Annotated in this window: 46 protein-coding genes, 2 tRNA genes and 1 pseudogene (1 of these 49 cut by a window edge); 23 read left to right on the top strand and 26 right to left on the bottom strand. The window is 42.2% G+C overall.

Annotated features, from left to right (window positions below; all coding sequences use genetic code 11):
* Together HUN01_RS21685 and HUN01_RS21680 are read left to right on the top strand one after the other, a co-directional pair.
* On the top strand, window positions 1-265 hold the 3' end of the coding sequence (locus HUN01_RS21685) for a TIGR04168 family protein (RefSeq protein ID WP_181927936.1). It extends 656 nt beyond the left edge of the window; 265 of the gene's 921 nt are visible here — the last part of the coding sequence; the start codon falls outside the window, past its left edge; its stop codon occupies window positions 263-265.
* Window positions 266-396: 131 nt separating this feature from the next.
* Window positions 397-481, top strand: a tRNA-Ser gene (locus HUN01_RS21680).
* A gap of 45 nt (window positions 482-526) precedes the next feature.
* Here the strand turns inward: HUN01_RS21680 and HUN01_RS21675 are convergent.
* Both HUN01_RS21675 and HUN01_RS21670 read right to left on the bottom strand, forming a co-directional pair.
* Window positions 527-880 (bottom strand): four helix bundle protein, encoded by a 354-nt coding sequence (locus HUN01_RS21675; RefSeq protein ID WP_181927935.1) that lies wholly within the window; start codon window positions 878-880, stop codon window positions 527-529.
* 86 nt (window positions 881-966) lie between these two features.
* Window positions 967-3,393 carry an NACHT domain-containing protein gene (locus HUN01_RS21670; protein WP_181927934.1) on the bottom strand — a complete coding sequence of 809 codons (2,427 nt, stop codon included), beginning with the start codon at window positions 3,391-3,393 and terminating at the stop codon, window positions 967-969.
* Between the two features lie 160 nt (window positions 3,394-3,553).
* Here HUN01_RS21670 and HUN01_RS21665 point away from each other — a divergent pair, with 160 nt between their 5' ends.
* The 5 genes from HUN01_RS21665 to HUN01_RS21645 all read left to right on the top strand — a co-directional run bounded on the left by HUN01_RS21665 (window position 3,554) and on the right by HUN01_RS21645 (window position 5,249).
* Window positions 3,554-3,769, top strand: a complete 216-nt coding sequence (locus HUN01_RS21665) for a hypothetical protein (protein WP_181927933.1) — start codon at window positions 3,554-3,556, stop codon at window positions 3,767-3,769.
* Between the two features lie 7 nt (window positions 3,770-3,776).
* A complete protein-coding gene (locus tag HUN01_RS21660; protein WP_181927932.1) occupies window positions 3,777-3,929 on the top strand; it encodes a hypothetical protein in 153 nt (50 codons plus the stop codon).
* Window positions 3,898-4,167: a hypothetical protein gene (locus HUN01_RS21655; protein WP_181927931.1), complete on the top strand. Its 270-nt coding sequence runs from the start codon at window positions 3,898-3,900 to the stop codon at window positions 4,165-4,167. Before HUN01_RS21660 ends, HUN01_RS21655 begins: the two co-directional genes overlap by 32 nt.
* The gene (locus HUN01_RS21650) at window positions 4,164-4,622 is read left to right on the top strand and encodes a type II toxin-antitoxin system VapC family toxin (protein WP_181927930.1); all 459 of its coding nucleotides are present in this window, start codon (window positions 4,164-4,166) and stop codon (window positions 4,620-4,622) included. The genes HUN01_RS21655 and HUN01_RS21650 overlap by 4 nt, the downstream gene beginning before the upstream one ends.
* Window positions 4,623-4,802: 180 nt before the next feature.
* The gene (locus HUN01_RS21645) at window positions 4,803-5,249 is read left to right on the top strand and encodes an acyl-CoA thioesterase (RefSeq protein WP_181927929.1); all 447 of its coding nucleotides are present in this window, start codon (window positions 4,803-4,805) and stop codon (window positions 5,247-5,249) included.
* Here HUN01_RS21645 and HUN01_RS21640 read toward each other — a convergent pair.
* The 3 genes from HUN01_RS21640 to menA form a co-directional block, all read right to left on the bottom strand.
* Window positions 5,242-6,627, bottom strand: a complete 1,386-nt coding sequence (locus tag HUN01_RS21640; protein WP_181932772.1) for a 2-succinylbenzoate--CoA ligase — start codon at window positions 6,625-6,627, stop codon at window positions 5,242-5,244. The two genes, HUN01_RS21645 and HUN01_RS21640, sit on opposite strands and share 8 nt — an antisense overlap.
* The gene (locus HUN01_RS21635; protein ID WP_181927928.1) at window positions 6,612-7,619 is read right to left on the bottom strand and encodes an o-succinylbenzoate synthase; all 1,008 of its coding nucleotides are present in this window, start codon (window positions 7,617-7,619) and stop codon (window positions 6,612-6,614) included. The genes HUN01_RS21640 and HUN01_RS21635 overlap by 16 nt, the downstream gene beginning before the upstream one ends.
* A gap of 65 nt (window positions 7,620-7,684) precedes the next feature.
* Window positions 7,685-8,581, bottom strand: a complete 897-nt coding sequence (gene menA, locus HUN01_RS21630; protein WP_181927927.1) for a 2-carboxy-1,4-naphthoquinone phytyltransferase — start codon at window positions 8,579-8,581, stop codon at window positions 7,685-7,687.
* Between the two features lie 310 nt (window positions 8,582-8,891).
* Between menA and HUN01_RS21625 the strand changes: the two genes are divergently transcribed.
* Window positions 8,892-10,307 (top strand): isochorismate synthase, encoded by a 1,416-nt coding sequence (locus HUN01_RS21625; protein ID WP_181927926.1) that lies wholly within the window; start codon window positions 8,892-8,894, stop codon window positions 10,305-10,307.
* A 43-nt stretch (window positions 10,308-10,350) separates the two neighbouring features.
* On the opposite strand, the gene HUN01_RS21620 is transcribed toward HUN01_RS21625, so the two are convergent.
* Together HUN01_RS21620 and HUN01_RS21615 are read right to left on the bottom strand one after the other, a co-directional pair.
* Window positions 10,351-11,301 (bottom strand): L-lactate dehydrogenase, encoded by a 951-nt coding sequence (locus HUN01_RS21620; RefSeq protein ID WP_181927925.1) that lies wholly within the window; start codon window positions 11,299-11,301, stop codon window positions 10,351-10,353.
* 147 nt (window positions 11,302-11,448) lie between these two features.
* Window positions 11,449-12,756: a glutamate-5-semialdehyde dehydrogenase gene (locus tag HUN01_RS21615; RefSeq protein WP_181927924.1), complete on the bottom strand. Its 1,308-nt coding sequence runs from the start codon at window positions 12,754-12,756 to the stop codon at window positions 11,449-11,451.
* Between the two features lie 408 nt (window positions 12,757-13,164).
* Between HUN01_RS21615 and HUN01_RS21610 the strand changes: the two genes are divergently transcribed.
* A complete protein-coding gene (locus HUN01_RS21610) occupies window positions 13,165-15,150 on the top strand; it encodes a zinc metalloprotease HtpX (RefSeq protein ID WP_181927923.1) in 1,986 nt (661 codons plus the stop codon).
* 179 nt (window positions 15,151-15,329) lie between these two features.
* Here HUN01_RS21610 and HUN01_RS21605 read toward each other — a convergent pair.
* Together HUN01_RS21605 and HUN01_RS21600 are read right to left on the bottom strand one after the other, a co-directional pair.
* Window positions 15,330-16,660, bottom strand: a pseudogene (locus HUN01_RS21605) (IS4 family transposase).
* 252 nt (window positions 16,661-16,912) lie between these two features.
* Window positions 16,913-19,201, bottom strand: a complete 2,289-nt coding sequence (locus HUN01_RS21600) for a PAS domain-containing hybrid sensor histidine kinase/response regulator (RefSeq protein ID WP_181927922.1) — start codon at window positions 19,199-19,201, stop codon at window positions 16,913-16,915.
* 296 nt (window positions 19,202-19,497) lie between these two features.
* Here HUN01_RS21600 and HUN01_RS21595 point away from each other — a divergent pair, with 296 nt between their 5' ends.
* Together HUN01_RS21595 and HUN01_RS21590 are read left to right on the top strand one after the other, a co-directional pair.
* On the top strand, window positions 19,498-20,967 hold the full coding sequence (locus HUN01_RS21595; protein WP_181927921.1) for an aldehyde dehydrogenase family protein: 1,470 nt from the start codon (window positions 19,498-19,500) through the stop codon (window positions 20,965-20,967).
* A 138-nt stretch (window positions 20,968-21,105) separates the two neighbouring features.
* Window positions 21,106-22,296: a transporter substrate-binding domain-containing protein gene (locus HUN01_RS21590; RefSeq protein ID WP_181927920.1), complete on the top strand. Its 1,191-nt coding sequence runs from the start codon at window positions 21,106-21,108 to the stop codon at window positions 22,294-22,296.
* Between the two features lie 166 nt (window positions 22,297-22,462).
* Here the strand turns inward: HUN01_RS21590 and mazG are convergent, their stop codons facing one another.
* Both mazG and HUN01_RS21580 read right to left on the bottom strand, forming a co-directional pair.
* Window positions 22,463-23,287, bottom strand: coding sequence for a nucleoside triphosphate pyrophosphohydrolase (gene mazG / locus HUN01_RS21585; RefSeq protein ID WP_181927919.1), 825 nt, complete (start codon window positions 23,285-23,287; stop codon window positions 22,463-22,465).
* A gap of 51 nt (window positions 23,288-23,338) precedes the next feature.
* Window positions 23,339-23,926 (bottom strand): metal-binding protein, encoded by a 588-nt coding sequence (locus HUN01_RS21580; protein WP_181927918.1) that lies wholly within the window; start codon window positions 23,924-23,926, stop codon window positions 23,339-23,341.
* Between the two features lie 143 nt (window positions 23,927-24,069).
* Here HUN01_RS21580 and HUN01_RS21575 point away from each other — a divergent pair.
* Window positions 24,070-24,142: transfer RNA gene (locus tag HUN01_RS21575), tRNA-Val, on the top strand.
* A 21-nt stretch (window positions 24,143-24,163) separates the two neighbouring features.
* On the opposite strand, the gene HUN01_RS21570 is transcribed toward HUN01_RS21575, so the two are convergent.
* The 5 genes from HUN01_RS21570 to HUN01_RS21550 form a co-directional block, all read right to left on the bottom strand.
* Window positions 24,164-26,887, bottom strand: a complete 2,724-nt coding sequence (locus HUN01_RS21570; protein ID WP_181927917.1) for a GAF domain-containing sensor histidine kinase — start codon at window positions 26,885-26,887, stop codon at window positions 24,164-24,166.
* A 550-nt stretch (window positions 26,888-27,437) separates the two neighbouring features.
* A complete protein-coding gene (locus HUN01_RS21565; protein WP_181927916.1) occupies window positions 27,438-27,908 on the bottom strand; it encodes an N-glycosidase in 471 nt (156 codons plus the stop codon).
* A gap of 699 nt (window positions 27,909-28,607) precedes the next feature.
* Entirely contained in the window at window positions 28,608-29,234 is a 627-nt protein-coding gene (gene mreD / locus HUN01_RS21560; protein WP_181927915.1) for a rod shape-determining protein MreD, read from the bottom strand.
* Window positions 29,235-29,260: 26 nt separating this feature from the next.
* Window positions 29,261-30,055 carry a rod shape-determining protein MreC gene (mreC, locus tag HUN01_RS21555; RefSeq protein WP_181927914.1) on the bottom strand — a complete coding sequence of 265 codons (795 nt, stop codon included), beginning with the start codon at window positions 30,053-30,055 and terminating at the stop codon, window positions 29,261-29,263.
* Window positions 30,056-30,156: 101 nt separating this feature from the next.
* The gene (locus tag HUN01_RS21550) at window positions 30,157-31,164 is read right to left on the bottom strand and encodes a rod shape-determining protein (RefSeq protein ID WP_181927913.1); all 1,008 of its coding nucleotides are present in this window, start codon (window positions 31,162-31,164) and stop codon (window positions 30,157-30,159) included.
* Window positions 31,165-31,537: 373 nt separating this feature from the next.
* On the opposite strand from HUN01_RS21550, the gene HUN01_RS21545 reads away from it, so the two are divergent.
* Window positions 31,538-31,900, top strand: a complete 363-nt coding sequence (locus HUN01_RS21545) for a single-stranded DNA-binding protein (RefSeq protein ID WP_181927912.1) — start codon at window positions 31,538-31,540, stop codon at window positions 31,898-31,900.
* A gap of 60 nt (window positions 31,901-31,960) precedes the next feature.
* Here HUN01_RS21545 and HUN01_RS21540 read toward each other — a convergent pair whose 3' ends face one another.
* A complete protein-coding gene (locus HUN01_RS21540) occupies window positions 31,961-32,701 on the bottom strand; it encodes an SIMPL domain-containing protein (RefSeq protein WP_181927911.1) in 741 nt (246 codons plus the stop codon).
* A gap of 29 nt (window positions 32,702-32,730) precedes the next feature.
* Between HUN01_RS21540 and HUN01_RS21535 the strand changes: the two genes are divergently transcribed.
* The 6 genes from HUN01_RS21535 to murI all read left to right on the top strand — a co-directional run bounded on the left by HUN01_RS21535 (window position 32,731) and on the right by murI (window position 40,451).
* The gene (locus HUN01_RS21535) at window positions 32,731-32,946 is read left to right on the top strand and encodes a hypothetical protein (RefSeq protein ID WP_181927910.1); all 216 of its coding nucleotides are present in this window, start codon (window positions 32,731-32,733) and stop codon (window positions 32,944-32,946) included.
* Window positions 32,947-33,086: 140 nt separating this feature from the next.
* The gene (locus HUN01_RS21530) at window positions 33,087-34,565 is read left to right on the top strand and encodes a cation:proton antiporter (protein WP_181927909.1); all 1,479 of its coding nucleotides are present in this window, start codon (window positions 33,087-33,089) and stop codon (window positions 34,563-34,565) included.
* Window positions 34,566-35,240: 675 nt separating this feature from the next.
* On the top strand, window positions 35,241-37,157 hold the full coding sequence (locus HUN01_RS21525) for an N-acetylmuramoyl-L-alanine amidase (protein ID WP_181927908.1): 1,917 nt from the start codon (window positions 35,241-35,243) through the stop codon (window positions 37,155-37,157).
* A gap of 244 nt (window positions 37,158-37,401) precedes the next feature.
* Entirely contained in the window at window positions 37,402-37,557 is a 156-nt protein-coding gene (locus HUN01_RS21520; RefSeq protein ID WP_181927907.1) for a hypothetical protein, read from the top strand.
* Window positions 37,554-39,455, top strand: coding sequence for an N-acetylmuramoyl-L-alanine amidase (locus tag HUN01_RS21515; protein ID WP_181927906.1), 1,902 nt, complete (start codon window positions 37,554-37,556; stop codon window positions 39,453-39,455). The genes HUN01_RS21520 and HUN01_RS21515 overlap by 4 nt, the downstream gene beginning before the upstream one ends.
* 129 nt (window positions 39,456-39,584) lie before the next feature.
* Window positions 39,585-40,451: a glutamate racemase gene (gene murI, locus HUN01_RS21510; RefSeq protein WP_181927905.1), complete on the top strand. Its 867-nt coding sequence runs from the start codon at window positions 39,585-39,587 to the stop codon at window positions 40,449-40,451.
* A 66-nt stretch (window positions 40,452-40,517) separates the two neighbouring features.
* On the opposite strand, the gene HUN01_RS21505 is transcribed toward murI, so the two are convergent.
* Window positions 40,518-40,670 (bottom strand): hypothetical protein, encoded by a 153-nt coding sequence (locus HUN01_RS21505; protein WP_181932955.1) that lies wholly within the window; start codon window positions 40,668-40,670, stop codon window positions 40,518-40,520.
* A gap of 967 nt (window positions 40,671-41,637) precedes the next feature.
* Between HUN01_RS21505 and sds the strand changes: the two genes are divergently transcribed.
* Together sds and HUN01_RS21495 are read left to right on the top strand one after the other, a co-directional pair.
* A complete protein-coding gene (gene sds / locus HUN01_RS21500; RefSeq protein ID WP_181927904.1) occupies window positions 41,638-42,609 on the top strand; it encodes a solanesyl diphosphate synthase in 972 nt (323 codons plus the stop codon).
* An 896-nt stretch (window positions 42,610-43,505) separates the two neighbouring features.
* Entirely contained in the window at window positions 43,506-45,296 is a 1,791-nt protein-coding gene (locus HUN01_RS21495; RefSeq protein WP_181927903.1) for a S8 family peptidase, read from the top strand.
* A gap of 221 nt (window positions 45,297-45,517) precedes the next feature.
* On the opposite strand, the gene HUN01_RS21490 is transcribed toward HUN01_RS21495, so the two are convergent.
* From HUN01_RS21490 to HUN01_RS21470, 5 genes are all read right to left on the bottom strand, one after another.
* Window positions 45,518-47,026, bottom strand: coding sequence for a beta-barrel domain-containing protein (locus HUN01_RS21490; protein ID WP_238845528.1), 1,509 nt, complete (start codon window positions 47,024-47,026; stop codon window positions 45,518-45,520).
* 77 nt (window positions 47,027-47,103) lie between these two features.
* Complete coding sequence (locus HUN01_RS21485; protein ID WP_181927902.1) at window positions 47,104-47,979, bottom strand: SDR family oxidoreductase; 876 nt, start codon at window positions 47,977-47,979, stop codon at window positions 47,104-47,106.
* A gap of 338 nt (window positions 47,980-48,317) precedes the next feature.
* Window positions 48,318-49,406 carry a fatty acid desaturase family protein gene (locus HUN01_RS21480; RefSeq protein WP_181927901.1) on the bottom strand — a complete coding sequence of 363 codons (1,089 nt, stop codon included), beginning with the start codon at window positions 49,404-49,406 and terminating at the stop codon, window positions 48,318-48,320.
* A 550-nt stretch (window positions 49,407-49,956) separates the two neighbouring features.
* Window positions 49,957-50,859 (bottom strand): S1 RNA-binding domain-containing protein, encoded by a 903-nt coding sequence (locus HUN01_RS21475; RefSeq protein ID WP_069071406.1) that lies wholly within the window; start codon window positions 50,857-50,859, stop codon window positions 49,957-49,959.
* Window positions 50,860-50,994: 135 nt separating this feature from the next.
* Window positions 50,995-51,735, bottom strand: coding sequence for a dienelactone hydrolase family protein (locus HUN01_RS21470; RefSeq protein WP_181927900.1), 741 nt, complete (start codon window positions 51,733-51,735; stop codon window positions 50,995-50,997).
* 300 nt (window positions 51,736-52,035) lie between these two features.
* On the opposite strand from HUN01_RS21470, the gene HUN01_RS21465 reads away from it, so the two are divergent.
* Window positions 52,036-53,019: a GntR family transcriptional regulator gene (locus HUN01_RS21465; protein ID WP_069071408.1), complete on the top strand. Its 984-nt coding sequence runs from the start codon at window positions 52,036-52,038 to the stop codon at window positions 53,017-53,019.
* Window positions 53,020-53,073: 54 nt separating this feature from the next.
* The gene (locus HUN01_RS21460; RefSeq protein WP_181932770.1) at window positions 53,074-54,273 is read left to right on the top strand and encodes an FAD-dependent oxidoreductase; all 1,200 of its coding nucleotides are present in this window, start codon (window positions 53,074-53,076) and stop codon (window positions 54,271-54,273) included.
* Between the two features lie 15 nt (window positions 54,274-54,288).
* On the opposite strand, the gene HUN01_RS21455 is transcribed toward HUN01_RS21460, so the two are convergent.
* From HUN01_RS21455 to clpP, 3 genes are all read right to left on the bottom strand, one after another.
* A complete protein-coding gene (locus HUN01_RS21455) occupies window positions 54,289-55,209 on the bottom strand; it encodes an alpha/beta fold hydrolase (protein WP_181927899.1) in 921 nt (306 codons plus the stop codon).
* Window positions 55,210-55,314: 105 nt separating this feature from the next.
* Window positions 55,315-56,655, bottom strand: a complete 1,341-nt coding sequence (clpX, locus tag HUN01_RS21450) for an ATP-dependent protease ATP-binding subunit ClpX (protein ID WP_181927898.1) — start codon at window positions 56,653-56,655, stop codon at window positions 55,315-55,317.
* A gap of 9 nt (window positions 56,656-56,664) precedes the next feature.
* Window positions 56,665-57,363, bottom strand: coding sequence for an ATP-dependent Clp endopeptidase proteolytic subunit ClpP (gene clpP, locus HUN01_RS21445; RefSeq protein WP_181927897.1), 699 nt, complete (start codon window positions 57,361-57,363; stop codon window positions 56,665-56,667).
* Window positions 57,364-57,671: the final 308 nt, after the last annotated feature.

Genomic DNA, 57,671 nt, shown 5'->3' with positions numbered 1-57,671 from the left:
GACATTTGGTCACATGCACCGAGATTTACGCCATACCAAGAAGGTGCAGCGCAAGCCCATCTTTAGAAGTCCAGAGGGGACAATTTACTTAAATGCGGCTAGTGTCCCCAGGATTGTGGAAAATGACAGCGAGAAGTTGCGTAATTTTTCCATTGTCACTCTAGAGGCGGGTGTGGTTTCGCAAGTTTCCTTAGTTTGGGTGGGGAATGACTTTCAGGTGGCACAGGAGGAAATTTTGTACGAGCGATCGCGTATTGTGTCGTAGACATTCGCATCCAGTAGTGCAATCTGCGTAGATAATAGGGTATAGTATTATCTGTCAAGTTTAGTGCTAACCAACAAAAGCGCCTGAATAGCGTCTGAAACTAGGATCAGCACAAGTTTGGCAGATTTACTGGAGAGGTGGCAGAGTGGTCGATTGCGTCCGACTTGAAATCGGATGAGGCTAAAACCTCCGGGAGTTCGAATCTCCCCCTCTCCGTTTAAAAATTAAAAATTGAAAATTAAAAATTAAAAATTGAAGAGGTTAGGTGGAGCTTTTGGTGGAGATAATGATGGCACCAAGAATTTTTGTTAGTTCTTCGGCTTCGGTTTGGAGTTGACTAATTCTTTCTTGAGGTACTATTTCGGAAGCAATCAGTAACCTTAACCAATACCGAGTTTCACGGGATTCTTTTAGTGCAATCATGAGCTTGCTGATAAAATCTGCTTTGCTTTGAGCAGCTTGTGCTTCTTCTACATTAGCTCCTATCGATGTTCCTGACCTTAATAACTGTTGAGCAAGGGTTCGTGCTACTCCTGGTTTGTCATCTAAAAACTGGCATAATTTGACTATGCGAACTGAAAAAGTAAAAGTGCGATCGCAAATATCTTTTTTCATAGGTAGCACTTAAAAAATAATTTTTCAAATAACTTTATGTTAAAATAATTAGTTTTTTCTTTATGTTTTTCCCGCCTCTATCAGTTTTAAATATTAAATGGTAATAGCAAAGTATTTTCAATTTCTTCTCTGAGTTTTTGACTAATATAGCAATCACTGTTCAAACAATCTATTAGCAATTTATTTGTATAGTAATATTGCCGGAACAATTTAATTGTTTCTTCTTCATGCTTCCAAGCGTCATCGAAACCAAAATATTCAAGTATTACATTTCTAATATGTTTTACCCAATCCTGATTACTTTCTTTCCACCACTGTAAAAAGCTCGTTTGATATTTATCGGGGTCTGGTAGCTGTTGTTTTAGGGTTACAAGTACTAGCTGTAGTTTAATATCAAATTTTTTAGCATACTCAATAATAATAGAAAGGCTACGATACAAGTCTAAAAATGTAGCAAGATTAAAAGCACCTTTCTCGTCATCTTCACAAGTAAAAGTAAGAGCATAAGCAATAGCAAGAAAGTAATCAAAAGTACATCTATTTCCCTCGATCAAAATTTTAGACAAGCCAAGTAAATTTGCAATTTCGAGGTTAAGTTGAGGAATAAGAACTAATTTTCGTTCCTTATTATAAGCAAAAGGAATGCCTAGATTGAAGTCAGCAGATTTAACAAGAGATATAGAATCAAAACTAACACCAAAACTAATTTCCCCAGTAAATATATGAGATAAGCCAAAATAAAAGGCTCTGACAGCTACCGGCTTATAGTGGGTTTCTATTGAATTGGATTTTTGGTTAATAAATGCTAGAAGTAAGTGTATTTGTGGATTTTTAATATATAACTCGTCAATTTTTTGTTTCATCAACCTTATTAATTCATCTGCTCTACGCATCATCTCTGTAGTTAGCAAAAATACCTCATGCCAGCGTTTATCTGTGATATGCTCCACTATACTTTCCCAGGCAGAATTAGCAACTATTTCTCTCGCAGTAAAATACTCCTGAAAAGTTAGGTGAGAAAATGAATAAATTCCCTTTGCCCGTTCTACTAATAGCCCGTGTTGCGCTTCAATAGATTTCAAAACAGCTTCGCTGTCTAGCCTTAGAGCTTCTTTGCCAGTGTCAGCATCACGTAAGTTACGGATGAACTCAGCAATGTAGACTTCAACTGTTTTTTGTTTAAAGAAATAATCCTTTTGCTCAAAAGTGATCAAAGCGATTTGGCTCAATAAGTCTTCCTTGCGCTGCAAAGATAAGTTTTTATAAACTTGATCTCGCTCAATATTGCGTTTGGCATCCCATTTTTTCAGCAACACATCCAATCCCTCTTTATAAAGTTCAGAACGATTTATCGGAAAATCGTTGCTTTCTCCAAATACCAAACATAGCAGGGTAAGCAGTAGAGGATTTGTTGCTAATTCTTGGATTGGCTTGTTTTTCTTCAGTTTTTGGATAAAACGTTCGCCCTGCATTTGGCCCATGAATTGAAACCAATTTTGTACAAAGATAGCGATTTGTTCTTTATCAAAATCTGCCACTTCTACTTCGGTAAAATGTTCAAAGGTGTATTCTTTAGCAGCAATACGACAGGTGATGACGAATTTATTGTTGTGAAACTGGTCTGACATCTCTCGAATTTGCCGTAAAACTCGCTTCGTGTCTTCTTCTCGAACTTCATCCAAACCATCCAATAACACTAATGCTCTACCTTGTCTCAAGAGTTGTTCTGTTTTAACCCTGGTATCTGTCACTCCGCAACTAGAAAATTGTTGAGCAATATATTCCAAAATATCTGGTTGTTTGAGTACCTCAGCAAAATCTTTGAGGGTAATAAACAAGGGAACTTGGCTTTCTTGAAAATGCCCTTCGATACATTGCATCGCCAGATATTTCAAAAAGGTAGTCTTACCTGCACCTGGTTTACCCAATACCATTAGCTTGCTATGACTTTGTACCGCCTTCAAACCTGACACCCGCTTTTCTTTCACTCGCCTGAGTCCGAAGCGCTCAAAGTTATCAGGATCACAGTTTTGCAACAGTTCCGCAATTTTAAGTCGCTTACGCCCTGTAATTTCCTCAAGAATATTGACATTGGTATAAATACCTTGTTTGCCAGTCAACTTTATAGGTTGGCGCATATCCAGTACCCTCATGGTTCCGCACTTTTCTTTGATGTAGGGTTTGATTTGTTTGCGGATTTCTTGTACTAAGGTATCAATAGAATCATCTACGTCATCTGTAGTTAAATGACCAGAGGGTTTTTGCTGTGAGTATCTTTTGTTCAGATACTCCCGTAAGCGGCTTTCTTTAACAGGGCCATTACCAGTGATACAAAATTTTTTGTAAATACCCGTGAGGCAAGTGCTGAGGTTACTTTCAGAAATATTTAATTCTTGAGCTACGTGGATTCGATTCTTACTACGACCGAATATTTCTAGAAAAACTTCTTTCTCTCGGTGCGACAATTCACTGTATTGCTCCAGTTGCTTAAGAAAGTTTTCTGGTATAGACATTGACCACTCCCACAATTACTTATAAGCCAGTGTAGCCAAAGTTTTTATCAAATTGTGGAGTTAAATCAGTGTAAGTCAGGCTAAGTCAAGGTAAGTCAGATAAATAACTACAAAAGAAAATTGCGACATTGAACTCAGTTAAGCTACTGAGGCAATCGCAATGCTAGAAACACTAATCCCTCTAGTTGTAAATAAGTCTGTTGAAGTTGTTGTTGGAATACTGCTGGAAAAGTTTTGTAAATGGGTACTGAGTGATGCCAATATCAAAAGTGCTAACAACTTTCTGAAAATGCAGATTCTTGTACTTTATCTTGATTGGGTTTTACGAAAAACATCAATCAAAGCTCTGTTAGAGCGATCAGAAGAGAAGGATTAAGAAAGAGGTGGGTAGTAGAGATAATAAAGCGAAGCGATCGCACCCACAAACTAAAGGCGATCGCTCCCTAACTTCTCCCCTCCACTGCGATCGTGCTACCATTACCAATAAATTCGGAAGGTCAATCAATGGCTACCATTCATGCGCTCAATATACCTGATGAGTTATACGAACAACTCCAACACTTAGCTAAAGCTGAAAATAACTCAATTGATGCTCAAGTTATTACAATCTTGCAGAACGCTTTGCAGGCAAAAACACAGCCAACGGAAGAAGAAAGGCGAAAAAATGTCCCAAAACTCCTAGAGGAAATTAGTCGCCGTCGCCGCCGCTTGAATCCAGCAGACTTTGGATTACCTGATAGTACTGAATTAATTCGAGAAGACCGCGATAGATGAGCAATCCTCTTAGATGCGTGGTAGATACCAGTGTGTGCATCAAGTATTTTATTGCTGACCCACTAACTGCCAAAGTTAATCAACTCTTCGGTCATCTCGCCAATCCACAGACAGAAATTTTTGTTCCAGACCTTTTTTACATTGAGTGTGCTAACACGTTCTGGAAGTATGTCCGTGCAAGGATGTACACTGCTGCTGAGGTTCAGACAGATTTAGCTACTCTGAAAGCTTTTCCGTTGCGTGTTGTTTCAACAGCTGATTTGATGGCGGATGCAGTTACTATAAGCTTGAGTTATGGAACTTCTGCCTACGATGCTTGTTATGTCGCACTTTCACAGCAGGTAGGTGCTACTTTGCTGACTCTCGACGGTAAGCTGGTGAAAGCAATAGCCGCTTCCTCTTACAATGTTTCCTCGTTTAATGACTTTGAGGTTCCGCCGTTGGAGTCAATGTAGAAGCGATCGCCTTTCCTCACCATATATTTAACCCCAAGGCATTGAATGAGGCTAAACAAATCGATACAAATTCAGAATTGGGGAAATTAAATTTTTATCACTGACTTATCTTAGTTGCAATAAAATTAGTTTGTAAAGCAGAGCATAAACCTGCTATTTTTTAATATTCAATTGTCAAAAATGCCTTTTACTTATAACCGCACTGTTCGCTTTCAAGATACTGATGCTGCTGGGGTAGTTTATTTTGCTAATGTTTTGGGTATTTGCCATGAAGCTTATGAAGAATCTTTAGAAGCATCAAGTATTAATCTCAAAGATTTTTTTACTAATCCGTCTGTGGGGTTTCCCATTGTTCATGCTAGTGTTGATTTTTTGCGCCCTATGTTTGTTGGGGACAAGTTGCTGATTAGTTTAATTCCCCAAAAAATAGGTGTTGATAAGTTTGAAATTACTTACGAGATTAGAGTGGATGAAGTGTTAGTTGCTAAAGCTATTACTAGGCATGTTTGTATTGATGCAAGTAGTAGAAGTAAGCAGGAATTACCTGAAGAGATAATCGAATGGTTGGAAACGAACCGCAGAGACGCTGAGGGCGCAGAGAGAAGAAAGTCGAGAGAGATTATGTGATGGGATTTTGAAGGAATTCTGTAGCTATTTGCTGTAACTGTTGGCGGTTAATTTTACCTTGGGAGTTGCGGGGTAAGTTTTGCTGGGGAATCCAATATTTAGGGATTTTAAATTTGCTGAGTTTGTTTTTAAGTAAGATTTGGATTTTTAAGGCAGAGGTATTTGGTTGTTTGGGAATGTAAATCGCTGTTAAGGCTTGTCCCCAATGTTTATCTGGGATGCCGATGACACAAATATCGGCAACCATTTGAGTTGCTTGTATAGCTGATTCAATCTCTGCTGGGTAAATATTTTCCCCACCTGTTATAATTTTATCGCTGTTACGTCCGACTATATTTAAATGACCTTGAGCGTCTAAAAAGCCTAAATCATCTACTTGGAAATCAGTTTGATTTTCTCTGGTTATCGGATAGTAACCAAGAGTCAAAGATTGAGTATGAATGGTGATATTTCCGATTTGATTGGAATTTAAAATTTCGCCTTGTTGATTGCAAATAGTTACTTTTGCATGGGGAAGAATTTGACCACTGCTAATTTTACCACTCAAAAAATCATCCGGTTTGAGGGTAGCAATTTGAGAGGCGGTTTCTGTCATACCATAGGTAGGTGCTAATCGGATGTGGTGAAATCTGGCTTTTTCTAGGAGTTCGTTCCATGCTGGCGCACCTCCCAAAAGTACAGTATTAAATTGGGATAGCCATTCAGTTAATTCTGGATTTTGCAGGAGGCGTTGTAACTGTGTTGGTACTAGAGATATGAAAAATTCTGATTGTTTAATATTTAATATTTGACTAGATTCTACAGCTTTAAATGGTTGAATAGCGAGTTTACCTGCGGTAGTGAATGAGCGCATAAATTGCATTAAACCGCTAACGTGATATAACGGCAATATGCAAAAAGAATTTACTTGCTTTAGTTGAAAGTACTCTGTAAATCCTTGTACTGATGCTGTGAGAGTTTCCCAAGTATGGATGGCAAATTTAATCTGCCCCGATGAACCACCTGTAGGAATCATTATGAGTGGGCAGTGGGGAGTGGTGAGTGGGGAGTGGGGAAGTTGGGGAGTGGGAGAGTGGAGTAGTTCTCCCCAAATAATGTCTGGTTGTACTAAATCAAAGACTTGTTGCCATTCTTGTGTTCCCCAATCGGGGTTACAAATAAAAACTGGACATTTAGCTGCACAAGCAGCAATAAAACTTGCTAAAAATCGTAATGGTTCACGTTCAAATAATATGATTTTTGGTGGTGTTCCACACGCTGATATTTGTGTTAATTCTAAATATAATTCTTGAGCTATTTGATTAAATTGACGGCTGTTATAACCGATAAGCCAATCATTTTGAGCCAGGTTATTAAGACAGTCTAAAGGTCGTTCCATAAAGTTTGAAGCCATGTATCTTCTTGTTCAAAAAAATGGTCGATGCCAAAACCAATTGCTCTGTTGTTTTGGGATAATTCGGCTGCTAGTTGGAGTGCTGCAAGTCTTGCGATCGCAGTTTCAAATACTGACGAAAATACTGCATCAATTTGATACTGGTGGCAAAACTTTCTCAGACGAGATGGCGATCCAACTATCCCAGGCTTGATGACAAAAATCCCTTGCCAACCTTGTTGATGACAGTCGGCGAGTTGCCTAAGTGTGGCGACAGATTCATCTAAAGCGATCGCAGTTTCATAACTCGTACTCAATTCCAACATCTGCTGAAATTTCTCAACGGGTAGCGGTTGTTCGATAAATTCAATTTCTAGGGGTAGTTCTGGATTTGCCTTGAGATTGTCGCAAGTCCGCAGCCATAAGTTAGCTTCTTCATAGCTGAGTCCACCGTTAGCATCTAATCGCAGTTTGGTAGAGGCTGGTAAGGTGTGTATCAATAACTCAAAAATTTCTAGTTCATCAGCGATCGCATTCACACCAATTTTCCACTTAAATGTGCGATATCCCTGCTGCCATAGGGTTTTCCATTGATTTAAAGCGGCTTCCCCGGCTGGTAATAAGGCGCTGTACAAGAAGAGTGAGGATTTAGGAGTTATAAAATTATCTCCCCCACTCCCCACTCCCCACTCCCCACTCCCCATCTCACAAGCTGACTCAAAGCCAAATTGACAAGCAGGTAACTCATCTGGGATGGAGAAAATTATCTCGTCTGTAATTTCTCGTGGGAGTTGGCGACAAAAATCTAAGGCTTGTTCTAAGGTTTCGGAACCAAACCAGCTAATGGGGGCAATTTCTCCCCAGCCGACTTTACCTGATTCATCGGTAAGGCGGAGGATAATACCTTCACGAATATCCCACTTACCATGATTGGTGGTAAGCGATCGCAAAAATCTTCGCTGATATGAACGAAATTCAAATCTGTAGTCATTAGTCATTAGTCATTAGTCATTAGTTATTTTCCCTTTGTTTCAATGCCCAATGCCCAATGCCCCATGCCCAACTAAAGAATAAATCCCAGTCCGAACAGCAAGCAAGCCCAAAAATGCACGGCTACGGCGATGAATTTACAGTTACTAACTTTATCCGGCTGGTTGTGATTTTCTTGGACGTGGCGACATAATTTGACAGCGAAGGGTAAACTTACCCAACTCAGCAATGTCCAAACTGGAGAAATCCCCAATAGTACAAACAGCAAGGTAAGGGGATAAATGCTAGCAGTAAACCAAACTAGGACTTGGGCCCCTTTTTGGGTTCCGAGACGGACAATAGGCGATCGCTTACCTGCGGCTATGTCATCCTTGACTTGGTGAAAGTGTGAGCAAAATAAAATTAAGGTTGTGGCAATCCCGACAATCACTGAGGCTGCTAAACTTGTCATTGACCAAGTTTGAGTCTGGCTGTAGTAAGCTGCTTCCACTGCTAAGGGGCCAAAGGCAAAAAAGCAAAGAATCTCGCCTAAACCCTGATATCCTAAGCGAAAGGGAGGGCCTTGGTACATATAGCCCAGACCGCAGCATAGTAGAATGATGCCAATAACGGTTAGGTCATGTTGCCAAAAGGCGATCGCTAGTATGCCCAGCAACCCCAAACCTAAACACAAATTTCCTATCCAAAATATCAATGGCTTATTGCCTGTTAAGTTCACCAGAGAATGGTGCTTATTTTGATCAATACCTGTTTCGGAATCAAACACATCATTAGTGATATTTTCCCAGGCAAGAATTAAGATTGCCGCAGCTACAAAAGTAGAAAATACTACACCATTGAAAATTTTAGTTTCGGCAAATGCTACTGCTGTTCCTACCCAAATGGGCATAATGGCAACGCTATACATTGGCGGTTTAATCGCTGCCATCCATAACTTAGTGTTGGGATATAAAATTTGCTTGGTAGTCATCAGTCGTGATTAATTAAATTGCCGGAATATTACTCACACTTTAGATTTTATGATTTAAAGAGACGCTAGATATGGGCGATATACAAATAACTGTCACTTTTATGATGGCTTGTTAACCTTGTGTTGTTAACACTCACTCTCACATTGCAGTCTTAGGCTGAAACTGTCTTATCATGGTCTAGGAACACCATGAACAAAGCAAATCCTACGCTGGTGAAATGGCAACTTAATATGTTACCTGTAAAAATACGACCACGATTAATTACACTTTAGGAAGTTAACTTAAAAAAAATTTACTATCGTTAGATCCATGACAGTTTCACCATGTCGTAGTAACTTGTTTGTAAAGCGCAAAGATTTATATCAATTTCTGTTATCAGTCCAAGAAAAGTGCCTCCAAAATAATGACAAGCAAATTGTCAGTATCTCCCAAGAGATCGATTTAGTTGATCCTTTACTTGTATTGGATCAACTTACACAAGCAAATGAAATAAATTTTTACTTTGAAGACAAAGCAAAAGGAGAAGCGATCGCAGCAATTGATTCTGTAGCAAAATTACAGATTGATGGTGCAGATCGTTTTACACAAGCTGAATATTTTATCAAATCTTGTCTAAAAAATATAATTAATTTTGGTAACGCAAACCAACCTTTTTCTGGGCCTCACTTTTTTTGTTATTTCAGCTTTTTTGATAAAAACGCCCAAGTAGATTATCCATTTCCATCTGCTACCATTTTTCTTCCACGTTGGCAAGTAGCCGTAAAAAATCAGCGTTGCATATTAGTAACAAATATAATTATCAATCCAAATGTAAATATTGCAAGATTGCTGGAGAATGTACAAAATAAAATTGAATTTATCCAATCTTTAGAAAATTACTCTGCTAATATTGATTATTTTCCTAAAAACTTATATAAAAAATCTATCACGAACTCTGCCCAATTTAAACGTTCGGTAGTGTCTGCTTTGGAAAAAATTCGGTCTAGTCATTTAAGTAAGATTGTATTAGCAGATATATTAGATGTAAAGTCAAGCAATCACTTTGACTTAGTTAAATCATTAAATAATCTTAGACAAAACCATCCTAATTGTTATATTTTTTCTACAAGTAATGGCAAAGGACAAAACTTTATTGGTGCAAGTCCAGAAAGATTAATTAGTATTAATAATCAACAGTTAATTACTGATGCTTTGGCTGGTTCTGCACCACGAGGTAAAACCCCTGCTGAAGATGCAGCTAATGCCAATCGCTTACTAAATAGTGAAAAAGAAAAGCATGAACATTCACTAGTGCTTGATTTCATTACACAACGCCTATGCCAGTTAGGTTTGTTACCACAAATATTAGCACCACGGCTGCGACAATTATCTAATATCCAGCATTTATGGACACCAATAAGTGCTACAGTTCCCGCTAACATACACCCATTAAAGATTGTCGGACAATTGCATCCTACACCAGCTGTTGCTGGTGCAGCACGAGATGTTGCTTGTGCCGAAATTCGTCGTTATGAAAGCTTTGAAAGGGGTTTGTATGCTGCGCCTCTGGGTTGGATAGATTCTCAGGGAAACTGCGAGTTTATTGTGGGAATTCGTTCAGCATTAATTGATGGCGATCGCGCGAGATTGTATGCTGGTGCTGGTATCGTGGCTGGCTCCGATCCTGACAAAGAGTTTGCAGAGGTGCAACTTAAACTTCAGGCTTTACTGAAAGCGTTAGTTTAACATTCAAAAAAGGACGTTTTTAAACAGACTATTTGAGCTTATTTTAATTATCCAAAGAATTGTAAGCTTCATTCAGTTTGGTGGCTGACTCTTCTAATAAACGTTGTTCATGAGGATTTCTTGGTAACACCAGTTGGCGCTCAATACCTTGGGAACTAATGATACATGGAAGTCCAAGAACAACTTCACTACCAACCCCATAGTTAGAATCTGCTCTCACCGATACTGGAAATATCTGCTTTTCATCTCGCAGGATGGCATCAACTAACTGACAAACTACTATTGATATGCCATAGCTAGTATTTCCTTTACGTTCAGAAATGTTATAACCTCGCTTACGGGTTAACTCTGCGTACTCTTGCTGAATTTGTTCCAGCGTTGCTCCTTGTGGTATGGGAAATTCAGCTAACAAAATTCCCCCAATAAATGCACTAGACCAAACGACAAATTCACTGTCTCCATGCTCTCCAATCACATAAACATGAACGTCTTGTTTACTAACGTTCAGTCGCTTACCAAGTTGATATCTCAGTCTAGCAGTATCAAGAACGGTTCCTGAACCGAAAATTAGGTTTTCTGCTCTAGTGGAAGTAGCGATTGCAATCCGTGTTAGTACATCCACTGGATTGCTAACAATAAGTATGATTGAATTCGGTGCAACTCGATCCAATTCTTTTATTGTTGAACGCATGATCTCTGCATTATCGCTCAATATATCTAATCGGCTTTGTCCTTCTTTTTGCTGCACCCCAACAGTCACGACAATAATATCAGAATCCGCTAAATCTTCATACTGATTTGATGGTATAATCTCCATGTCTTTAAGTAGGGGAATGGTGTCTTCAATATCCCATGCTTGCCCCTCAGCTTTTGATAAAGTTCGGTCAAAAAGGACGACTGTTACACATTTACCAAGTAGCACTAAAGCATTTGCTACGTCTGCACCCACATTACCCGCACCAATAATACCGACCTTGGATATTTTGCTATTCATGCGAAATCTACTTTTTTGTAACTGGCCCGACTATAGGACTCCGATTTGATTTTTGAAAACATATTGAGACTGAAAAGCCCGTTTTATCGGGGTTTCACTTTAACTCTTGTTCAGAAATCAGACATGAGTCCTATATGTGAGAATACTTTACACTAAATCCTGATGAGTAAAAGCCTTAGCATTCTCCCCTGTGTAAGTAGCTACAATATGACCATCGCCAGTCATTTGATATTTATATGTCACTAATCCTTCCAACCCAACAGGGCCGCGGGGTGGCATTTGTTGCGTACTAATTCCTACTTCTGCACCGAAACCATAGCGGAAACCATCAGCAAAGCGGGTGGAGCAATTGTGGAATATATTGGCTGAATTTACTAGTCCAAAGAAAGTTTCAACAGACGCCGCATCTTCAGAGATAATGGCGTCGGTATGACGAGAACCATATTCGTTAATATGAGCGATCGCATCTTCTATAGAGTCTACAATCTTTATCGACAAAATAAAATCGCTGTATTCTGTTTCCCAGTCGGTTTCTGTTGCAGCTACAATGTTAGGTAAAATTTTCAAGGTGCGTTTATCACCTCTTAATTCCACATGGCGTTCTTGCAAAGCCTCAGCAACTTTTGGTAAAAATTCTGTAGCAATTGATTGATGAACTAGCAAAGTTTCAATTGCATTACAAACAGCAGGATATTGTGCTTTTGCATCGACGGTAATCGGAACTGCTTTAGAAATATCAGCGGCTTGATCTATATAAAGATGGCAAATTCCATCAGCATGACCTAGTACCGGAATACGAGTATTTTCCTGTACAAATCTGACAAAGGAATTAGAACCTCTAGGAATAATTAAATCTACATATTTATCTAATTTCAAAAGTTCTAGAGTTTCTTCTCTAGTTGTCAACAACTGCACTGCATCAGGGTTAACAGCAGTTTGAGATAATCCTTGTTTAATTGCCTTAACTATCGCTTCACAAGAACGCACTGCTTCCTTTCCACCTTTGAGGATTACACCATTTCCCGATTTGATAGCTAACGAAACAATTTGAATAGCCGCTTCTGGACGGGCTTCAAAAATAATCCCCAAAACGCCCAAAGGACAAGTGATGCGCTTCAGAATTAAGCCAGTGTCTAGTTCGCGGTGAATCTGGACTTTACCAATTGGATCGGCTAGCTTACCAACATCTCGTACTCCAGCGATCGCATCTCTTAATTTATGTTCATCCAATTGCAAGCGCTTATAAAGTGGTTGAGGAATCCCTTCGGCGGTAGCAGCTTTACAATCAGCAACATTTGCTTGTAAAATTTCATCTCTAGCTGATTCTAAAGCTTGAGCGATCGCAAAAATTGCTTGATTTTTGGACTCAGTGGAGAGAATCGCTAGCTTACTTGCAGCTTGGCGGGTTTGCCCTGCGATCGCAATTAGGGGAGAAGCTATATCAAAAATAGTCATAGTACAAATCTTTACCTTTTCCTCATCTTATCAATCTCATGTTATGTTCATCATTCGTCTTCCTCCAATCGGGTGAACCATTTGGGTAATCAATAATTACTCTGATTGGGTGAAGCAAGGCTGGGTTAAAAACATTTATTCTCTAAATATCAAACACGGACAAAGAGGTAGTAAGTTTACCGCAGCAAAAATATTATAAGTATTATTACCGTTTTTATTTGAAAACCTTAAACATGATTTATGCGTTCCCCAGGCTAGAGAGACATAGTAATATATGTTTCTCTAGTCTTTTACTTAAGTAAATATTTTATACTGCCATTAATTAAATTTTTACGAAATTGCAGTGACGATCGCTGGATCTATTGAGTATTGATAGATCAAATACCACTCCTTCAGTAGGGAGATCCTATGTCATTGCAATCTGCATTAGATGCCTTAAACCAAAAACGTTATCAAGAAGCGGTTGAATTACTCGAACAATTCTGCCGCGATTGCGCTGAACACAATTCCTCAGATTATCTTTCAGCACAGATGTGGCTGATGAAAGCCTATCAAGCCACAGGCGAAACCGAAAAAGCCAAGGCCTTGTGTCAAAAGTTAATGATAAGTGAAAACCCACAGGCTCGCAGTTGGGCAGAACAAGCTAGTCAATCCTTCCGCCAAACGCCTATAGCTAGCCAAAAAGCTGGTCGCGCCGTTACCACTGGCATGAAATTAGCGATGGGGGGAGTGGGTGGTAGTTTGGCGTTAGCTTCTGGTGTCACCATGACCTTGCTCTTTGGCATGGTGTTGGCTTTAGGTTTGAGCTTAGTATTTATTTTGGGTAACGATAATCCACTCCAAGGATTAGCGATCGCTATTGGTATTACCCTAGTTTTTAATATCGCTGCCTTTTTCATATCTCCATTCATCATGGACTTAACTCAAGGCTGGCTTTACCAAACTCGCTGGGTTGAGTTGGCAGAAGTTGAAACCCTCAGTCCAGAGACAGCTAAAGTTATTCGCCAAGCCTGTGAGCAGAAAAAGCTGAAAACGCCCCGTTTGGGAATTATTGACGACCAAAACCCCACGGCTTTTACTTATGGTTCATTACCAAACAGCGCCCGTTTAGTCGTCAGTCAGGGACTTTTCACATACCTTGATGACGATGAAATTGCTACCGTTTACGCTCACGAACTGGGGCACATCGTCCACTGGGACTTTGCAGTGATGACAGTAGCTTCTACCTTAGTGCAAATTTGTTACCTGATTTACAGTACAGCGAGAAGATTTGGGCGTGGCGGTGGCGATAGCAAAATCAAAGATGCGATGCAAACTGCTGCCCTAGTTGCTTACGTGTTTTATGTCGTTGGTACTTATCTAGTGCTGTACCTCTCACGCACACGAGAATACTTTGCCGACCACTTTGCAGCCGAAAGTACAGGTAATCCTAATGGATTGTCCCGCGCTTTGGTGAAGATTGCTTATGGGATATTAGAAGAAGGTTCGCGAACACAAGAACCCAGCCGTTTAATTGAAGGAACTCGCGCCTTGGGTATTTATGACCATAAAGCCGCCGCTTCCACAGGAACCGCTTACCGCATTGCATCCGATACCCAAAAAATTGGTCGTGTCTTTCTGTGGGATATGTTTAACCCTTGGGGCTGGTGGATGGAGTTAAATTCAACTCACCCATTGACAGGTAAACGAGTTCGTGCATTAAGCAACTATGCCGAACAATTGGGTTTACCGACTGAGTTTGATATGGGGCGAGTTATTGGAGAAGGTAAAAGTCTGAATAAAAGTAGGCTTTACGGCAACTTCTTTTTAGATGTTGTACTGTATGGTGCTGAAACAATTGGTTTCTTCGTTGGCTTGGTAATGGGTGTAATTTTGTGGTCAAGTTCTCCAAACACAGGTTTGGTAATTGGTGCGCCATTAATTGGCTTAGGGATAGGAATTCTCGTCAAAGCCTTAGTGATGTTCCCTGACTACAAGCAAGCACCAGAAACCGACATTCTCACCTTAATGTCAGACCCCTACGCCAGTCCGCTGCGTGGACAACCGGCAAAATTGGAAGGTCAACTCATTGGTCGTGGCGATGCTGGTTATAAATTTGGTTCCGATTTAAAAATTCAGGATCGTAGCGGAATGCTTTATCTGCATTACGCCTCACGCTTTGGCCCCATTGGTAATTTTCTGTTTGGGATGAAGCGAGTCCAAAGCTTGATTGGTGAACAAGTTGGAGCGGTGGGTTGGTTCCGTCGGGGTGTTGCACCTTGGATGGATTTAATTCAACTCCAGAGTGAAAACGGCACTATTGTCAACAGTTACCATCGCTTCTGGTCATTCATCCTTGGCGGTGGATCGATTATCCTGGGAGTGGTCTTGACTATGTTTTTGAGCAGCAGATAGCTGAGTTTCTAGGCTGCTGTCAAAGCATTTCTCAGTCCATCCAAGCTTTAATTTGTCAAGAGGTAGTTAGTAACTGCCTCTTTTTTTAATGCAACGTGTATACACAAGTAAAATTACCCCCCTTAATCCCCCCTTGCCAAGGGGGGAAACCGGAACATTTAGTTCCCTCCCCTTTGCAACTACCGTGTATACACAAGTCCATCCAGAGCGAGTTTCCAGCCGATAAAGATGGATTCAAATTGTCTTAAACCATGAACAAGGGTAGGCATTCCAGGAGGCCTACCAGAGGTATAACCAGACCATCCACCAAGTCGAGCAATGATCCAAGTAGCCCAGGGCAAACAACCCCGTGGATAAGGATTTTGTAATTTTTTGGTATCGCCTTCAACAGAAGATTGAAGTCCTAATAAGCATTGCTGCTGCTTTTGACAAAAGGTAAGCTCGGCAGAAAGTTGAGTATTATCGCGTCCCTCAACCATTTGTAAGGTTCGCACGGCTACGGACAAAGCAAGGATTGTTAGGCGTTGAATTGCAATACTAGACTCTAACTGAGTCGCTTCGATATTCAATCCAGCTTTTTTGAGAGTGGCAAAAAGTTGTTCAATCTTCCATCGCCATCCGTACCACTTAATGACTCGCAGTGCCTGTTCCAAGCAGACAACAACGTGAGTTGTCAGCAACCGCCAATGAATCGGTTCTTGTCCTGCGGGTGGTTGGACTTCCAGAGCTTCAACAGCAAAAAGGGTAACACTAGGAGGATAGCCAAAAACGCCTAATTTATCGGGGCGTTGAATCTCAACTTGTCCACAACGAACAATAAGCATTGCTTCTCTTGGCATTCGCTTTCGACGTGAGTCTGCGGGAACGTTAATTATATAAGTACCTTCACAAGGCTGCTGACTTAAGTAGTCGAATAGTGATTCAGACCGCCCTAACAATCGACGATCTTGGCAAGCTCTTATCAGTAAATGATTGTTTTTATTGGGTACAGTTGCAAATTCCTCAAATAAATCCGATTCGCGGTCGCCAATATGAGTTACCATTTTTGCTCCACCCACTTCAAAGCATCGCTTACTACTTTCTGCCGATGCTAACCATTTGTAAGATTCTTTCTCCTCAATTGGTAAATTTTGATAGTCACGAGTTATGTTTATCTGCATGGTTTATAGCTCGGCTCCACAGTTTTACTGTGCTTAACCCCAGTGGAAATCCACTCTCACCATCTAATACCAATGTTGGATGGATATAAAACCCGACATCTGTGTTATTGCCTACTACTCCCTAATCCTGGCGGTGACAGCCTACCTGCATGAGACTGCAAGTTAATCTCGCTAGTATCGCTAATCGCTAATACGTGTCGTTTTGCCAGATGAAACTCGCAATCATCCGAAAGGCTACGTACTAGTTCTGATAGTGTTACGTTTTCATTCTCCAAAAACCGATAATAACCCATCTGTTCTGCCCAATTTCGACTTATTTGCCGGATATTTATCGATTGGTGCTTACGAATCGCCTCGTATAATGCTGCCCCCTTTTTATCAGCCTTGGGTCTCCAAATGCCGTTCCTGGTGTCGTCGAAGCGTGAATTAAGATTGGATTATCCATAGTTTTTGCTTCTCAAAAATCCTCTGCACCTACTTTACATCCGACTTGTGTATACACGGTAGCCCCTTTGCAAGGGGAGGGTTAGGGTGGGGTAAAAACCTGGTTTTGCATTTGTTGATTCGGGGTTCGCATTTGCTACCAAAAGCTTAATTGTGCATTAAACTTGTTTGCTGCCTTTAACCAGATTTGCTACCACTGTCACCAACTTTTCTGGCTCGATTGGCTTGGATACATGCACTTGAAATCCAGCTTGCAGAGCGAGTCTGCGTTCTTCATCTCTAGCAAATGCCGTTAGCGCTACAGCTGGAATCTTCGCCCCTTGCTCTGCTTCCTGCGCCCGTACTTTGCGAATCAGAGAATAACCATCCTCATCTGGCATTCCGATATCACTGATTAGAATATGTGGTCTTAATCGTCCTAACGCTTCCAGGGCTTCACCTACTGAGCTAACCGCCCTCACCTGCGCTCCAGACTGTTCAAGAACGAAGGCAATTAACTCACGCGTATCGGCATTGTCATCTACAACAAGTACTTGCAAGCTGTCTAGCACTAAGAGGTTATCGACTTTTACTTCACTTTCTTTAATTAGCTGCTCTGGTTGAGGTTCTAATAAAGGTAACAGCACTGTAAATGTTGCTCCCTTCCCTTCCCCCTCGCTAACTGCATAGACTATGCCTGAGTGCATTTCTACTAAGTGGTGCACAATTGCTAACCCCAGCCCCAAACCACCATCTGCTCTAGTCGTTGTGCTATCAGCTTGACGGAAGCGCTCAAAGATATAAGGTAGAAAGTCAGCACTAATTCCCTTACCTGTGTCAGAGATAGTTATCTGGGCATTTAAGTTTACCTGTTCCAGATGTACTTCAACTCGTCCCCCGCTAGGTGTGAACTTGACGGCATTAGAGAGCAAATTCCAGAAAACTTGCTGGAGGCGTTCTGCATCACCCATAACCTGACCAACTGAGGAGTCAAGATTAGACTCAACTTGAATATCCTTAATTTCAGATGTGGGATGTACAGCTTCAATTGCCGCCTGAATTACAGTTACAAGGTCAACTTTACAGATATTTAGGCGGATTTGTCCTTGGACAATGCGTGATATATCCAGGATATCTTCAATCAGTTTTCTTTGAAGTTTGGCATTCCGTTCGATTGTCGCCAGTGCCTTAAAGGTAATTGCCTCGTCCAATTTTCGATTACGTATTATTTGAACCCAACCCAACATAGAATTGAGAGGTGTACGAAGTTCGTGGGAAACGATCGCTAAAAACTCTTCTTTAATGCGGTTAGCTTCCTGGGCTTGTCGATAAAGCTGGGCATTTTCAATGGCGAACGCTGCCCGTTGAGCAAGTTCTTCAGCCATTTCTAGGTCTACGATAGTGTAATGGCGTCCTGGTTGTGCAGATGCAAATAGAATTGTCCCCAGCTTGCGTTTACGCACCAACAGCGGCACAACGATATGAGACTTAAGTTGGAGTTGGCGCAGCAGACTGAGGTGTTCCTCGTTCGATGCTTTTTTCTCTAATGAAGACTCAAGAATATTTGTAACTAATTCCGGCTTACCAGTCCGTAAAACCTTTGGTGGGCCATAATCAGCATCAACAGGAATTGGATAGCGTTGTTGGAGTTCTCGTGCTAGTGCTTCTTTCGTCGGTTCAGATGCAGCGATGACTGGGTTACTGAAAACTGCCAAATTATTTTCAACGACATCCACAATACACCAATCGGCGAGGGTAGGCACTGCCAATTGCGCGACGCTGGTGAGGGTAGTACGGTAATCCAAGGAAGATACCAATACACGACTTGCTTCAGCCAAAAAATTAGAGCGCCTCTCTGCTGCTTGGGCTGCAATCCGGGCGGCTTGCTCATTGGCAAATAACTGCTCGCGCTGCAACTCTAAATGCCTACGCTGGCTAATGTCGCGCATTAGCCAGCGTAGAGCAACTGGCTTACCTTTTTCGTTACGGACGGTAACTACTGTCAAAGCAACATCAAAACAGATTTTTTCTCGTGGTTGTAAACACACTTCCCATTCTCCACCTCGGTCTAGGTGCTGCAACTGAATTAGGTAATTAAAAAAAGGTTGATGATCTGACTGGGCGATGAAACTAAGCAGCGGTTTGCCAACCAAAAATCGCTGTAAAACATTGAGATGTATGGTTGCAGTACGATTAGCTTCGAGGATAGTGCCGAATGTATCAGTTACCAAGTAACCATCAGGTGCAAAATCAAATAATTCTTGGTAGCGCTGACGCTCCTTCTCTACTACGATTCGTGTTGCTTGTAGTTCCTCGGAGGCTATTTTTAGTTCCTCCAAAGAAATTTGAAGTTCTTCAAAAGCTTCTGCGGTTAGCTCTTGTTGCGAGTATCCCTCACTTGCACTACTTTGCAGTAATCTTGTCACCCGTGAGCGCAATGTCTCTATTTGTTGACTAAAATCATTCATATTGCTCACTTTGCTAAGACATAACAATCGCACGTGAGATAGAAAATCAAGCAACTATAAGCCCAACTGTACGCTAAAAGCTGATCTCAAAACTATTGCTCAAACATAGAGGTTTGTCTTGCCAACGCGACTTCTACAAAGTGAATTAGACACAATATAGTTATCTCAACCTCTAACTATTATCCTAGAATAAAGAATTGATAAAGAAATCCATCTAGAGTGCTGTGCAGCAACAAACATAATAAGTAGATTTAAGCGATTTAAGCAAATTTTTTTTATAGCTTAAGGAGGGCCTGATGGTTACAGCAACAGTAGCAGGACAACAGGTCAAAATTGGCCCAACCAGGTTGCTGATTAACAATGAGTGGGTAAATAGTGTCAGCGATCGCCGATTTGAAACAATCAACCCGACTACAGGTGAGGTAATCTGCGAAGTCTCAGAAGCAGACGCCCCAGATGTAGATAACGCAGTACAAGCGGCCCGCAACGCCTTCAATAGTGGGGAATGGAGAAAGATATCTGCTACCCGGCGCGGCGAGTTGCTTTACAAGCTAGCTGACTTAATTGAGCAGAATATCGATGAGTTGGCGCAGCTAGAAACTCTCGACAACGGCAAACCATTACAAGATTCATTAGGTGATTTGGGTCTAGTCATCGCCTGCTATCGTTACTATGCAGGTTGGGCAGACAAAGTACAAGGCAAAACTATTCCGATTAACGGCCCATACTTCTGCTACACTCGCCATGAACCTGTGGGTGTAGTTGGTCAAATTATCCCCTGGAATTTTCCCTTATTGATGCAGGCGTGGAAGCTAGCACCAGCTTTAGCAACTGGTAATACTGTAGTTCTAAAAACAGCGGAACAAACACCATTATCAGCGCTGCGGGTAGGTGAGTTAATTATTGAAGCTGGTTTTCCCCCTGGTGTGGTGAATATTTTATCAGGATATGGTCCAACCGCCGGGGCTGCGATCGCTCGTCACATGGATATTGACAAAGTGGCATTTACTGGTTCCACTGAAGTCGGTCATCTAATTATGGAAGCGGCGGCCAAAAGTAATCTGAAGCGCGTCACATTAGAACTTGGTGGTAAGAGTCCTAACATTGTCTTTGCCGATGCTGATATGGATGCAGCGATCGCAGGTTCCCACGATGCCATATTCTTTAACCAAGGGCAGTGCTGTTGTGCTGGTTCGCGGCTATTTGTCGAAGAAAAATGCTACGACGAGTTCGTTGCTAGAACTGTAGAAAGAGCAAAATTGCGGGTTGTCGGTAATCCTTTCGATGCAAACACAGAACAAGGGCCGCAAGTAGACAAAGACCAATTCGATCGAGTGATGAGCTATATCGAATCTGGAATGCGCGAAGGTGCACAGATGCTATGTGGCGGTAATCGAGTCGGCGACAAGGGTTATTTTATCGCCCCCACAGTCTTTGCAGATGTCCGCGATGACATGAAGATTGCTCAAGAAGAAATCTTTGGCCCAGTGATGAGCATCATCAAATTCAAAGATATCGACGAAGTAATTCAACGGGCGAATGCCACCATGTACGGACTCGCCGCTGCGGTTTGGACTCAGGATATCACCAAGGCTCATGCGATCGCGAATAATCTCCGAGCAGGTACGGTGTGGGTAAACTGCTACGACGTATTTGATGCTGCTGCACCCTTTGGTGGATTTAAGCAGTCTGGTATTGGTCGAGAACTCGGCGAATATGGCTTGCAGCAATATACCGAAGTTAAGACCGTTACCATCAAATTGTAGTTCGACTTGAATCTAGCTTTAACCATGTTCATCCCCCTAAATCTGAAAAAAATCAGTTTTAGGGGGATGATAATTGTGATATTTGATATGGGGTGGGCATGATAAATAGATTATGCATACAACCCCAAAACAATTCTGATGATAAATGCGATCGCTACTAGATTTCGGCAACTTATAGCTGGGAGAAAAAGCCCAATTGGCAGATATGACCGGAAAAACAAAATCAGGCGTTCCTTAGCACTGTATACCTGCATAGGATTAATAAGTGGAATTCTGGCATTGTTATTAATGACATCCCCAGGACTAGCCCAAAAACCACAACTCCAACAACCTTTATTAGTAGCTACACGAGTTATACCGCCCTTTGTGCTACCAAACAAAGGTGAACTATCAGGATTCAGTATCGACCTCTGGCGCAATATCGCTAACCAAATAGGTGTAGAGTCTAAATTTATTGAATATTCCTCTGTACCGGAACTGCTTTCTGCTATTAAGGAAAACAAAGCTAATTTAGGGATTTCAGCTATTTCGATTACAGCCGAACGCCAGGAGAGTTTTGATTTCTCATTACCCATTTTTGCTGGGGGGCTGCAAATCATGGTAAGAAACTCAGAAACCAACGACAATGCCTTCCCAAATATTTTGCAATTGTTTTTCTCAGCTAGCCTGTTGCAGGTAATAGGCGTTGCCCTAGTGCTAATTGTTGTAGCAGCCCATATTATTTGGTTATCTGAGCGCAATCATAAAGATGGGATGATTCCCAAATCATACTTTCCTGGCATTTTCAAAGCCTGTTGGTGGTCAGCTGCCACATTAGCCACCCAAGCTGATGAAATGCCCAAGGGAGTACTGGGACGCTTAGTAGGTATTATCTGGATGTTCATTGGAGTACTTTTTGCCGCCTACTTTACAGCCAGCGCTACTACCTCATTGACAGTACAACAGCTTCAGGGCGATATCAGGAGTATAGACGATTTACCTGGCAAGGTAGTGGCCACAACTGCGGGCAGCACAGCGGCCACATATATGCGAGAACATAAGATTTCAGTTCTAGAAGTTAACAAGATTGAGCAAGCTTACAATGCTCTGCAAACCAAAAAAGCTGATGCCGTGGTGTTTGATGCGCCTGTACTTCTTTTCTATGCTGCTAATGAAGGCAAAGGGAAAGTACAGATTGTTGGCAGTATCTTACGTGAAGAAAGCTACGGCATCATTCTGCCCAACAACAGTCCCTACCGCAAACCAATTAATCAAGCTCTACTAAATCTTAAAGAAAATGGCACTTATCAATCGCTATATGATAAGTGGTTCGATGCTGAAAAATCTTGAAGAAGGAAGTGGGGAATGGGGAGTGGGGAATAGGGAATGGGGAATGGGGAATGGGGAATAGGGAATGGGGAATGGGGAATGGGGAATGGGGAATGGGGAAGAGTTTTCCCACTATCCCCCTGCATCTCTGCTTCTTTTCAATGCCCAATGCCCAATGCCCCATTCCCTACTCCCCACTCCCTTCTTGGGCAAGTTGAGCTTTTGCTTGTTGCCAAAGAGTTTCTAACTCATTCAAACTGTAATCAGAAAGGGGGCGGTCAACAACCGCCTCCATTTTTTCTAATCGCTGCACAAATCGCTTATTTGTGCCTTGCAAAGCATCGCTAGGATCAAGATCATGCCAACGGGCTAGCTGAATAACTGCAAACAGTAAATCACCTAACTCTGCTTGTTGTCGTTCTGGTGTTTCCTCCGCTAAAGCCTGTTGAAACTCCCCTAACTCCTCATGAAACTTATCCCAAACGCCTTGAATATTTTCCCATTCAAACCCAATAGCCGCAGCCTTTTGGGAAATCTTCATTGCTGCCGTCAATGGGGGAAGAGTACGTCCATAACGAGCGAGTTTAGCACTAAATTTTTGGGCGTCTGGAGATGCTTCACCCTTTTCCGCAGCTTTAATTTGTTCCCAATTTTGCCGCACCTCATCCACACTCGCCACCGACACATCACCAAACACATGGGGATGACGGCGAATCAACTTTTGGGAAATCCCCTGAGTTATTTCTTTCAAAGAAAATTGCCCAGATTCGCTAGCGATTTGGGCCTGCAATACCACCTGTAATAATAAATCGCCTAACTCCTCTGCGATCGCACCTTTATCCCCACTCTTAATCGCATCCACCACCTCATAAGCTTCCTCAATCACATAAGGTGTAAGCGTTTCGGAAGTTTGAGCCAAATCCCAAGGACAACCACCATCAGGCGATCGCAACTTCGCCACCACCTCAATCAATTCCTGCAACGCCATCAAAGTCTCATTTTTTTCTTCCATACCTCTGCGTACCTCTGCGCTTCCCTTAGCGTTCCTTTGCGTTTAAAAAAATTATTTCTTTACTCTCGGTCGACGACTACCACTCCTCACTTTCCGCCTCTTAATTTTGCCACTAGGAAGCAACCCCCGAACCCCCTGCTTTTTAAACCGCTTATAAGCCGAACCGCCCCAATCGCTGAGAGAATGACTCATCGCACCGAGTTCCAACCCCAAAAAGAGGGCAATATATTCAGTATCGTATTGCACGAGCGATCGCCCCACAGTTCGACCCAAATGCTGCCAAGTAAAACTCAGATTCCACAACCTTTCAGCAATTACCAAAACGAAAATTGCCACAATAGCAAGCAAGCAGCCAAGATAAAGTATCCGCAAAATCGTGCCAATAATCGGCCCGTGGGATAAAAAAGAACGATGACGCAGACTTCTTTGATAAGGTAGCCAAATCCAGCGCAAGAAACCCCAGCGTTGAAATTGCACAGAATAGATATCCAAATCGGGGCCAAACATCAGCCCACCAAATAGAAATCCGCCTGCAACCAACAAAGTCGCATTGCTACTGCGAGTCTGCCAGAAAGTAACGCCCGCCACAAATGGCAGAGCATACATAGTAATGCGATCGTGCGTCCGACCAGAGGGCATCCTAATTCCTGTTAGCGATAGCGGGGCGTTGAGCCAGTGCTGAATAACTGAATACTGAGTAAGTATAAGAGAAAAAAAGATTTTCTGAAAAAGACTAGCGCAATGGGAAATGTTTTGCTATATTAATTAAGGATTAGTCAAAAGGGCGGTTAGCTCAGTTGGTAGAGCGCCTGCCTTACAAGCAGGATGTCATCAGTTCGAGTCTGGTACTGCCCATTAAGTAACATCCATCTACCTTCAGCCATTTATTTTGGCTGGAGGCTTGATAGGAATCTCAATCCAGAACTCTGTACCTTTCCCAGGTTCTGAAATGCACTCCATTATTCCCCCATGTTTTTCGACAATAATCTGATAGCTGATTGCTAGTCCTAATCCTGTGCCCTTGCCCACAGGCTTAGTAGTGTAAAACGGATCAAAAACTCGCTTTTTCACCTCTTCAGTCATTCCGGGCCCATTGTCGCTAATACGAATCAACAGACGAGAGTTATCTGCTGAGACTTTAGTAGAAATCCGGATAGTGGGTATTCGGCATAGGTTCTTCTCTTTGTCATCAGTCCCCATTACCAGGGCATCTATGGCATTGCTGAAAATATTCATAAATACCTGATTCATTTGGCCCGCATAGCATTCCACGTGTGGGATGTTGCCATAGTCTTTGATTACCTCAATGCGTGGAAATTCAGCATTTCCTTTCAACCGATGTTGCAAAATTAATAAGGTATTGTTAATCCCTTCATGCAGGTCAGCCCGCTTATTTTCAGCCTCATCCAACCGAGAAAAATTGCGTAACGACAGCACTATTGAGCGGATGCGCTCGGTTCCCACTTGCATTGAGGTCATAATTTTTGGGAAATCTTCTACCAAAAATTCAAAATCGATTGCTTTGATCGCAGCTTGGATTTCACTATGGGGATGGGGATAGTGTAGCTGGTAGAGACGTAAAATTTCTAGCAGTTGTTCGGTGTAGTCACTGGCGTGGCACAGGTTCCCGTAGATAAAGTTAACAGGATTGTTGATTTCGTGAGCGATACCTGCTACCAACTGTCCTAAGCCGGACATTTTTTCGGTGTGAATTAATCTTGTCTGTGTTTCTTGGAGTTGATGTAGGGTATGCTCTAACTGGGCAGCTTGATTTCTGGCTTCAATTTCGGCATCAGAGGTTTGTTCGTAGAGTTGGGCTTGTTGAATGGCGATCGCAGCCTGATCTCCTAGCTGTTGTAATAAATCAATTTCTGCATCTTGCCAATTTCTGGGAGCCTCACATTCATGGGCAATTATTAAGCCCCATAGTTCAATACCTATATTTATCGGAACTATTAAGTTTGCTTGCACTTGTAAACTCTGCAAAAACTCTCGATGACAATCACTTAAAGAAGCTGTTGAAACGTTGTTAATTGCCCGTACCCTACCCTGACAGTATAGACGTGCATACTCATTAGGAAAGCATTCAGGTGGTGCATTCACTCCCAAAACTGACTGCCAATTGCCATTAATCTCTTCCACAATCACCGATTTACTCTTCAGTTGTAAAATCAGCACCCGATCTGAATTTAGCAGGGGACGGACTTCCCGAACGATAGTTTGCAGAGTTGTCTGCAAATCTAATGTGCGGCGAATCTGTTCGGTGACTTGCTTGAGTAGTTTAGTAAGCAATAATGATTTTTCGAGTTCAGCAGTTTGCTCTTGCACACGCACTTCTAGATTGGCATTCAGAGCTTGTACGTGTTTGTACATTTGCTGCTGCTGAATTGCCATTGAGAAATGATCGTATAAGGCTTGCGCCAATAACATATCTTCCGGCTTCCACTCAGGTGCTTGCCCCTTTTTTTGCTCTCGCCAAACCTCAAATGAAAGTTTGGGTAGCAGTTGTCGGCGATTTTGTTCACATTGTCCGGCCCACAAGATTTCCGTTTCAAATTCAGCGCGAAAAATACTTAATACACCGATAAATTTTTCGCGGTAATGTAAGGGAATCACCATAAGTCCACGAATTTCAGTAGAACGGAATGCTAAAGCCAAAACTCGCAAACGTGGTTCTTTATAGAGGTCAGGTGTTGTCCAAATATTACCTTGTTGAAACTCAGCCATCCAGTTTTGCCATAAGGGATGCTGTTCGATAATACTGTTATCTAACTCGTAGGGAAGTGTCGGTTGATCGCCCCAGGTGTATAGTTCCCGACTCTCTTGAATGTAAAGTCTGCCACCTACTCCATTGAAGGCAGTAATAACTTCTTCTAACGCTCCTTGTAATTGGATTGTCGGTAGTTTATGTAATAGTGTGGTAATTCGGTTAATAGTAGCTTCTCGCTCTTGCTTGGCATGGGCTTCAGTGAGTAGATTACTTTGAGCGATCGCGATCGCTACCTGGTCAGCAACTTGTTGCAATACTTTCAGTTCCCGCTTTAAAATCTTTCGCGGTTCACTGTGGTGAGATACCAATAATCCCCACAATTTAGGCTTTGCCGATTGTTCTTGTAGATCGGAATGTAAAATTGGCACAACCAACGATGACTGCACGCCCATTGCCTGTAGGTATTGAATATGGCATGGGTCTACTTGCCGATAGTAGATATTAGTTTGGAGACGTTTGCCAGTTTCTTTTGACTGTAGAGGCGATAACCCTGTCTTACGATTAGCCACATCGACAATCACGCGTTGTCCGGCTAACAGAAACATGTCTCTAGCTGCTTCTGGAATATCATGAACTGGGAAACGTAACCCCAATAAAGATGGCAGACGCTGTTCATGGATAGATTCAGCAATGACTTCACCACTACCATCAGCATCAAAGCGATACACCTTTACCCGATCTGCACCCAAAAACAAACGCACTTCGCTAACGGTAGTTGTTAATATCTCTTGGAGGTCGAGCGATCGCCTGATCTGTTTTGTCATTCGGTGCAGTAAACCTTCTTGGTATAAGCTTTGCTGCGACTCGTTTGGTTTATCGGTAAATGTCATTATCTATATACACTATGACTGAAGTATATTTTTTTACAATTGTCTCTGATCAGAATTTTCAACTTACAATGCTTTGATTTTCATCCCATTTCGCGACATATTTGCTAAAAATAGGTTGCTAGAGGTATATATCTGTTGCAAAGGTTTTTTCAATGGTATTCAAATATACTTGATATGTATTAGATGTTTTGTTTTATACCGTAGATTTATAAAGTTATTTAGGAAAATCTCAAAGCATTTTGAATATCATTAAATACTTTCCAAACATCCTCATAAGTCTAAAGTTGAGAAAATCTTATTCATAGACACTTATTAATTTTATATTTTTAATCATCAAACTATTTCAGTGATATCACCCAACTTGATGCCTTCATAATTGCTTTGAAATAAAAATATTTTTTACCACTTTTAGTCATTAATTCAATTAATTAAAATTTTCAAAATAAATAACTAAATTATTGGCAACTTTTTATAATATTTTTGACTGGGGAATTTTACTATTCCCCGTTTAATTGCTGATTTTATGTTGAACGTAACTATTTTGATTAAATTATTCGTAAATTACCGTTAAAGATAGTAAATTACGAATTTCTTCACGTACACTCATGAGAGTTTTACCGAGATGATTTTGTCCGGCTTTATTAGCACCACAGCCCCAGAAAGAATCGGTTGGAGAATTTTCAACCAAAATCTCATCACCTGTCCTCAGAAGAACTTCTCTAATATCAGCATGGGTGAGAAACTTTTTGAGTACAGCTTCTCGCATAATTTGAGTTTTAACTAAATCCCAGTCTCGACGGAGTTGGCGATCGCTACATCTTCCCAAAGCAGCAGCTTCTTCTGGTGTGGCGGCAGCATGGATGATAGGTATAATTACTGCATCCCTGCTGGCTACAAACTTTTGTGCTTGATAATAATGCTCAACCGTTGGCCAATAAGTACCCTGGATGTGGATTCCGTGGGGAGAAAAGTTAGAAAAACAGCCATAAGGCTGCCAAACCTTATAAAAGTAAATGGTCATTTGAAAATTGCTCTTTTATATATCAACTTTAGGGTAACTGAAACTTTAGGTTTCAAAACCCTTCATATAGAAGGGTTAATAACATCAGGTCAGGGGAATTATTTTACACAATTCCTGGAACAACAGGTTTACTACTTTACTCATAAGCCATAAGCCTTAGAGGTTATTTGAAAAGTTTTGGGCGAATATAATTCGCTACTACACAAACGAACGCGAGTAGCGTCTCGCAGAGAAGTCCACCTTCGTGGACTAATACAAAATCATGGGTTTTTAACCTGCGTTCGCGTAGCGTTCCGCAAGGAAAGGCAGGTTTTGTCTATGTAGCCGCGACTTCTAGTCGCCAGGCAAGTAATAATTTAGACTTTTCAAACATCCTCTTAGAAAGGATGTGTTTACCACCTAGCAATTTTTTCACCCTGTTCACTGACGTTAGCTTTGAGTTTTGAGTGAGTCGCGGTAGTCAATCAATTCCTTGATCATCTCGTTGACAGGAAGCATTACAGCTTCCATGCCGATCAAAACATATTGCACAGGCTAGTTCGACAAAAATATGAACCACTCGGTTTATCAACCAGTCCTAATAGGAATCCAGTTTGATTAGTGAAAAGATTTAAAAATAAAATCTTAACTGAATAAGACTTTCACTCTCAGCACGCCTTCAAAATTTCAGTCGGATTCCTATAGATTATTTTAAATAGTTCAAGACTGTTCCAATAATTTTATCCGCTGCCACCAACGGTTCAAAGGGTAATAAACTACAGGTGCCCATAAACTACTAAGAATGGCAGAGGCAAGAGCGACACGCTGGTAATACGTCCAAATATCTGTTACCTTGCGCTCATCGCCTATCAAAGTTAATTGCAACCCAAAGATAGTTTCTGCCAAAACTGCCATAATAAAGACAATTACAGCAATTGAAATAAAATCTTCTTCGATAAAACGCTGTTTCTGGAGCAGACTAGTTAAAATCCCCACTATACCTAAACTGAGGGCATGAGTAGGGTTAGGCGATGTCATTGAATCTTGAAGTAGCCCTAGAACTATACCTGCCAATGCTCCGGCAAACACCGTGCGCTTCACACTCCAAGCTACCACCCAAATTAACAGCCAGTTAGGGCCAATTCCCAATAATTCCATACCTGGGAACCGGGTTGGTAATAATAGTAAACATAACAGTACAGATCCAATCGTCACTATCCAACCCAACAGTTGACGTATGCCGGGATGCCAACGAGAAAGCGGCTGGATTTGGAATTTTGATTTTCGCTTTCGTTCTGACGATTTTGGCTTTTTCTGCCTGCTAACACCAAATGCAGGAATCTTCATTTTTCTATGGATTTTCAAGGAAGAATTTACTTAGACTTTTGCGGCACTTGATTTGCCGACTCTTGGTTTTCTGGCTTTGGATAAACAGCTACCCAATCGAGAGAACGGATTGGCGGAAAAAGCTCTATTTTTGCCACTGATGCTGGGAGTTTCTTTAAATCCAGCGACTTGATTCGTCCTACTGCCAAGCCGGATGGAAATTTCTGACTATAAGTAGATGTGGAAACTAAATCTCCCACTTTCACATTTGGGACTTTTTCATAAAATTCCAGCACAGCTTCCGCAGAAGAATCTCCTCGCAAAACACCTTTAGCAGCCGTGCGGCTAATGGATACACCCACTTGACTCTTGAGGTCACTGATTAACAACACGCGACTAGTATTGGGAGTTACGCTTTCCACTAAACCCACCAAACCGCCATCGGCCTTGACTATGAAGCCTTCCTGAATCCCTGCATTCGCACCGCGATTCAGGGTAACTTGTTGCCACCACTGGTCAGCACTACGTCCTATCACCCGTGCAGGAATTGGCCGTGATGCCAGAGGCTCTTTTTCTACATAGCCTAATAAATCTTGTAGCTTTGTCTTTTGACTTTCCAAATCTACTATACGGGTTTGCAATTCTGATATCCGGGCATCTCTGAGACGTTCTTCTCGAGTTGGCCCTGACTGCAACATCTCTAATGGACGAGTAATTGCCTGGTAGGTCTCAAGTACCAATTCACCTTGAGTCTGTCGTAATATCCAAGCACTACCAACTACTAGAGCTAACAACCCGATTTGCAATCCTTTACGATCCCACCAACGCCGTATTGTTACCATATATACCTTTGTATATTTATATAAATTAAGTTCTACTTGGATTCTATTTATATAAAACCCAAATAGAACTCAAATAGAACTCAAGTCTGATATTTTTTTTGTTACATATTCCGAGAGCTTTCAGTGACAACTCGTTCCAACTGTTTAAAGTTTTCTAACACACGACCTGTTCCCAGCACAACACAGCTTAAAGGATCAGCTGCAATGTGGGTTACAATCCCTGTTTCATGGCTAATGAGGGTATCTATGCCTTTGAGCAAAGCACCGCCACCAGCTAACATAATACCTCTGTCAATGATATCTGCTGCTAGTTCTGGAGGTGTGCGTTCCAGTGTCCGCTTTACAGCTTCTATAATTACTGATAGCGGTTCTAACATGCTTTCACGGATTTCTGGCCCTTTGATCGTTACAGTTCGTGGTAGACCAGAAAGCAGGTGTAAACCTCGGACTTCCATCATGGCATCATTATCATCATTAGTTGGATAGGCAGAACCCATCCGAATCTTGATATCCTCGGCAGTACGTTCACCAATAACTAAGTTATGAACTTTCTTAATATACTGAATGATCGCTTCAGTCAGTTCATCTCCAGCAATGCGTACTGATTCGCTGATCACTGTACCTTGGAGACTCAACACTGCAACTTCAGTTGTACCACCACCAATATCAATGATCATGTTGCCAGTTGCTTCGGCAACAGGTAGTCCTGCACCGATAGCCGCGGCTACAGGTTCATCAATTAAATATACTTTTCTTGCTCCTGCTTGGTGAGCTGCATCCATTACAGCTCGCCTTTCTACCCCTGTGACACCACTGGGAATACCAATGACAATCCGGGGTAAAACTAAAGTTTTACCTTCATTTACACGCTGAATAAAGCTTTTTAGCATCAGCTCGGCTATCTCAAAGTCAGCGATTACACCATCTCGCAAAGGGCGGAGGGCAATCACATTTCCAGGTGTGCGACCGAGCATTTTTTTGGCTTCTTCTCCGACTGCTAGTGCCACCTTTTCGTTGACATCGATAGCAACTACAGAAGGCTCTTGTAGTACAATACCTTTACCAGATACATAAACCAGGGTGTTAGCGGTACCGAGGTCGATACCCATATCCCATGATGTGCGAAAGTTCCTAAAAATGCCCACGCTTCTCTAAGCCCCCTATGTGCGATACTTTTTGACTACAATGGTCAGAGTTAATCGTGCCAGATTGGATTACGTTTGTATCCTGAGTTGAGTAAACTAGACTATATTTTTATATGATTCCCAGGAATATTTAGTATGTCTCAGGCATCTGTTTTTTGATATTCTCTGGTTCGCTTAGTATATCCGTATACTTTTATGTGTTTCTCCAAGTAGTGTGTATAATTTTTCAAGTCAACTATATTGTTAACTGTTTAACACATTATTTTCAAGTGTTTCACAATTCGCTATGATGGAAGTCGCAATTAATAAGTACACTTGTACTGAAAGGTAACACGTTATGAGTATCAATATTGTCACTCTTGTTGGTCGTGTAGGCGGCGACCCTGATATAAAGTATTTTGAGTCTGGTAGTGTGAAGTGTAGATTGACACTAGCGGTAAAAAGGCGATCGCGCAACAGCGATGAACCTGACTGGTTCACATTGGAATTATGGGATAAGACGGCTGAGGTAGCAGGTAATTATGTCCGCAAGGGAAGTCTAATTGGCATCAAAGGTTCCTTAAAGTTTGACACATGGAGCGATCGCCAAACAGGAGCAAACCGTTCTACACCGATTATTAGAGTAGACCAACTAGATTTATTAGGCTCTAAGCGAGATGGAGAGGGCGGTACTGGAGATATGTCTTCAGAAAATTTTTAATTGAGCATTGCTTATTTAGTCCCTTGTCCTGACAAAGGACAAAGGACTAATGACAAATGACTAATAACTAATTTGCAATGTCACCGATGCTTCTACTTCCTGTTCACCACCAACAACAGGGGTGGAAGCATCAGCTAACTTTGCAGCCTCAGCCCGTAAAAACATGGGTGGTCGAGGTGGAGTAGCATTATTAACTTGAATGCTCACTATTTCTTTAGATTTGAAACCCAAGGCACTGAAAACAGCTTCAGCTTGCTGCTGGGCGTCTTGAGTAGCTTCTTTTAAAGCTTGTTTTTGAGCAGCCGCGATCGCTTCATCATTCGCAACAAAACTAATACCGTTAATTTGTGTCGCACCCGCTTTCACTGCATCATCCAATAATGTCCCAGCTTGCTCAACAGGAATGCTAAAACTCACGGTGTTGTTGGCAGCATAACCTGTAATCTTCTGCACATTATCGGTGTAGCTATAAACTGGGTTGAGCCGGATACCAGTAGTTTGTAATTTTTCGACATTTTTGCTCTTGAGGAACGCAACTACAGCCGACGACCTCCGAGCGGCTTCTTGCTGTACCTCCTGTGCTGTTTTCCCCTGAATCTCCACTCCTAAACTAACTTGCGCCAGGGTTGTAGGAATTGTTTCTACTCCGCGACCACTGACACTAAGGGTTCGCCACAATTTCTCTTTTTCTTGTGCCAACGCGGGCAGTGTCAAAGTTACACATACTAGCAAGGCTAAAGGCAGTATTTTCCACAAGTTTCCAGATGGAAACTGAGAACCGGTTAAAGCGGCTCTAGTCATAAGATTTGCACTCCTCAAAGTATCCACAGATGTTTTTAATAAACGTATGTAGCAATCTTCTGGTGGCCGTTGAGAGTCAACAGCTACCACAAGTTTTTCACAACTCAAGTGCGATCGCTAGATACGATTTGTATGTTCTTACTTTGACACTGCGATCGTCAAAAGCTGAAACGGTTACATTTTTTGAAACTAAAAAAATTACACTAGCTTTTTTAGAGATTTTGTTGTGGCGTATTGGCTGCTGAAATCTGAACCGGAAAGGTAGCGCTTGATTGATTTGACAAATGGCACAAATTAATTTATGTAAACTGCAAATTGCATCTCCACAGATAGACGTTTTTCAGAAACGCGTCAAAATCAAAGAGAAGGATTTTCAGAGAACCTAATGCATTTGTTAGATCCAATCAACTTTTCTTTTCCTCTGCTGGCTAGCGCAACAGAAGTCGCAGACAGTTCAATGGTAGTAGCAGCAGTGCTACTAAGCTTAGTAGTCATTTATCTCGCCAGCAAAGTTGGTGGAGAGTTATCAAACCAAGTGGGTTTACCGCCTGTCTTAGGCGAACTCGTAGGTGGTGTGGTAGTTGGCATCTCTGTTTTCCACCTTTTGGTATTTCCAGAAGGCAGCACAGACAGTTCTAGCTCTTTGATCATGTCCTTCCTTCAAACTACTGGTGGTTTAACGCCTGAAGCCACACCAGCGGTATTTGCCGCTCAGTCTGAAGTCGTTTCCGTTTTAGCAGAATTGGGTGTAATCATCCTGCTGTTTGAAATCGGCTTGGAGTCGAATTTAAAAGACTTAATGGCAGTTGGTATCCAAGCCACTGTTGTAGCAATAGTGGGGGTAGTAGTACCCTTTGCCGCTGGGACTGTGGGACTAATGACTTTGTTTGGGATTGGAGCTGTACCCGCAATTTTTGCAGGGGCGGCTTTGACTGCTACTAGTATTGGGATTACTTCCAAAGTGCTGTCAGAGTTGGGGCGACTCAATTCTAGAGAAGGGCAGATTATTTTGGGTGCTGCTGTAATTGACGATGTACTAGGAATCATCGTTTTAGCGGTAGTTGCCAGCCTAGCTAAAGATGGCGTGGTGGATGTCACCAAAGTAATTTATTTGATTATCAGCGCCACTGGTTTTATTTTGGGAGCAATCCTACTAGGTAATGTTTTCAATAAGTCCTTTGTGGCGATCGCTGATAAACTCAAAACACGCGGTGGACTGGTAATACCAGCATTCATCTTTGCCTTTGCTATGGCATACCTTGCCGCCGTCATCCACTTAGAAGCAATTCTGGGAGCTTTTGCAGCGGGTTTAGTCCTAGAGGAGACAGACAAGCGCAAAGAACTGCAAAGGCAAGTCTGTCCCATTGCTGATATGTTAGTGCCAATTTTCTTTGTGACTGTTGGGGCAAAAACCGATTTGGGAGTTCTAAACCCAGCAATTCCCGATAATCGGGAAGGTCTAATTATGGCAAGTTTCCTGATCATAGTAGCCATTCTCGGTAAAGTGATCACAGGTTTAAGCGTGTTTGGTCAACCAGGAATTAACCGTTTAGCGATCGGTGTGGGGATGATTCCCAGAGGGGAAGTTGGATTAGTGTTTGCTGGTGTCGGCGCAGCCAGTGGCGCTCTCTCAAAACCATTAGGGGCAGCAATTATTATGATGGTTATCTTGACAACCTTTTTAGCTCCTCCCTTGTTACGATTTGTATTTCCAGACCCAAAAGCTGTGGACGCAGGCTCAGAGCAACTAGTTTTAGACGGTTCTTCTGGGACTTCGTTGGTAATTGAACCACCTCAGTTAAAAGTGCCAGCATCAAATGATAGTGGCAATTCGGAAATAACCCCAGAATCTAGCGATCGTTAATCAAAGTCTTGGGTAAATTCTTACTGAGTTCTGAGTAATTTTCGCTCAGAACTCAGGACTCTGAATTCAGTACTATCACTGTGCTTTGAAGATGTTGCAATTGTGTAGTGGAAACTTCTCTCCTCAAATTTCCGTCCCGTGTGATTGTAGAATAATCGTCTGTTTATAATTTCTACCAGCATTCGGAATGTTATTTATTTCTAGTCTCCCTTGGCTTGTATGCCTTTATCTGAATATTTTCCAGGTAATTGGGGAGTAAACCCATAAATCTTGCTAAATCATCTGACAGTAATGGGAATTATTTACTTAGTGCATTGATGGCAAAAAACAAAAAACAGTTATCAGTGAACGGTTATCAATTATTTGTTTTCTAGCTTACTTGGGAGTGACAATTCCTACCTCTAAAGGTGGAAGATTTCATATTGGGGATTTAGAACCAATACGAAACCTGATAACTGATTTTAAGTGGTCTTACAGAAGTTTTCAGTTATTTAGACCACAACTGAGACGGAGAGTAGTGAGTGTTGTAGTTCTATTACTTGAAAAGCCCTCTAGTAGCAGCTTAAAAATCAAGATAAGGCATCATAGGTCAAGTTTAGGTGGTGACGATGTGATGATTTACCAATGAGTTGAGATATTGACGGCTCCCATGAACGTGAATTAGGAGAAAGGACTGTGAAATTACACTGGTTACTACCCAGCACTATTGGAACTATCTTCATGCTGTCGTCGCCAGCAATGGCTGCGAGACTTGAATCTTGGCGCTTTGATGCCAATCAAAACAGGCTGGAAATTAATACTGTGGGAGCAGTTCAACCCCAGGCACAACTAATTTTCAACCCGACTCGGCTAGTAATTGATTTGCCAGGAACCACATTTGGGCGTCCGCAGTTAACCCAACAAGTGGGTGGTGGAATTCGCTCAATACGTGTTGGGCAGTTTGATACAGAAACAACACGCATAGTTGTCGAACTAACTCCTGGTTATACTTTAGACCCCAAACGAGTGCAATTTGTGGGTACAACTGGCGATCGCTGGACGGTGCAATTACCTAAGCCAGAAATCGAGAGAGTAGCTTCATCTCCGACCTCATCTCCCACCTCATCTCCGACCTCATCTCCCAGAAGTGCTTACACTGTTGTTACCCCAGACTCTGAGCCGCAACCTAGTATTTCAAGAGTTGCCACTACTACACGAGGGGCGACTCAAATTGAGAGCTTACAAGTAACAGGCGATGGGTTGTTCATCCGCACCAGTGGTAGTAATCCTCCGATTCAGGTAATTCGCAGCCGCGATCGCGCTACCATCTTCATAGATATCTCTGGCGCATCTTTATCACCACGTCTGGCGCAGCAAAATAATATACCGGTGAACAAGCATGGTGTTAGCCGCGTCGAATTCACCCGACTACAAACCCAACCTCCTGGCGTTCGCCTGACTTTGCGGGTAGATAAAAATAGTCCAGACTGGCGAGTAAGTAATAGTAACGGCGGTGGTTTGGTAGTTCTGCCTAGTCGCATTGTCAGATTACCTGAAAGCAGTAATTCAAACAATCAGTCAGAACCACCTTCCTTACCTAGCAGAGTATCTGCTAACAACTCCTCAGCAACAATTGAGTCTGTACAACTGGCTGATAATGGCACACAACTGCTAATTAGAGCCGACCAAACTGTATCTGCTACCGGAGCCTGGGATAGAACTTCTGGTCTGTTCCGCGTCACAATTCCCAATGCCAAGTTAGCTCCCAGAGTTACAGGCCCTACTTTTGCTCCTAATAGCCCCATTCTCCGGGTACGCCTGCAACCACAAGAACCCAACACAGTCGTTGTCTTAGTTCAACCAGCAAGCGGAGTACAACTTGGACAACCCCAGCAAATCGGCGACCAGCTTTTAGCTCTACCAATACAAGGCTCTCGTCGAATTGTTACAATCCCCCCCAGAAGACCTCCTTTTGCTTTACCTCCGCTACCACCGCCAAACCGGGGGCCATTCCCAGACCCAAACAATCCAAATCCCCAACCCCCAACACAACCACAGCGCCGAGTTACCAATGGACGAGTGGTAGTCCTCATTGACCCTGGACATGGCGGTAAAGACCCTGGTGCAGTAGGTCTTGGAGGACTACGCGAAAAGGATGTTATTTTACCTATTAGCAAAAGAATAGCTCAGGTTTTGCAGCAAAATGGCGTACAAGTAGTTATGACGCGGGATTCTGACTATTTTGTTACCCTTCCAGGACGGGTGCAATTAGCAGAGCGAGCTAATGCTGATGTGTTTGTTAGTATTCATGCTAATGCAGTTGGCCCAGGTCGTTCGGATGTCAGTGGACTGGAAACATATTATTACGATAGCGGTCTAGGTCTAGCTCGCAGTGTCCATAGCAGTATTCTCCAAAGTATAAATGTCAGAGATAGGGGAGTGCGGCGAGCTAGATTTTTTGTCCTCAGAAAAAGTTCTATGCCTTCTATTCTCGTAGAAACAGGTTATTTGACCGGTCGAGATGATAACGCTAAACTCAGAAGCTTGGCTTACCAAAATCAAATGGCTGATGCGATCGCTCGTGGCATTCTTCAGTATCTAAAGAGAAGATAAGTAATTTAGTCGAAATTATTGAGTAAATACATCTAGTCTTTACCATTTTTATCCAATTTAGTAGTAAAACAATTTAAGTATTCTTGCGGCGGGACAAGAGTACCTTATTTGTTATTGTCATCTGATGCTTTGCAAGTCAGCAGATTTTGGATTGGTGTCACCCACCAAGGGGTGAAAGCGCATAGCAGGACGTTAGTCCGGTATGAACCTAAAATAGGCAGTCAAATTTATATCGGCTAATGGCATGGCAAAATCAGAGGAGCGTGCTATATTTTACGCCATTAGCTGTGTCTTAATAACAGCGCAAAACTCAAGTGTGCGTGGTGACGGTGTGAGGATTTGCCAATATGTTGAGATGTTGACGGCTCCCATGAATGTGAATCAGGAGAAAAGACTGTGAAATTACGCTGGTTACTATCCAGTACTATTGGAACTATCTTCATGCTGTCGTCGCCGGCAATGGCCGCGAGACTTGAATCTTGGCGTTTTGATGCCAATCAAAACAAGCTGGAAATTAATACTTTAGGGGATGTTCAACCCCAAGCACAATTAATTTTTAACCCGACTCGGCTAGTAATTGATTTGCCAGGAACCACATTTGGGCGTCCGCAGCAAACCCAACAAGTGGGCGGTGGAATTCGCTCTATTCGTATTGGGCAGTTTGATACAGAGACAACGCGTATAGTCGTTGAAATCAGCCCTGGTTACACTTTAGACCCCAAAAAAGTACAATTTGTGGGCACAACAGGCGATCGCTGGACAGTGCAATTACCTACACCAGAAGCCGAAAATGTACCCTCAAGAAATACTGAGGGGCAACAAGAAGAAGTTATAGCCACAGACACCTCACCAAGAACATCTACACCAAACTTCTCCCCAAGAAATATTTACAATGTGGTGACAACTGGCTCTGTCAATTCACCTAGAAACGGGATGGTTGCCGCCAGGGTTACTGAAATTGAGAACTTACAAGTCACAGGCGATGGCTTTTTCATCCGCACCAATGGTGGTAATCCTCAGATTCAGGTAAATCGTAGCAATGATCAGAAGGCAATCAACATTGACATTGCTGGCGCAACTTTATCACCAAGTCTAGAGCAACGCGATTTGTCAATTAATCGCTATGGTGTCAGTCGCATTCAGTTCAGTCAACTACAAACAAGCCCATCTGTTGTCCGCTTGACTTTAGAGGTAGGCGAAAATAGTCCTAATTGGCGAGCAATTACTAGCAGTGTTGGTGGTTTTGTAGTTCTACCCAGTCGTGGCGTTGCTCAAGTACCTGGAAGTAACAGTCCACGCCCCGTAGCACCTTCTAACACCTCACCTGCTACCATTCAGTCTGTGGAACTGGCTAATAATGGTACACAACTGTTGATTAGAGCCGACCAAGCTTTATTTGACTACTTAGCAGGCTGGGATAGAACTTCTGGTCTGTACCGCATTTCTATCACCAATGCTCGGTTAGCTCCCAAAGTCACAGGCCCTACTTTTAATCCTAATAGCCCTATTTTGCGAGTCCGCCTCAAACCACAAGAACCAAATATTGTCAACGTCTTGGTTCAACCAGCAGCCGGAGTGCAAATTGGAGAACTCAACCAGGTTGGCGACCAGCTTTTAGCTCTACAATTACAACGCTCTAGTAGTAGTATCACACCGCCCATTACTTTACCTCCCCTACCATCGTCAAACCAAGGTCAATTCCCAAACCCCACAGATAATCCCCGTCCCACTTCTCAGCCACGCCCCTCGGTTCCCAGAGGAAAATTGCTAGTAGTGATTGACCCAGGACATGGTGGCAAAGACTCAGGTGCCCCTGGTCTGGGTGGACTCTTAGAAAAGGATGTAGTCTTACCTATTGGTAGAAGGGTAGCAGCAATTTTAGAGCAAAATGGTGTACAAGCGATACTCACGCGGGATGCTGACTTTTTCGTAGAACTTCAGGGACGGGTAAATATCGCCGAGCGAGTTAACGCGACTTTGTTTGTCAGCATTCACGCTAATTCGGTTGATGGTCGTCCAAGTGTGAATGGTTTAGAAGTCTATTATTACGAAAGTGGTTATGCTCTGGCTGAAGCAGTTCGCAATTCTATTCTCCAGAACATCGGTACTATCAAAGACCGAGGAACCCGCAAAGCTAGATTCTACGTTCTCAGGAAAAGCTCCATGCCTTCGATTTTAGTGGAAACAGGCTACATGAGTGGTTACGAGGATAACCCCAGATTGGGAACACCAGAGTATCAAAATCGTATGGCAGAAGCGATCGCTAGTGGCATCCTAAAATACTTAAAGCAGAGGTAATATAGTACAAATTACTAATTAAAGAGGTGGTATTTAAACTTCTTTTATTTGCAGAATTTAGTGGTCAAGTTGGAGATTGTCTGCTAAATTCTGTATTTTAAATCCCAAATCCTAAATTTATATCTGCCTGTGTATTCATCTTCCATTTTTGAAGGGAATCTTGACGATTTTTCTGAGCAAGAACCCCAACGTGCCCCAATTGGCATCTTTGATAGTGGTGTGGGTGGGCTAACGGTATTGCGACAACTATATCGGCAACTCCCCAATGAATCAATTATTTATTTTGGGGATACAGCTAGACTTCCTTACGGAATTCGTTCACAAGCAGAAATCTTACGATTTACGCGTGAAATTATTACCTGGTTACAACAGCAGCAGGTAAAAATGGTGATTATGGCTTGCAACACTAGTTCTGCCCTAGCCTTAGAAACCGTGCGTCAAGAATTCAGCATACCCATTTTAGGAGTAATTTTACCGGGTGCAAGAGCGGCGGTGCAGCTAGGAAAGCGGATTGGTGTAATTGCCACTCCAGCCACAGCTAAGAGTAATGCTTATAAGCACGCCATACTCGAAATTGCTCCTGATGTCCAAGTCTGGCAAGTTGGATGTCCAGAGTTTGTACCACTGATTGAGCAAAATCGCATTCACGACCCTTACACTGCGGAAGTAGCACGAGCCTACTTAGAGCCTTTATTGGAGCAGGAAATTGATACCTTAGTCCACGGCTGTACCCATTATCCCCACCTTACACCAGTACTGCGATCGCTCCTCCCCTCTCAAGTCCAGTTAGTTGATCCAGCTGTTCACGTTGTGGCAGCTTGTGCCCAAGAGCTAGACTTACTAGGCTTAAAAAATACTCACTTACCACTACCAACTCGCTTCGCCGTCAGCGGTTGTCCACAACAGTTTTCCCAGTCAGGAGTGCAGTGGCTAGGCTATACCCCAATGGTTGAAGAGGTTTGCTTCACTGATACCGCTATTTCCAAACTCCAATAAAACTAATTTGTCCTTAGTCCTTAATCTTTTAATCAAAACAAATGACCAAGGACGAAGGACAAATGACTATTGACTATTAACTGATATCTCCTGCTTGTGTTTTCCCTTAGCAGATGAAGGGAAACTTGTAGGAACAGTCTTTGTACCAGTTCGCTTCGCCAGTGCTAATAACAGGTAGACTGTGAACAAATATCCAGACGCTAAAATAAAAATCATCATAGGTATACTTCCGTAAATCATTGTTCTACTAGCACCCTTCTAAACGAATATAAAATTCCATAAATTAGTAGAACCTCAGCCAATCAAGTGCATTCTTGATGGCTGTAGTTTCCTATGGTAAAATTACCTATAGAGATAAAATTCTCTACGGACAAAGAATTTATTGTCTGATGCGACTTCTTGCAGACCATAGATCCCACAGCAGTTAGCTTGCCGTTTAGCAATCTAAAACTACGATTCTCAGCGGTCTACTTGATCTGCTTTATTGCTGCTAAAACTGCTGTGAAAAGAGCAATGCTTGCGCTCAACGTGCGCTGAAGACGTGTAGCAGCTTCCCATAGGGATATCACATAGCTCCAAACCAGGAGTTTCGCGTACCGTAGGAAAAATTAAAGAATTTATTCCCTTAATCTTACCGACGAATATTTATTTTAGACTCACAATACCAACTCAGTAAAATCAACTAGTAGCTGACTTAACTTTTGGGGTGTGAATATCTGAAAAATTTAAAATTCCTACATTTTAGCGTAACACAACGACCCTGAATTTGAAGCCCAATCGGCTGCTAAATTTCAAATTTTTTGAAGAGCTATGACTCAATCTGAAAAAATTTAGCCTTACTCATTGGCAAAAAATTTAAATTGCATGTCTTTTGTCAATAAGTAATGTTACTTAACTTTTGTTTTGAACTGTGGCGGTAAAGGTGAGATGAGAAACTACTTAATACAATTTAATCTGATATTTATTCCCACATACTGAAAATTTATGTTTTAAGTTAGTTTAAAATCTGAGTTCTCAAAAATTAAGCACAATTACTTATTGACAAACCCATTGTCAACCTTAATTATCACCCCTAGGCTCATAAAAATGGGATTACCTTATGAAAACTTTGCGCTGGCACAGGGTTATCTTAAAATGAGTATAGGATATGTAAACTTTCGTAACCTAAGTCAGAGTCCGCCCATCCATGACCCCAGCCACCTCCCTGTTTACCCCTGTGGAAGCAGACCTGCGACTACTAGCAGATAACCTAAAACAGCTAGTTGGAAACCGCCACCCCATTCTGTTTGCAGCAGCCGAACATTTATTCGGAGCTGGGGGAAAGCGTATCAGACCAGCAATTGTCCTGCTAATATCGCGGGCAACAATGTTAGAACAAGACATTACACCGCGTCACCGCCGCCTAGCTGAGATTACAGAAATGATTCACACAGCAAGTTTGGTACATGACGACGTGGTAGATGAATCAGACGTGCGGCGAGGCGTTCCCACTGTTCATAGTTTGTTTGGGAACCGCATTGCCATCTTAGCAGGAGATTTTCTCTTTGCCCAATCGTCCTGGTATTTAGCAAACTTGGACAATTTGGAGGTGGTGAAACTGCTCTCAGAAGTCATTATGGATCTGGCTACTGGGGAGATTCAGCAGGGATTAAATCGTTTTGATGCTGGTATCTCTATTGAAACTTACATTGAGAAGAGTTACTACAAAACAGCTTCGTTAATCGCTAACAGTTCTAAAGCAGCTGGATTGCTCAGTGAAGTCTCACGAGAAACTGTTGAGCATCTGTATAGCTACGGTCGTCATTTTGGTATAGCATTTCAAATTGTTGACGACATTCTAGATTTCACCAGTACAACAGATACCTTGGGTAAACCAGTGGGGTCGGATCTCAAAAGTGGTAATCTGACTGCACCGGTTTTATTTGCTTTAGCAGAAAAACCATCTTTAGAAGTGCTGATTGAACGAGAGTTTGCTCAAGAAGATGATTTAGAGCAAGCACTAGCATTAATTCAAGACAGTCAAGGTATACAGCAGGCGCGAGAGTTAGCTGCTCACCATGCTAAGTTAGCAATTGAACATCTTGCAGTTCTCCCACCCTCAGAATCCCACCAGGCATTGATTAACATAGCTGAGTACACACTGAGTCGCCTCTATTAAATCAGTTCTCAGTTATCGGGTAGAAAGTGGGGATTTAGACCCAAGTGAAACTTTCCACCTGTTATTAAGGGAACTTCAAAAAATAAATTCAGTAGATCGAAAAGTTCTACAATGCCTACGCTAAAACTCTAATAAGCTGTTCCAAATCTGACTTTTCACGTCATGTGGAATCAAAGATACTCTAAGAGGAAATGGAGAGAGTTCAAAACCTCTCTCCTACAAAACTACAGTGTACATACAAATCTTAAAAACTTAGTTTGAGAAGAATTTCCTCCTTTTTATACTCCGTAGACTGTTGGTCTTTTTAGACAAAATTAAGTTTTGACATTGAAGTAAGGACGACGCCAGATGCTTCACTTAGGATGCATTCCAAGACCGCACTGGCTTCCTTGTGTCTCGTGTCGCTAACGCTACGCTATCGAGCGTCGCGTTAGCGACACAAAAGCGCCTGACTCGCTTGCCGTCGGCGCTATCGACACAAATATTTTTATACTGGTGGGCAATAACCCACAACTAAAGTTTTTATTAATACTTCTTTCATAAAAGTCTTCTGTCCTCTACCTTTCTTTGTAACACACTCTATTGGTATGACAGATATTAACTAATGTTAAAAACCTTTAGAAATTATAAGTTTAGAAGCATAGCTAAATTAATTTTTTATCCGCCAATTGATAGTTAAACTGATACAAATTTAATTTTTATTGTATCAATTAATATGCCAAGAAAAATTCTACTATTAATTATGTTTTTTAGTAGTAGAATTAGCATTTTGTTGTGAGATTACATAGTAATTATTGACAATAGAGCTTATTCACAAATTAAAATCTTTTTCTTGTAAAGGTTTTAACGCTGGAATCTGTCAAAAAAACGATTGCTATCTTTGAGAAAAAATACTTATGCTCATTGATGATGTTAATAACAATGTGCTGCCAGATAAACAGCTAAACGTCACTTCAATATCCTCATTAGATAGCTTTAATACGAAGGATGACTACAGCATTAACTTCAGCGGACGTAGTAGCTATAACTCAACTTCCGCGGACGTGCAGTTGCTAAATAACGGTGACTCCGAAAATACCATTAACGCTACTGCTAATGCTTTTAGCACTGGAAATTATAACTCCACCAATGGCTATGGCTTGATTAATGGGGCAGCAGCAGTGGCTAGAGCTACTGGTCAGAATACCTTTGCTGATGTTCCTAATCTTGGTGGCAATAATTGGGGGGCAGACCTTGTTAAAGCACCAGAAGTTTGGGCACATGGATACACAGGTCAAGGTGTTGTTGTTGCTGTTGTAGATACTGGGGTTGACTACAACCACGAGGATTTGAGGAATAATATCTGGACAAATGCCAACGAAATTGCTGGTAACGGTATAGATGATGATGGCAATGGTTATATTGATGATAATTACGGCTGGAACTTCTCTGGTAACAACAACAACACCCTAGACATAAACGGTCATGGCACCCATGTTTCCGGCACGATCGCAGGAGAAAATAATAACTACGGTGTCACTGGTATTGCATACAATGCCAAGATTATGCCCGTCAAAGTTTTAAATGACTCTGGCTCTGGTTCCTATAGTTCCATCTCTAAGGGTATTCGCTACGCTGTGGATAATGGAGCTAATGTAATTAATCTCAGTTTAGGAGGCGCATCTGCCAATCGTACTCTAGAGTCAGCTATTAACTATGCCAGCAGCAAAGGAGTGATTGTTGTCATGGCAGCAGGTAATGATGGTGACTCATTACCAGATTATCCCGCCCGTTATGCATACAAGTCGGGAATTGCAGTTGGGGCAGTAGATAGAAATAATAATATGCCCGACTTCTCTAACCGTTCTGGAACGGATGAAATCGCCTACGTCACAGCCCCAGGAGTCAAGGTCTACTCCTCAGTTCCGAATAATCAATATGCTACTTATAATGGCACTTCTATGGCTACTCCTCACGTTGCTGGTGTAGTTGCTCTAATGCTTAGTGCTAACCCCAACCTGACTGATGCCCAAGTACGTCAGATTGTCACAGAAACCGCAGGGAATACTACACAAACTACAAGCTCTAGTTTAAATATTTCTAATGTCAGTTCTCTAGCGAGTCAGGTGATTGCAGAGACAGCAAGAAATAATACACAAAGTACAATCTCTAGTTCTAATAGTTACAATTTTGCTTCTCTAGCGAGTCAGTCAATGTCTGGCGACAACCTGCTACGCGTTTATACACAAACCGCAAGTTATCTGACATCACAACAGACAATTTCTAGTCTTAATAATTCCAATGTTGGTTTTCTGATTGGTCAGGCAATTACAGAAACGGCAAAATATCTGACACCAGGAACCCTCGCTAGTTTTAATAATTCTGATGTCGGTTTTCTGATTGGTCAGGCAATTACAGAAACTACAAAATATCTGACACCAGAAACCCTCGCTAGTTTTAATAATTCCGATCTCGGTTCTCTGATTGGTCAGGCAATTACAGAAACGACAAAATATCTGACACCAACCGCAGGTAATAACGGATTAGCCAATCCAGAATTATGGTCGCAATTCCAAAACTATGAGAAGATTCTGGGCAGCACAAATATGGATAGCAATGAGGATGAAAATAATCTTGATTTTGGCAAACTACTAGAGGAAATGCAAAAACAAATAGATCAGTATAGAAAATTCTTGGGTATGGTTTGAAAATTGTAGTGATTTGCAGTTCAGTTCAATAATGCTTGGTTAAGAAAATCAACCAACCAACTAATTCGTTTGTTGTGAATGAATGTAAGGGTTTAGCAATGCTAAATCCTTACATTTTAGGTGTGGGGTGTGGGTTGTGGGATGCGTAGGCGTAGCCCAACCAAGGCATAACTTTTGTGAATCCCCTTTGAACTGGAATAAAAACAGGAGAGGCTACAAACCTACCTAACCGAAAATGCCTCGTTGAACCGTCGGGTCACAGGCTCAGTGATGAATGTCAAAATTGACTTTTTACGAGTTACAATTTCACCTGTAGCGGCCATCCCTGGTGTAAATGCTACTTCCTGACCCCGCACATTTACGGTGTGTTTACTTAACTTAATTCTTGTAGGAAAAACTAAGCCTAATTCTTTATCAATAATTGCATTCGGACTGACTTGCATTACTTCGCCCTCCACAATGCCAAATTCCTGGAAGGGGAAAGTTGCCATTTTCACTTTTGCCTTCATTCCTTGACGAATAAACCCAATATCGCGGTTGAGAACTTTCACTTCTAGGAGCATTTCTTCCCCTTCCGGCAAAATTGACACTAATTCTTCACCCACTTGTACTGGCCCTTTGGTGGCTTTGACTCTGTAAATCGTACCCGCAACTGGAGCCTCAATGGTTTCTAATGCTTGCTGTTTTCTCGCCTGTTCTAATTGACCTTGAACAGTTGTCAGTTCTTCTTTACGCTTGTTGAACTGAGTCAAAATTTCACTTTGGCGTTCTGATGCTACACGCTGGGCCTGACTGCGTGCAGCGTTGTAAGCTTGTTCTGCTTGGCGAATTTCTTGGGCTTGGGCAGCAATATCTTTTTCTAATGATGTGACTTTATCTTGAGCTTCTGTGATTCTATTTTGGGCGTTAATCACTTCATCTTGTGATCTAGTGATTTCTGTCTTTGCACGAGTTAATCTTTCTTGGGCATCCAAGTAATCGACACGAGGTACAGCGCCAGGAGTAATTAGGGTGCGTAAGCTTTTTTCCCTTTCTTGGGCGAGAGCCAAATTACTTTCAATTTTAATGCGGATGCTATCTGCATTGGCAAGGTTAGTTTTAGCATTTGCAACGCTAGTTTTGGCATTCACTAAGTTGTCTTGCAATCGAGTCAACCGGACTTTGGCTTGATCGATGAGTGCTATTTGGCGATTTGCTTCTGCTTCCGCCCCTGCTTGACGCGCTTGGTAGTCTTGCAAACGGGAGTTTAAAAGTTCATCTTGTACTTTCGTCCCAGTAGTTGTGCCTCCAATGCGTTCTGCATCCAAACGTTGCAAATCGTCCTGAATTAATCTGGTAGATTTGGCTAGGCGGGAAACATCGGTTTTCTGCAAGTCTGGATCTTTTTGAATCAGAATTTGACCTTTGGTAACGCGATCGCCTTCTTGCACTTTGACGGCGACAATTGACCCTCCAGCCAAGGATGTCACCGGTCTTACCTGTGTGGAAGCAATTAATTCCCCTGGTGCTGTTGCTACTTCATCTATTTGTGAAAAGTACGCCCAAGCGATCGCTCCAAAGACAATGGCGCTCATCGTTCCCGCTAATAATCTAGTGTACAGGGGTGGCAATTCCTGTACCGCTTTACCTAATTCATAAGTGAGTTGTTCCTCTGGTTGGGCGAATCGCTCTTTTGTCTGACGTGCTTGAGCAGCATTTACCATATATTTTTGTCCTTTGTTATTTGTCATTTGTCCTTTGTCATTTGTTATTTGTCCTTTGTCCTTTGTTATTCACTAATGACTAATGACCAATGACCAATGACTATTCAAACTGCTAAATAGCGCCGCAAAAAATTTTCTAATGTCTCCAATTTAAAGTTATAAATCGCCTCTAAATTGGCAATTTCATCTTTTGTACAGAAAAATTCATTTGCTAGCAATGTGCGATAAGTTCCCAAAGCTTTTTGGATTTGAGGATTAAATAAACCCAATGCACCTTGTAATCCATCAATTAGAAATAGTGGTGAATTAATTATTACTGGCTCTTTGGCAAAGATCCGACCAAAAATTCGGGGAATATCTTCTCGCAATAAAATCTCCGGGCCTCCAACGGGTAAAATCTGGTTACGAGCGCCTTCAACCGTCACAGAATCCACTACTATCCTTGCCAAATCATCGGTACTGACAATTGAGGTACGGTTTTTGCGATCGCCAATCAGCAGATACAATCCTGTTTCGCGAAACCGTTCTACTAATGGCAGCAAGTTAGATGCTAATCCAGCTGGGCGTAAAATAGTGTAATTCAAGCCACTAGCTGCCAAATATCGCTCTACTGCTCGTTTGGCTTTGAAAACGGGAGCGTCTTCATAACCGCGATCGGCTCCCAGTACGGAAATGAAAACAAAATGCTCGACGCCATTGGCTTTTGCCTGGTCAATAAGTTCAATATTGGCGCGGTAATCTAAGGATAGGGCATCGCTATCAGAACCGTGGGCGCTGATAATATACCGCACACCTCGGCTAGCTTTCTGGATATCTTTTTCCTGTAGCAAATCACCAATGAAAATTTCTGCACCCCGGTGTTCTAACTCGCTGTAGCGCGAGTTAAGGCGGACAAATGCCCGCACAGACTGTTCTCGTTGCCGTAGGAGTCGCACAACTCTGCGACCAATTCCTCCCGTTGCTCCAGTTACCAGAAACATATAAATACCTTAATTGAATATTTCAGCGTTTATAGTTTTTGAAATGCTCGATATATGCTCAAAATCTGATCAGCAATACTTCAACAAAGGTACGAGCATATTTTTATACTTTGTTGCCATGCTCAAGATATCCTCACGCCAACTAAACCAATAGGTCACACCTTATTTATCTTAATCCTGTAAAAATTATCCCCCATATCTTTGTAGATGTGGGGGATATGGTAATGGGATTAGTTTTACTGGCTCAACAAGTCAATAGCTTGTTAAACTGACATTTGAGCCTTCTAGGAGAGAGAAATAGAAGAGAGGTTTTCCATATACCGTAAAAAGTCAGCTTTTTAATTGTCGCTTGTAGGGCAGGGAACAGACTTTTCTCCTGACCAATCTGTAAGAGTATTTTCATCTTTATAATGTCGGGGAGTTTGCAGCAGCAAGTACCAAGCCTCCCCAGCATCCAATAAATTAAAGCGTTCAGGATAGTGAGTTTCTAACAAATCCCTAACCAGACAATAGTAATCAGAGTTCATTCCTGGAAAAATATGATGTTCAGTATGGTGAGAAAAATTTAAATGCAACAGGTCAAATATTTTATAAACCCGGAGAGACATACTATTAATCAGTGGATCGTTAACGCTGGTCATCCGACAAAGTAAATGATTGGTATAAATATAAAACATTACTCCAGCATAACCAATTGCAATCGGTAAAAAGTAACCAAGTATGAGCTTTATGGGTTCAAACTGGAGATAGATGAGGATACTCAGATGAATCATTATCATCATTAATAATTCACCTGCGATCGCCCGACGATCTTTAGGACTGACTGTAAATGCAGCAGGAACATAATCGACGGATTCATGATTGAAAAATAGCACAGATGTCAGATTGCGAAAAGTATGTACTCCCCAAGCAGAAGTCATTCCCACTGTGAACCATATCGGATTGACTTCAGTAGAAGGCACAAATAAGTCCTGAATCCATTTTCCCCAGGTTGCAGACTGTTCATATAAGTAATTGCGATCAGGGTCGCCCAAATCATTAGTGTGATTATGATGTACTCGATTATGAACTGCCTTCCACAACGTTGGTGGCATCCACAACATTGTTAGCCCTAAAAAGCTAATGATATAGGATAATCGAGCGTTTTTAATCACGCTACCATGCATCAGATCGTGGGTACTAAATAGTAAAACAACCACGCTGTTGCCCATAACGATGGTTAGAGGTAGATAAAGCCATAAAAGATATGGCGACCAACAATCTAGCCGAGCCGCTATCATCCAACCTAGAATCAAGATAGCCAGATTAATGAACAAGATAACTAATTTACTTGGATCGGGAATAAATGCTTCAGGTGGCATTAGGGAACGTAATTCTTTGGCATATATTTTCTGATGAATTAGTTTCTGCTCGGTACTAATAGTCATAAATCATTGTCACGTAAAGAATTTAAGCAAGCACAGTTTTGCGGAAAATCCTAGTGTTTTAAACTCGGACGATTCAATTCGCAGTAGGTCAGCTTATCACCATATCACAAAATATTTTTACAAGAGATATATTGCAGAATTTTGCCTCATAATAAATTCTGCGGCTCATAGCGAAAGTCATCTTAAACTGGCTGAAATTACTGTTTTACAAGCATTTTCTGCTGGTAAATACACAAGTTGAAAAAGCCTGATTTTCCTTTGTTCTCTTGTTACCATGTAGAGTAGGGGAACGAGGAAAGTCTCATCAAGCTGGGCTTTTAGAACTTTTGTGTACACTGTATGCCAGGGGCTAGACAACAGTCTGTGAAAAGTTTTCCTAATTTGCAATCCCCCTACATCTTTGTAGATGTAGGGGTAGTCATGAAATATTGATTATTAATCAATTTGTGGGCGCTATTCACCGATTAATCCCACTTGCCGCAGGTGTGATGTCTACGATGGGCTACGCTTACGCACTATGTATGCTTTGTGTAAGCAGCCCATCTTAAAACTATTCAGATGCTTTATTATTAGCTCTATTGGCACGCGCCTCAGCTGAAGCCATCACTTCATCCATATTTTCTAAGACTTCGCCAGGGAAGTTTTCCAAAACTCTGGTAGAAAGAGCAACACGCCCTTTACCTTCATCCAAGTCAATAATTACAGCTTTAATTGGCTGACCAACTTGAAATACTTTTTCGAGAGATTCAATGAATTTTTGGCTTACCTGCTTAATATGAAGCAAGGCGCTCATGCCACTTAAATCGACAAATACACCAAAAGGTTTGATGCCGGTAACTTTGCCTTCCACCAGTTGACCGAGTTCTAATAAACTGAAGTTGCTAGAACGAGTTGCTAAACGCTGAGAAAGAATGAGTTTATTGGTGTTTTTATTAATTTCCAAAAAACCCACAGTCAGATTTTGACCTTTGAGTGCTTCTAAATTATCACGCTCTGCCAGGTGCGATCGCGGAATAAATCCCCGCAAGGAGAGAATATCAACGGTGACACCGCCTTTATTCACACCCATAACCCGTACTTGCACAGTCTGAGCATTTTCCTGCATTTCGGCCAGTCGTTCCCAGATGTGCTGAATTTCCAACTGCTTTCGAGAAAGGGTGACTTGACCTTCTGCATCCTGATCTCGGATAATCAAAAATTGCATTTCCTCTTGCAGTGGCAGCACCTCCGATAAATCGGTAACTGCTCTCAAAGAAGCCTCATCGCGCGGCAGAAAAGCTGACGACTTGCCACCAATATCAACGTATGCACCATCATGGTCAAGTTGGAACACTTTGCCATGTACAATCTGTCCCTTTTGAAATTGGTAGTCGTGTTTTTCTAGTGCTTTGGCAAAATCGTCCATTGTAAATGACGAATTGGCTGTTTGAGAAAGTTTCGATTCGGAATTCATGACTTTTGAAGATTAATTGTTATTTGATATGGTGCCACTGGAATTTAGATTGTCATTTGCCACTTGTCATTCGTCAGTTGTCCTTTGTTATTCACTAATGACTAATGACTAATGACAAACTTACCTGCGTATGCTTCAGTTTAGTTGACTAAAGAGTTGTTTTACTTGCTCCCAAGCATCAGCCGCAGCTTTAGGATTATAACTGGCACGATGGTCACAGAAAAATCCGTGATCAGCTCCATCGTAGCGAAACACGCGATGAGGAATTTTATATTTTTCTAACTCTGCCTCAATCTCGTCTACTTGTTCCGCTGGGATGCTAGCATCTTCTTTACCAAAGAAGCCATATAGAGTACCTGGAATTTCTCTGGTACGGGTGACAGTAGGAGCGCCGCCTCCTGGTGTGCGAGTGGTAATTCCAGCACCGTAGAAGGAAGCTGTAACTTTAATATCTGGCAAAGTGGCTGCAAGATATGCGACATGACCACCAAAACAGAAGCCAATACAGCCAAAGCCATCTTTTTTCACTTGGGGCAGATTTTTGAGGTAGTCAATTGCTAATTGAATATCGCTCAATAACTCTGATGCTTGAGTCTGCATGGCGTAGCTTCTGCCAGTTTCAATGTCTTCGGGTGTGTATCCGGTTTCAAAGCCAGGAGCAATCCGTTGAAAAAGCGCAGGTGCGATCGCTACATACCCAAGTTTGGCAATCCGTTCTGTAACTTCCCGAATGTGAACGTTGACACCAAAAATCTCTTGTAATACCACCACTCCTGGGTAAGAGCCAGATTCTTTTGGTTCCGCCAGATAAGCAGACACTTGAATATTATCTTGCAAAAGATTAACCGTTGTGGTAATTGTTGCTTGCTCTGTCATAATAATTTTTACCAGTGCTGTGTAATTAGCTGTGTGTTTATTTGATATAACTATGCCAGTATGCCCAGGTTATTCCCAATTAAATTATCAATTACCAATAGTGGACGCATTAGAAATTTCTACCAGAAAAACTTTATATGTAAATAAAATATTCAATATGTAGCAAATGCATCTGGACACCAAAATAGTGCTGAGTTAAAAGTGCTGAGTAGACAAGCAACACTTAATACTCAAACCTCAGCACGGGCAAACGCCCCGCTCACAGCACTCATCAGCACTTAGTATTCAGGAGGTTTGGTGATGATTCAATTCCGTATTCAGCCAGACAGCGAAATTCCGGCATCAACCCAGCTGTTTAATCAAATCCGGTTTGCGATCGCTTCCCGGCAATATCCGCCTGCTTACAAATTACCAAGCACACGGGCGCTGGCAATGCAAACTGGGTTACACCGTAATACCATTAGCAAAGTTTACCGTCAACTGGAGGAAGACGGATTTGTTGAAAGTATGGCTGGTTCAGGAATTTATGTTCGTCCCCAAGGTCATGAGGGCGGTAGTAGACTGCAATCACCAATACTCAAACAAAATCCTGATGCATATCAAGTTGTCCAGAAAGCACTCGATGATCTGCTCACCCAAGGATGTTCACTCAATCAAGCCAGGGAGCTATTTTTAGCGGAAATTGACTGGCGCTTGCGTTGTAGTGCGCGGGTACTAGTTGCAGTTCCATCTTATGATATGGGTGCTGGTGAGTTGATGGTCTATGAATTAGAGCGATCGCTAAAAATCCCAGTCCAGTTGGTAGCAATGGAAGAATTAACAGCTGTGTTAGATAAAACTACCTCTGCGACAGTCGTCACAAGTCGGTATTTTATCAGTAATGTGGAAGCGATCGCAGCTCCAAAAGCTGCACGGGTAATTCCTTTGGATATCTACGACTACAGCAAGGAACTCAGCCTATTGAAAACCCTACCAAAAGAAAATTGTGTAGGCATAGTCAGCCTCAGTTCCGGCATTGCACGAGCAGCAGAAGTAATTCTCCACGGTTTGCGGGGGGATGAACTACTGGTGATGACTTCACAACCAAAAGATGCCTATAAACTTCAGGCTATGGTAAAACGGGCTGAGGTAATCATAAGTGATCAAGCTAGTTTTGCGGCAGTGCAAGCAGCCGTGCAAGCATCTGATGAAGATATTATTCGTCCACCAAAGCTGATTAAGGTTGAAAATTATATCGGCGCTAATTCAATTAACTTGCTAAAACGAGAACTGGGTTTGAGTTAATCTCAAGATAATTCGACCAACATCTTTGAGAGCAATTGATATAGGAGGGATGGGATAGTGCAGATTGTAATTGTGGGCGCAGGCCCAACAGGTGCAACCCTTGCACTGCTCCTTGCAAAACGTGGTATTGCTGTAACGTTAATTGAAGCAGCAAAAGATTTTCATCGTGTATTTCGCGGTGAAGGATTAATGCCTAGTGGCTTAGATGCACTAGAGCAAATGGGTCTATCAGCATTGTTAGAGCATATTCCCCATCGACAACTTGACGCGTGGGAATTCATTATCGGGGGGAAGCAGTTGTTTCGAGTTGATGAACCAATGGGGGCAACCCGACCCTGTACACTGGTTTCACAACCACCACTGCTCAAAGCACTGATTTCGGAAGCTCAAACCAATGATGGGTTTGAATTCATTCAGGGTGTTCCTATAAAGGATTTATTGTGGAGTAACCAACGTGTAGCAGGTGTATTACTTAACGATGGAAGAGAATTTGCTGCTAACCTAGTGGTTGGGGCAGATGGTAGAAATTCTCTTGTGCGACAACGTATAGGATTGGAGTTGGTACGTCAGCCCAAAAATATTGATATTCTCTGGTTTAAACTTGCCGCCAGCCCTGAGTTTGCAGGTGATAATGTGTTTCGTACTATTGTAAATAGCGATCGCGTATTTAGCATCTTTCACGGAGCAGAGTCAGGAAAATTGCATCTGGCTTGGGTGATGTCGGCAACCGAAAACACTGACTGGAAACAAGCCAACTGGGCAGAGATTTTTGCCTCCCTATCACCCTCATGGCTAGCAGAGCATTTTCGTAATCATGCAGACACCATCGAATCGCCCATTCGGCTTTCTGTTGTAGTTGGTTATTGTCCCAAATGGCACGCACCAGGGGCACTGCTTCTAGGTGACGCTGCACACCCAATGTCTCCTGTCCGCGCTCAAGGAATTAATTTAGCATTCCGTGATGTGATTGTCGCTGCTAATCATCTTGTGCCGCTGTTCTACAAAGAAACTGGACACCAGGATATTGACATCGCACTATCGCAAATCCAAGCGGAACGTGAGCCAGAAATTATCCGCGCCCAGCAACTCCAGTTAGAGGAAGCTAAACAAGGTGAACTACTGCGAAAAAATGCACTGCTGCGATCGCTGTTAATTCAACTTGCTCCCTTGCTCCGTAAAACAATTCAAAAGTCTTGGTCAAAGCGACAATATGAAATGCGTCAAGGTATTACACAGGTACACTTAACTGTCTAAAAAACCACTATTTAGTTATCCCACCTGTGGTTGTCGGGCATTAATTTGCAAAAACTCTTGTACCAGTCGCAAGTAAGTTGGCGCATCTTCCAACATTGGGAAATGGGCTGTGTTGGGAATCATCACAAATTCCACTTTCTCACTTAGTGCAGCGGCTTTCCGCCCCATCTCGGCTGGAATAATTTTGTCATACTCTCCGGCTACAAGTAGAGTCGGCACTGTCAGCTTGGCAAACTCTTGCGGCATCACTTCAGCTTGAGTTTTACTAACTGAAGTAAAAATTGTCCCTAATGCCGCATTGTAATCTGCTTCGAGAAAATCTTGCAAAAAAGCTTGACGCTCAGAATGTGGTATTGAACTATACAGAAATCTGGCCATAAACATCCGGTCAACAAATGGGATTTTGCTTAACCACTTGGGACGGAATTTCACTACATAGCCACCAAATTTATGAAAGGCACTAAAGGACTTTTCGTCGTACTCAAAAATGCCACTACAAGTTAAAATTCCTCGCTCTACTCGTTGAGGGTAGCGGTTAAAAAATAAAGTTGCAACAGAAGCACCCATTGAATGAGCATGGATGTAGACACGCTGAAGATGCAACCCATCTAACAAAGCTGCCAAATCATCAGCATATTCCTCTAATTCATAAGTTAGCTCTTTGATTGCCTGTGATTCTTCCTGGGGGGACTCAGATTCGGCAACAGCTTCACTTGCTTGGGCTATGGTTGGCTTTCCGCGAGAACGACCAAATCCCCGCAAATCGTAGAGTAAACAATCAAATTGCTCCGATAAAGCATTAGCGGTATTTTGCCAATACCTAGCCGAACCAGCCCAACCGTGAATGAAAACCATCACTGGTTTTACTAAAGAACCAGATGGTTTTTTCACCCATTCGTAGTAATGCTCAACGCCACGAACATTAATATAAGGCATTAGTTACTTTGTCCTTTGTCAGTTGTCATTTGTCCTTGGTATATGGTTATTAGTCCTTAGTTTTTGACAAATAACCAATGACCAATGACTAATGACCAATGACTATTAAGCAGATTCTGGCTTCGGTAGTGAAGATGGATGTATTATTAGTTCGGCAGTCGATCGCTTCTCGACCATTTCCCTGGTAACTGTACAGCGTGTCACATCCTTACGGGATGGTAACTCATACATTACATCCAACATCAATTCTTCGACAATACCACGTAATGCTCTCGCACCAGTTTTACGGCGGTAAGCTTCTTGAGCGATCGCTCGTAAAGCATCTGCTTTAAAATCTAACTGGACATTATCCATCTTCAGCAGTTTTTGGTACTGCTTCACTAAGGCGCTGCGTGGTTGGGTAAGAATCGCCATCAGCGCTTCTTCATCTAGCGGATCTACTACTGCTACCATTGGCACACGCCCAATAAATTCTGGAATCATGCCAAATTTCACTAAATCATCCGGTTCTAGATGGCGAAGAGTATCTGCTGCTCGTTTCTCCTTCGATTGGCCTTCTCCTGGTTGCACAAAACCGATTGCTTTTTTGCCAACTCTCTGATCTACAATCTTTTCTAAGCCCACGAAGGCACCACCACAGACGAACAAAATATTACTTGTATCAATCTGGATGCAGTCTTGATAGGGATGTTTGCGCCCTCCTTGGGGTGGTACATTGGCGATCGTTCCCTCTAACATTTTCAGCAAAGCTTGCTGCACGCCTTCGCCAGAAACATCGCGGGTAATTGACGTGTTCTCGCTCTTACGAGCAACTTTGTCAATTTCATCAATGTAAATAATTCCTCGTTGCGCCTCTTCTATATCCAAATCCGCCACCTGCAACAGTCGCAGCAAGATATTTTCCACATCTTCTCCCACATACCCTGCTTCCGTCAGCGTTGTCGCATCGGCGACGGCAAAGGGTACATCCAAGATTTTCGCTAGGGTTTGCGCTAAGAGAGTTTTGCCGCAACCGGTCGGGCCAATTAACAAAATATTGGATTTTTGCAATTCTATTGCGTCATCCGCCCCAGCTTTGCCACTGGCTTTTGACTGAATGACCGCCAGCCGCTTGTAGTGATTGTAAACAGCTACTGACAGTACTTTCTTCGCTTCGTCTTGACCAATAACGTGCTCGTCTAGATACTTTTTAATCTCTCTTGGCTTGGGTATTTGATTAAACGAAATACTAGCAGAGTGGGTACGCCGTTTTTGAGGTGGCTCTGCTCTTGGTGCTGGTTGTGCGGCCGCACCATTGGTATCGAGTAATTCCTCGTCTAGTATTTCATTACACAAGTCAACGCATTCATCGCAGATGTAGACTCCCGGCCCCGCGATTAATTTACGCACCTGCTCTTGAGACTTGCCACAAAATGAACATTTCAAATGGGAGTCGTACTTAGACATACCAGCCTCTTATTTCAGAATGGTGACGTTTTCCCCTGCTGTGGGAAGATTTTGCCTGGAAATGACCTGATCAATCAAACCGTAGTTTTTCGCCTCTTCTGCCGACATAAAAAAGTCGCGCTCAGTATCTGCTTCAATTCTTTCTAAGGGTTGACCAGTATGGTGAGCCATTAACTGATTCAACTTAGCCTTAACGTAAAGAATTTCTCTGGCTTGAATTTCAATGTCAATGGCTTGACCTTGAGCGCCACCAAGTGGTTGGTGAATCATAATCCGGGAGTCGGGTAGAGACATTCGCTTACCGGCAGCCCCTGCTGTCAACAAAAATGCCCCCATGCTCGCGGCTAATCCAAAACAGATGGTAACAACATCAGGGCGAATTTGCTGTATTGTATCATAGATTGCCATCCCTGCGTAGACCGAGCCGCCAGGAGAATTAACATACAGTTGGATGTCTTTTTCTGAGTCTTCGGCATCTAGGAATAACAACTGAGCCACAATTGAGTTGGCTACGGCATCGTCTATTGGTGTTCCCAAAAAGATAATCCGCTCTCGCAGCAGGCGGGAGTAGATGTCGAAAGCCCTTTCTCCCATGCCAGATTGTTCTATCACCATCGGCACGATGTTGCTAGGGCTGCTCAACTGGGAGTTAATGTTTATTCGACTTAAGTTGCTGATGGGGGAATTTCCTGACTGCGATTCAAGCATACAAGCTTTCTTTGACGATAATTGAGGACAGATGTTTCAGCAGCAGATGCTGCATTTTCGACGAATGGGATTTTTATAAGCTACGTGTTAACCATTATGCCTCATATAATTTTCTCTCGTTTAACACAGTATCAAGCCCAGGCGATAACAGGTGTCACTATTTGCCGAAAATTCATTAATTCTTTAATTATTCTGACTTTATCCCTGAGTCACGGGGCATAGGGCAAAACAGTTCTAAGTTCCGTTAGCGGGGCGTTGAGACAGTTCCGAGTTCTGAGTAAAAAAGCGAGATTCCCCACTCAGCACTC

Origin of the sequence: Nostoc edaphicum CCNP1411, assembly GCF_014023275.1 — a bacterium.
In the GTDB taxonomy this organism is placed as follows: domain Bacteria; phylum Cyanobacteriota; class Cyanobacteriia; order Cyanobacteriales; family Nostocaceae; genus Nostoc; species Nostoc edaphicum_A.
Note: the sequence above shows the minus strand (reverse complement) of the source record. Positions and strands in the feature narration are given on the sequence as shown.

Coding starts and splice junctions, on each gene's coding strand:
- HUN01_RS21520 (WP_181927907.1), top strand. CDS start 37,402: ATGGCAAAATCAGAGGAGCGTGCTATATTTTACGCCATTAGCTGTGTC.
- HUN01_RS21610 (WP_181927923.1), top strand. CDS start 13,165: ATGTCATTGCAATCTGCATTAGATGCCTTAAACCAAAAACGTTATCAA.
- HUN01_RS21640 (WP_181932772.1), bottom strand. CDS start 6,627: ATGGAACGACCTTTAGACTGTCTTAATAACCTGGCTCAAAATGATTGG.
- HUN01_RS21595 (WP_181927921.1), top strand. CDS start 19,498: ATGGTTACAGCAACAGTAGCAGGACAACAGGTCAAAATTGGCCCAACC.
- HUN01_RS21580 (WP_181927918.1), bottom strand. CDS start 23,926: ATGCCCTCTGGTCGGACGCACGATCGCATTACTATGTATGCTCTGCCA.
- HUN01_RS21495 (WP_181927903.1), top strand. CDS start 43,506: ATGCTCATTGATGATGTTAATAACAATGTGCTGCCAGATAAACAGCTA.
- HUN01_RS21635 (WP_181927928.1), bottom strand. CDS start 7,619: ATGACTAATGACTACAGATTTGAATTTCGTTCATATCAGCGAAGATTT.
- clpX (WP_181927898.1), bottom strand. CDS start 56,655: ATGTCTAAGTACGACTCCCATTTGAAATGTTCATTTTGTGGCAAGTCT.
- HUN01_RS21485 (WP_181927902.1), bottom strand. CDS start 47,979: ATGTTTCTGGTAACTGGAGCAACGGGAGGAATTGGTCGCAGAGTTGTG.
- HUN01_RS21620 (WP_181927925.1), bottom strand. CDS start 11,301: ATGAATAGCAAAATATCCAAGGTCGGTATTATTGGTGCGGGTAATGTG.
- HUN01_RS21625 (WP_181927926.1), top strand. CDS start 8,892: ATGACAGTTTCACCATGTCGTAGTAACTTGTTTGTAAAGCGCAAAGAT.
- mreD (WP_181927915.1), bottom strand. CDS start 29,234: ATGAAGATTCCTGCATTTGGTGTTAGCAGGCAGAAAAAGCCAAAATCG.
- HUN01_RS21465 (WP_069071408.1), top strand. CDS start 52,036: ATGATTCAATTCCGTATTCAGCCAGACAGCGAAATTCCGGCATCAACC.
- mreC (WP_181927914.1), bottom strand. CDS start 30,055: ATGGTAACAATACGGCGTTGGTGGGATCGTAAAGGATTGCAAATCGGG.
- HUN01_RS21550 (WP_181927913.1), bottom strand. CDS start 31,164: ATGGGTATCGACCTCGGTACCGCTAACACCCTGGTTTATGTATCTGGT.
- HUN01_RS21615 (WP_181927924.1), bottom strand. CDS start 12,756: ATGACTATTTTTGATATAGCTTCTCCCCTAATTGCGATCGCAGGGCAA.
- HUN01_RS21590 (WP_181927920.1), top strand. CDS start 21,106: ATGATAAATGCGATCGCTACTAGATTTCGGCAACTTATAGCTGGGAGA.
- HUN01_RS21475 (WP_069071406.1), bottom strand. CDS start 50,859: ATGAATTCCGAATCGAAACTTTCTCAAACAGCCAATTCGTCATTTACA.
- HUN01_RS21670 (WP_181927934.1), bottom strand. CDS start 3,393: ATGTCTATACCAGAAAACTTTCTTAAGCAACTGGAGCAATACAGTGAA.
- mazG (WP_181927919.1), bottom strand. CDS start 23,287: ATGGAAGAAAAAAATGAGACTTTGATGGCGTTGCAGGAATTGATTGAG.
- menA (WP_181927927.1), bottom strand. CDS start 8,581: ATGACTACCAAGCAAATTTTATATCCCAACACTAAGTTATGGATGGCA.
- HUN01_RS21665 (WP_181927933.1), top strand. CDS start 3,554: ATGCTAGAAACACTAATCCCTCTAGTTGTAAATAAGTCTGTTGAAGTT.
- HUN01_RS21540 (WP_181927911.1), bottom strand. CDS start 32,701: ATGACTAGAGCCGCTTTAACCGGTTCTCAGTTTCCATCTGGAAACTTG.
- sds (WP_181927904.1), top strand. CDS start 41,638: ATGACCCCAGCCACCTCCCTGTTTACCCCTGTGGAAGCAGACCTGCGA.
- HUN01_RS21675 (WP_181927935.1), bottom strand. CDS start 880: ATGAAAAAAGATATTTGCGATCGCACTTTTACTTTTTCAGTTCGCATA.
- HUN01_RS21530 (WP_181927909.1), top strand. CDS start 33,087: ATGCATTTGTTAGATCCAATCAACTTTTCTTTTCCTCTGCTGGCTAGC.
- HUN01_RS21480 (WP_181927901.1), bottom strand. CDS start 49,406: ATGACTATTAGTACCGAGCAGAAACTAATTCATCAGAAAATATATGCC.
- HUN01_RS21505 (WP_181932955.1), bottom strand. CDS start 40,670: ATGATGATTTTTATTTTAGCGTCTGGATATTTGTTCACAGTCTACCTG.
- HUN01_RS21565 (WP_181927916.1), bottom strand. CDS start 27,908: ATGACCATTTACTTTTATAAGGTTTGGCAGCCTTATGGCTGTTTTTCT.
- HUN01_RS21490 (WP_238845528.1), bottom strand. CDS start 47,026: ATGACAAATAACAAAGGACAAAAATATATGGTAAATGCTGCTCAAGCA.
- HUN01_RS21470 (WP_181927900.1), bottom strand. CDS start 51,735: ATGACAGAGCAAGCAACAATTACCACAACGGTTAATCTTTTGCAAGAT.
- HUN01_RS21570 (WP_181927917.1), bottom strand. CDS start 26,887: ATGACATTTACCGATAAACCAAACGAGTCGCAGCAAAGCTTATACCAA.
- HUN01_RS21545 (WP_181927912.1), top strand. CDS start 31,538: ATGAGTATCAATATTGTCACTCTTGTTGGTCGTGTAGGCGGCGACCCT.
- HUN01_RS21645 (WP_181927929.1), top strand. CDS start 4,803: ATGCCTTTTACTTATAACCGCACTGTTCGCTTTCAAGATACTGATGCT.
- HUN01_RS21600 (WP_181927922.1), bottom strand. CDS start 19,201: ATGAATGATTTTAGTCAACAAATAGAGACATTGCGCTCACGGGTGACA.
- HUN01_RS21650 (WP_181927930.1), top strand. CDS start 4,164: ATGAGCAATCCTCTTAGATGCGTGGTAGATACCAGTGTGTGCATCAAG.
- HUN01_RS21455 (WP_181927899.1), bottom strand. CDS start 55,209: ATGCCTTATATTAATGTTCGTGGCGTTGAGCATTACTACGAATGGGTG.
- clpP (WP_181927897.1), bottom strand. CDS start 57,363: ATGCTTGAATCGCAGTCAGGAAATTCCCCCATCAGCAACTTAAGTCGA.
- HUN01_RS21655 (WP_181927931.1), top strand. CDS start 3,898: ATGGCTACCATTCATGCGCTCAATATACCTGATGAGTTATACGAACAA.
- HUN01_RS21535 (WP_181927910.1), top strand. CDS start 32,731: ATGTTTTTAATAAACGTATGTAGCAATCTTCTGGTGGCCGTTGAGAGT.